The sequence below is a fragment of the Ottowia sp. oral taxon 894 genome (assembly GCF_001262075.1).
Classification (GTDB): Bacteria; Pseudomonadota; Gammaproteobacteria; order Burkholderiales; family Burkholderiaceae_C; genus Ottowia; species Ottowia massiliensis.
In genome coordinates this window covers 2,787,604-2,843,583 of sequence record NZ_CP012073.1, presented here as the reverse complement: position 1 = coordinate 2,843,583, position 55,980 = coordinate 2,787,604, and the positions used below count along the sequence as shown (strand labels likewise).

The 55,980-nt window shown below is 61.5% G+C and carries 55 protein-coding genes, 1 other RNA gene and 2 pseudogenes (2 of these 58 cut by a window edge); 38 read left to right on the top strand and 20 right to left on the bottom strand.

The features are described from left to right. The 3 genes from ADJ79_RS12485 to accC all read left to right on the top strand — a co-directional run. Positions 1-229 carry the final stretch of a hypothetical protein gene (locus tag ADJ79_RS12485; RefSeq protein WP_050716624.1) on the top strand. It extends 380 nt beyond the left edge of the window, so only the last 229 of its 609 coding nucleotides appear in the window; its start codon lies off the left edge, out of view; its stop codon occupies positions 227-229. 170 nt (positions 230-399) lie between these two features. Next, entirely contained in the window at positions 400-870 is a 471-nt protein-coding gene (gene accB / locus ADJ79_RS12480) for an acetyl-CoA carboxylase biotin carboxyl carrier protein (protein ID WP_050716244.1), read from the top strand. A gap of 11 nt (positions 871-881) precedes the next feature. Continuing rightward, the gene (accC, locus tag ADJ79_RS12475; protein WP_050716243.1) at positions 882-2,231 is read left to right on the top strand and encodes an acetyl-CoA carboxylase biotin carboxylase subunit; all 1,350 of its coding nucleotides are present in this window, start codon (positions 882-884) and stop codon (positions 2,229-2,231) included. 180 nt (positions 2,232-2,411) lie between these two features. Here the strand turns inward: accC and mpl are convergent, their stop codons facing one another. Together mpl and purM are read right to left on the bottom strand one after the other, a co-directional pair. Continuing rightward, positions 2,412-3,842 (bottom strand): UDP-N-acetylmuramate:L-alanyl-gamma-D-glutamyl-meso-diaminopimelate ligase, encoded by a 1,431-nt coding sequence (mpl, locus tag ADJ79_RS12470; RefSeq protein ID WP_050716242.1) that lies wholly within the window; start codon positions 3,840-3,842, stop codon positions 2,412-2,414. A gap of 202 nt (positions 3,843-4,044) precedes the next feature. Beyond that, positions 4,045-5,082: a phosphoribosylformylglycinamidine cyclo-ligase gene (purM, locus tag ADJ79_RS12465; RefSeq protein WP_050716241.1), complete on the bottom strand. Its 1,038-nt coding sequence runs from the start codon at positions 5,080-5,082 to the stop codon at positions 4,045-4,047. 334 nt (positions 5,083-5,416) lie between these two features. Between purM and hda the strand changes: the two genes are divergently transcribed. The 4 genes from hda to folK all read left to right on the top strand — a co-directional run bounded on the left by hda (position 5,417) and on the right by folK (position 8,907). Further along, complete coding sequence (gene hda, locus ADJ79_RS12460) at positions 5,417-6,112, top strand: DnaA regulatory inactivator Hda (protein WP_050716240.1); 696 nt, start codon at positions 5,417-5,419, stop codon at positions 6,110-6,112. A 65-nt stretch (positions 6,113-6,177) separates the two neighbouring features. After that, positions 6,178-6,852: an HAD family phosphatase gene (locus ADJ79_RS12455; RefSeq protein WP_050716239.1), complete on the top strand. Its 675-nt coding sequence runs from the start codon at positions 6,178-6,180 to the stop codon at positions 6,850-6,852. After that, positions 6,849-8,423 (top strand): polynucleotide adenylyltransferase PcnB, encoded by a 1,575-nt coding sequence (gene pcnB / locus ADJ79_RS12450; RefSeq protein WP_050716238.1) that lies wholly within the window; start codon positions 6,849-6,851, stop codon positions 8,421-8,423. Before ADJ79_RS12455 ends, pcnB begins: the two co-directional genes overlap by 4 nt. A gap of 13 nt (positions 8,424-8,436) precedes the next feature. Continuing rightward, a complete protein-coding gene (gene folK, locus ADJ79_RS12445; RefSeq protein ID WP_156304240.1) occupies positions 8,437-8,907 on the top strand; it encodes a 2-amino-4-hydroxy-6-hydroxymethyldihydropteridine diphosphokinase in 471 nt (156 codons plus the stop codon). 290 nt (positions 8,908-9,197) lie between these two features. On the opposite strand, the gene ADJ79_RS12440 is transcribed toward folK, so the two are convergent. Then, positions 9,198-10,229, bottom strand: a complete 1,032-nt coding sequence (locus ADJ79_RS12440) for a P1 family peptidase (protein WP_050716237.1) — start codon at positions 10,227-10,229, stop codon at positions 9,198-9,200. Positions 10,230-10,239: 10 nt separating this feature from the next. After that, complete coding sequence (gene ppsA, locus ADJ79_RS12435; RefSeq protein ID WP_050716622.1) at positions 10,240-12,639, bottom strand: phosphoenolpyruvate synthase; 2,400 nt, start codon at positions 12,637-12,639, stop codon at positions 10,240-10,242. A 395-nt stretch (positions 12,640-13,034) separates the two neighbouring features. On the opposite strand from ppsA, the gene ADJ79_RS12430 reads away from it, so the two are divergent. Further along, entirely contained in the window at positions 13,035-13,445 is a 411-nt protein-coding gene (locus tag ADJ79_RS12430) for a DUF4878 domain-containing protein (RefSeq protein WP_102284345.1), read from the top strand. Positions 13,446-13,567: 122 nt separating this feature from the next. Next, positions 13,568-14,221 carry a YiiX/YebB-like N1pC/P60 family cysteine hydrolase gene (locus ADJ79_RS12425; protein WP_216597129.1) on the top strand — a complete coding sequence of 218 codons (654 nt, stop codon included), beginning with the start codon at positions 13,568-13,570 and terminating at the stop codon, positions 14,219-14,221. Between the two features lie 565 nt (positions 14,222-14,786). Here the strand turns inward: ADJ79_RS12425 and ADJ79_RS15070 are convergent. Further along, complete coding sequence (locus ADJ79_RS15070; protein ID WP_172674082.1) at positions 14,787-15,074, bottom strand: hypothetical protein; 288 nt, start codon at positions 15,072-15,074, stop codon at positions 14,787-14,789. A 227-nt stretch (positions 15,075-15,301) separates the two neighbouring features. On the opposite strand from ADJ79_RS15070, the gene ADJ79_RS14795 reads away from it, so the two are divergent. The 11 genes and pseudogenes from ADJ79_RS14795 to ADJ79_RS12390 all read left to right on the top strand — a co-directional run bounded on the left by ADJ79_RS14795 (position 15,302) and on the right by ADJ79_RS12390 (position 26,153). Next, positions 15,302-15,697, top strand: a complete 396-nt coding sequence (locus ADJ79_RS14795) for a hypothetical protein (protein ID WP_156304237.1) — start codon at positions 15,302-15,304, stop codon at positions 15,695-15,697. Between the two features lie 47 nt (positions 15,698-15,744). Then, positions 15,745-15,960, top strand: a complete 216-nt coding sequence (locus tag ADJ79_RS12420) for an RHS repeat domain-containing protein (protein WP_050716235.1) — start codon at positions 15,745-15,747, stop codon at positions 15,958-15,960. A gap of 698 nt (positions 15,961-16,658) precedes the next feature. After that, positions 16,659-17,012, top strand: a complete 354-nt coding sequence (locus ADJ79_RS12415; protein WP_050716234.1) for a hypothetical protein — start codon at positions 16,659-16,661, stop codon at positions 17,010-17,012. Between the two features lie 104 nt (positions 17,013-17,116). Continuing rightward, positions 17,117-17,260, top strand: a complete 144-nt coding sequence (locus tag ADJ79_RS15765) for an RHS domain-containing protein (protein ID WP_371256856.1) — start codon at positions 17,117-17,119, stop codon at positions 17,258-17,260. 12 nt (positions 17,261-17,272) lie between these two features. After that, a pseudogene (locus ADJ79_RS15760) lies at positions 17,273-17,515 on the top strand (RHS repeat-associated core domain-containing protein); the annotation flags it as partial. Between the two features lie 176 nt (positions 17,516-17,691). Beyond that, positions 17,692-17,949, top strand: a complete 258-nt coding sequence (locus tag ADJ79_RS14790; protein ID WP_156304236.1) for a hypothetical protein — start codon at positions 17,692-17,694, stop codon at positions 17,947-17,949. An 898-nt stretch (positions 17,950-18,847) separates the two neighbouring features. Further along, positions 18,848-19,048: pseudogene (locus tag ADJ79_RS15755) on the top strand (RHS repeat-associated core domain-containing protein); the annotation flags it as partial. Positions 19,049-19,359: 311 nt separating this feature from the next. Continuing rightward, complete coding sequence (locus ADJ79_RS12410) at positions 19,360-19,809, top strand: hypothetical protein (RefSeq protein WP_156304235.1); 450 nt, start codon at positions 19,360-19,362, stop codon at positions 19,807-19,809. A gap of 369 nt (positions 19,810-20,178) precedes the next feature. Then, the gene (locus ADJ79_RS12405; protein ID WP_156304234.1) at positions 20,179-20,742 is read left to right on the top strand and encodes a hypothetical protein; all 564 of its coding nucleotides are present in this window, start codon (positions 20,179-20,181) and stop codon (positions 20,740-20,742) included. 2,099 nt (positions 20,743-22,841) lie between these two features. Continuing rightward, positions 22,842-23,342 (top strand): hypothetical protein, encoded by a 501-nt coding sequence (locus ADJ79_RS14785; RefSeq protein ID WP_156304233.1) that lies wholly within the window; start codon positions 22,842-22,844, stop codon positions 23,340-23,342. Positions 23,343-24,002: 660 nt separating this feature from the next. Further along, entirely contained in the window at positions 24,003-26,153 is a 2,151-nt protein-coding gene (locus ADJ79_RS12390) for a TonB-dependent receptor (protein ID WP_172674080.1), read from the top strand. A 173-nt stretch (positions 26,154-26,326) separates the two neighbouring features. On the opposite strand, the gene ADJ79_RS15535 is transcribed toward ADJ79_RS12390, so the two are convergent. Further along, positions 26,327-26,479 (bottom strand): transposase, encoded by a 153-nt coding sequence (locus ADJ79_RS15535; RefSeq protein WP_371256855.1) that lies wholly within the window; start codon positions 26,477-26,479, stop codon positions 26,327-26,329. Here ADJ79_RS15535 and ADJ79_RS15295 point away from each other — a divergent pair. From ADJ79_RS15295 to ADJ79_RS12360, 7 genes are all read left to right on the top strand, one after another. After that, a complete protein-coding gene (locus ADJ79_RS15295; protein ID WP_253273827.1) occupies positions 26,450-26,656 on the top strand; it encodes an SRPBCC family protein in 207 nt (68 codons plus the stop codon). The genes ADJ79_RS15535 and ADJ79_RS15295 overlap by 30 nt on opposite strands. A 2-nt stretch (positions 26,657-26,658) precedes the next feature. Continuing rightward, positions 26,659-27,201 carry a hypothetical protein gene (locus tag ADJ79_RS12380; protein ID WP_156304232.1) on the top strand — a complete coding sequence of 181 codons (543 nt, stop codon included), beginning with the start codon at positions 26,659-26,661 and terminating at the stop codon, positions 27,199-27,201. A 2-nt stretch (positions 27,202-27,203) separates the two neighbouring features. Continuing rightward, a complete protein-coding gene (locus tag ADJ79_RS13425; RefSeq protein ID WP_216597127.1) occupies positions 27,204-27,365 on the top strand; it encodes an RnfH family protein in 162 nt (53 codons plus the stop codon). 736 nt (positions 27,366-28,101) lie between these two features. Then, positions 28,102-29,553 carry an SMC-Scp complex subunit ScpB gene (scpB, locus tag ADJ79_RS13420; protein WP_082203312.1) on the top strand — a complete coding sequence of 484 codons (1,452 nt, stop codon included), beginning with the start codon at positions 28,102-28,104 and terminating at the stop codon, positions 29,551-29,553. An 87-nt stretch (positions 29,554-29,640) separates the two neighbouring features. Further along, positions 29,641-30,606 carry a pseudouridine synthase gene (locus ADJ79_RS12370; RefSeq protein WP_082203311.1) on the top strand — a complete coding sequence of 322 codons (966 nt, stop codon included), beginning with the start codon at positions 29,641-29,643 and terminating at the stop codon, positions 30,604-30,606. A 296-nt stretch (positions 30,607-30,902) separates the two neighbouring features. Next, on the top strand, positions 30,903-33,746 hold the full coding sequence (gene polA / locus ADJ79_RS12365; RefSeq protein WP_082203310.1) for a DNA polymerase I: 2,844 nt from the start codon (positions 30,903-30,905) through the stop codon (positions 33,744-33,746). Positions 33,747-34,070: 324 nt separating this feature from the next. Continuing rightward, the gene (locus ADJ79_RS12360; protein ID WP_050716619.1) at positions 34,071-34,775 is read left to right on the top strand and encodes a Crp/Fnr family transcriptional regulator; all 705 of its coding nucleotides are present in this window, start codon (positions 34,071-34,073) and stop codon (positions 34,773-34,775) included. A 58-nt stretch (positions 34,776-34,833) separates the two neighbouring features. On the opposite strand, the gene ADJ79_RS12355 is transcribed toward ADJ79_RS12360, so the two are convergent. Further along, positions 34,834-35,469 (bottom strand): superoxide dismutase, encoded by a 636-nt coding sequence (locus ADJ79_RS12355; protein WP_050716227.1) that lies wholly within the window; start codon positions 35,467-35,469, stop codon positions 34,834-34,836. Positions 35,470-36,102: 633 nt separating this feature from the next. Here ADJ79_RS12355 and ADJ79_RS12350 point away from each other — a divergent pair. Continuing rightward, a complete protein-coding gene (locus tag ADJ79_RS12350; RefSeq protein ID WP_050716226.1) occupies positions 36,103-37,086 on the top strand; it encodes an AraC family transcriptional regulator in 984 nt (327 codons plus the stop codon). A 266-nt stretch (positions 37,087-37,352) separates the two neighbouring features. Here ADJ79_RS12350 and ADJ79_RS12345 read toward each other — a convergent pair whose 3' ends face one another. From ADJ79_RS12345 to ADJ79_RS12335, 3 genes are all read right to left on the bottom strand, one after another. After that, the gene (locus tag ADJ79_RS12345; RefSeq protein ID WP_233199960.1) at positions 37,353-38,411 is read right to left on the bottom strand and encodes an MlaD family protein; all 1,059 of its coding nucleotides are present in this window, start codon (positions 38,409-38,411) and stop codon (positions 37,353-37,355) included. Between the two features lie 4 nt (positions 38,412-38,415). Beyond that, positions 38,416-39,231 carry an ABC transporter permease gene (locus ADJ79_RS12340; protein WP_172674079.1) on the bottom strand — a complete coding sequence of 272 codons (816 nt, stop codon included), beginning with the start codon at positions 39,229-39,231 and terminating at the stop codon, positions 38,416-38,418. A 104-nt stretch (positions 39,232-39,335) separates the two neighbouring features. Then, positions 39,336-39,848 (bottom strand): CHRD domain-containing protein, encoded by a 513-nt coding sequence (locus ADJ79_RS12335; protein WP_050716225.1) that lies wholly within the window; start codon positions 39,846-39,848, stop codon positions 39,336-39,338. A 98-nt stretch (positions 39,849-39,946) separates the two neighbouring features. Between ADJ79_RS12335 and ssrA the strand changes: the two genes are divergently transcribed. The 5 genes from ssrA to ADJ79_RS12315 all read left to right on the top strand — a co-directional run bounded on the left by ssrA (position 39,947) and on the right by ADJ79_RS12315 (position 41,908). Then, positions 39,947-40,322, top strand: a transfer-messenger RNA (tmRNA) gene (gene ssrA / locus ADJ79_RS13415). Positions 40,323-40,645: 323 nt separating this feature from the next. Further along, positions 40,646-40,924, top strand: a complete 279-nt coding sequence (locus tag ADJ79_RS12330) for a type II toxin-antitoxin system RelB/DinJ family antitoxin (protein WP_068809742.1) — start codon at positions 40,646-40,648, stop codon at positions 40,922-40,924. Continuing rightward, positions 40,896-41,216, top strand: a complete 321-nt coding sequence (locus ADJ79_RS12325) for a type II toxin-antitoxin system YafQ family toxin (protein WP_050716223.1) — start codon at positions 40,896-40,898, stop codon at positions 41,214-41,216. Before ADJ79_RS12330 ends, ADJ79_RS12325 begins: the two co-directional genes overlap by 29 nt. A gap of 3 nt (positions 41,217-41,219) precedes the next feature. Continuing rightward, positions 41,220-41,447, top strand: coding sequence for a hypothetical protein (locus tag ADJ79_RS12320; RefSeq protein ID WP_050716222.1), 228 nt, complete (start codon positions 41,220-41,222; stop codon positions 41,445-41,447). A gap of 95 nt (positions 41,448-41,542) precedes the next feature. Beyond that, positions 41,543-41,908: a hypothetical protein gene (locus ADJ79_RS12315; RefSeq protein ID WP_050716221.1), complete on the top strand. Its 366-nt coding sequence runs from the start codon at positions 41,543-41,545 to the stop codon at positions 41,906-41,908. Positions 41,909-41,934: 26 nt separating this feature from the next. On the opposite strand, the gene ADJ79_RS12310 is transcribed toward ADJ79_RS12315, so the two are convergent. From ADJ79_RS12310 to ADJ79_RS12275, 8 genes are all read right to left on the bottom strand, one after another. Further along, on the bottom strand, positions 41,935-42,387 hold the full coding sequence (locus ADJ79_RS12310; protein WP_050716220.1) for a hypothetical protein: 453 nt from the start codon (positions 42,385-42,387) through the stop codon (positions 41,935-41,937). Beyond that, positions 42,384-43,724, bottom strand: a complete 1,341-nt coding sequence (locus ADJ79_RS12305; RefSeq protein WP_050716219.1) for a recombinase family protein — start codon at positions 43,722-43,724, stop codon at positions 42,384-42,386. The genes ADJ79_RS12310 and ADJ79_RS12305 overlap by 4 nt, the downstream gene beginning before the upstream one ends. Next, complete coding sequence (locus ADJ79_RS12300) at positions 43,721-44,197, bottom strand: DUF2924 domain-containing protein (protein WP_050716218.1); 477 nt, start codon at positions 44,195-44,197, stop codon at positions 43,721-43,723. Before ADJ79_RS12300 ends, ADJ79_RS12305 begins: the two co-directional genes overlap by 4 nt. Positions 44,198-44,380: 183 nt before the next feature. Then, the gene (locus tag ADJ79_RS12295; protein WP_050716217.1) at positions 44,381-44,701 is read right to left on the bottom strand and encodes a hypothetical protein; all 321 of its coding nucleotides are present in this window, start codon (positions 44,699-44,701) and stop codon (positions 44,381-44,383) included. 160 nt (positions 44,702-44,861) lie between these two features. Continuing rightward, on the bottom strand, positions 44,862-45,806 hold the full coding sequence (locus ADJ79_RS12290) for a hypothetical protein (RefSeq protein ID WP_253273826.1): 945 nt from the start codon (positions 45,804-45,806) through the stop codon (positions 44,862-44,864). Positions 45,807-46,272: 466 nt separating this feature from the next. Further along, entirely contained in the window at positions 46,273-47,697 is a 1,425-nt protein-coding gene (locus ADJ79_RS12285; RefSeq protein ID WP_050716216.1) for a YfjI family protein, read from the bottom strand. A 196-nt stretch (positions 47,698-47,893) separates the two neighbouring features. Beyond that, positions 47,894-48,112 (bottom strand): AlpA family transcriptional regulator, encoded by a 219-nt coding sequence (locus ADJ79_RS12280; protein ID WP_050716215.1) that lies wholly within the window; start codon positions 48,110-48,112, stop codon positions 47,894-47,896. A gap of 183 nt (positions 48,113-48,295) precedes the next feature. Beyond that, positions 48,296-49,147, bottom strand: a complete 852-nt coding sequence (locus ADJ79_RS12275; RefSeq protein WP_172674078.1) for a hypothetical protein — start codon at positions 49,145-49,147, stop codon at positions 48,296-48,298. 50 nt (positions 49,148-49,197) lie between these two features. On the opposite strand from ADJ79_RS12275, the gene ADJ79_RS12270 reads away from it, so the two are divergent. Next, the gene (locus ADJ79_RS12270) at positions 49,198-49,449 is read left to right on the top strand and encodes a type II toxin-antitoxin system ParD family antitoxin (protein WP_050716213.1); all 252 of its coding nucleotides are present in this window, start codon (positions 49,198-49,200) and stop codon (positions 49,447-49,449) included. Then, positions 49,446-49,775, top strand: coding sequence for a type II toxin-antitoxin system RelE/ParE family toxin (locus ADJ79_RS12265; RefSeq protein ID WP_050716212.1), 330 nt, complete (start codon positions 49,446-49,448; stop codon positions 49,773-49,775). Before ADJ79_RS12270 ends, ADJ79_RS12265 begins: the two co-directional genes overlap by 4 nt. Positions 49,776-50,625: 850 nt before the next feature. Here ADJ79_RS12265 and ADJ79_RS12260 read toward each other — a convergent pair. Together ADJ79_RS12260 and ADJ79_RS12255 are read right to left on the bottom strand one after the other, a co-directional pair. Further along, a complete protein-coding gene (locus ADJ79_RS12260) occupies positions 50,626-51,126 on the bottom strand; it encodes a DUF3489 domain-containing protein (protein ID WP_172674077.1) in 501 nt (166 codons plus the stop codon). An 11-nt stretch (positions 51,127-51,137) separates the two neighbouring features. Next, entirely contained in the window at positions 51,138-51,341 is a 204-nt protein-coding gene (locus tag ADJ79_RS12255; RefSeq protein ID WP_050716210.1) for a hypothetical protein, read from the bottom strand. 123 nt (positions 51,342-51,464) lie between these two features. On the opposite strand from ADJ79_RS12255, the gene ADJ79_RS12250 reads away from it, so the two are divergent. The 3 genes in view from ADJ79_RS12250 to ADJ79_RS12240 are tightly spaced (at most 15 nt apart) and all read left to right on the top strand, a layout consistent with a single transcriptional unit that may run on beyond the window. Beyond that, positions 51,465-51,809: a transcriptional regulator gene (locus ADJ79_RS12250; RefSeq protein ID WP_253273825.1), complete on the top strand. Its 345-nt coding sequence runs from the start codon at positions 51,465-51,467 to the stop codon at positions 51,807-51,809. Between the two features lie 9 nt (positions 51,810-51,818). After that, positions 51,819-54,233 carry an EcoAI/FtnUII family type I restriction enzme subunit R gene (hsdR, locus tag ADJ79_RS12245; RefSeq protein ID WP_050716209.1) on the top strand — a complete coding sequence of 805 codons (2,415 nt, stop codon included), beginning with the start codon at positions 51,819-51,821 and terminating at the stop codon, positions 54,231-54,233. A 15-nt stretch (positions 54,234-54,248) separates the two neighbouring features. Further along, positions 54,249-55,980: the 5' portion of a class I SAM-dependent DNA methyltransferase gene (locus ADJ79_RS12240; RefSeq protein WP_050716208.1), read on the top strand. 113 nt of this gene lie beyond the right edge of the window; the window shows 1,732 of its 1,845 coding nt (coding positions 1-1,732); the start codon lies at positions 54,249-54,251; its stop codon lies off the right edge, out of view.

Sequence of the window (55,980 nt, the reverse complement as noted above, 5' to 3'; positions counted from 1 at the left end):
TTTCGAGGCGCGGCAAGTGCGCGGTTTTCGCGGCGAAATGGTGGACGCGCTCAGCTTTTCAGTCTTTTGCTCCGGCCTGGGCGAGCACGTGGGCGTGCATCTGATGATTCATGACCATGACGACGTGCGCGGCGCGCTCAAGCCTGCCGCCGATGGCCGACCCGCCCGTGGCGACGAGCAGGCGCTGCGCGCCCGCATGCTGGAAAATGCGGCATCCACCATGAATTGATCGCAAAAAGCGGCAACTTCATTTATTTACGGCACTTTGCCGCGATGGCCGCAAAATCGCAACGGAATCCTCACACTCCTTCCGTAAGCTTCAAATTCCAGCAAATTGAAGCAGTTGGCTGCAAATTGCGGTAAATTTGCCCAGTTTTTCATATCAGAAAGATTTCAATCATGGATCTGCGCAAGCTCAAGACCCTGATCGACCTGATCTCGGAGTCCAACGTTTCCGAACTTGAAATCACCGAAGCCGAAGGCAAGGTGCGCATCGTCAAGGGCAGCCCCGCCGCCGTGGTGATGCAGCCTGTAGCGCAGCCCGTGGCGGCCGCCGCATCAGCCGCGCCCGCCGTGGCCGCGCCTGCGGCAGCAGCTCCCGCCGAAAGCGCCGCGCCCGCGCCTGCCGCTGCGCCGGGCTTTACCGTCAAATCGCCCATGGTCGGCACTTTCTACCGCGCCGCCAGCCCTGGCGCCAAGCCGTTTGTGGAAGTGGGCTCCAGCGTGAAGGCGGGCGACACGCTTTGCATCATCGAGGCCATGAAAATCCTCAATGAAATCGAGAGCGAAAAGGCCGGCACCGTCACGCAAATCCTGGGCGAAAACGGCCAGCCCGTCGAATACGGCCAGCCGCTGTTCGTCATTGAGTAAGCGGGCGCGCCATGTTCAAGAAAATACTGGTTGCCAATCGCGGCGAAATCGCCCTGCGCATCCAGCGCGCCTGCCGCGAGCTGGGCGTGCAGGCCGTCATGGTGTATTCCGAGGCCGATAAAGACGCCAAATACGTGAAATTGGCCGACGAAGCCGTGTGTATCGGCCCCGCGCCCTCGGCCCAAAGCTATCTGAACGTGCCCGCCATCATCTCGGCGGCGGAAGTCACGGATGCCGAAGCCATTCACCCCGGTTACGGCTTCTTGAGCGAAAACGCCGATTTCGCCGAGCGCGTGGAGCAAAGCGGCTTCCAGTTCATCGGCCCCACGCCCGAATCCATCCGCATCATGGGCGACAAGGTGGCGGCCAAGCGGGCCATGATGCAGGCGGGCGTGCCCTGCGTGCCCGGCAGCGAAGGCGAGCTGCCTGACGACACCGCCGCCATCAAGCGCATGGCGCGGCAAATCGGCTACCCCGTCATCATCAAAGCCGCAGGCGGCGGCGGCGGGCGCGGCATGCGCGTGGTGCACACCGAAGCGGCGCTGCCCGGCGCGGTGCAAACCACCAAGGCCGAAGCGGCCGCCGCCTTTGGCAACCCGGCGGTCTATATGGAGAAATTTCTCCAGAACCCGCGCCACATTGAAGTCCAGGTGCTGGCCGACAAGCACAAAAACGCCGTCTATCTGGGCGAGCGCGACTGCTCCATGCAGCGCCGCCACCAGAAAGTGATTGAAGAAGCGCCCGCCCCCGGCATTCCGCGCCGCCTGGCCGACCGCATTGGCGAGCGCTGCGTGGCTGCGTGCAAAAAAATCGGCTACCGGGGCGCGGGCACTTTTGAATTTCTGTATGAAAACGGCGAGTTCTATTTCATTGAAATGAACACCCGCGTGCAGGTGGAGCACCCCGTCACGGAAATGATTACCGGCGTGGACATCGTGCGCACGCAAATCATGGTGGCCGCCGGCGAAAAACTGCCCTTTACCCAGCGGCAAATCGAAATTCGCGGCCACGCCATCGAATGCCGCATCAATGCCGAAGACCCCTTCAAATTCACGCCTTCGCCCGGCCGCATCACGGCCTGGCACGCGCCCGGCGGCCCCGGCGTGCGGGTGGACTCGCACATCTACACCAACTACTTCGTGCCGCCCAATTACGACTCGATGATCGGCAAGCTCATCGTCCACGGCGACACGCGCGAGCAAGCCATCGCCCGCATGCAAACCGCGCTGCTCGAAACCGCCGTGGAAGGCATCAACACCAACATCGCGCTGCACCGCGAGCTGATGGTGGACGCCAAATTCCGCCACGGCGGCACCAACATCCACTACCTGGAAAAGTGGCTGAGCGAGCACCAGCGCTGAAAACGCCCGTCGCCAGTACCTGCCAGCCGCGCCCGCTCCCATAAAAAGGAGTGGGCGTTTTCTTTCCGGAGCTGCGATCCGCCTGCCAGAGCGGCCTGTACGATGGCGGAGGCCCCAAAAACAGGAGCGGATTCAGGGGCCTTAAAAGCCGTCTTGCGCAGTTTCCACTAGGACCTCATGCTATGGTTTCCGGAGCGCATGGGCCAGCTTTTCATGCACGCCGCCAAAGCCGCCGTTGCTCATGCATAGCAGGTGGTCGCCTGCGCGGGCGGCGCGCGTGGCCTGGGCGACGAGTTCGTCTACGCTGGCGGCCACTTGGGCGCGTGCGCCCAGCGGGGCCAGGGCGGCGGCGGCGTCCCATTCCAGGCCGCCGGCGTGGCAAAAGGCCAGGGCGGCGTTTTCCAGCGCCCAGGGCAGGCGCTCTTTCATGGCGCCCAGTTTCATGGTGTTGCTGCGCGGCTCGAAGAGGGCCAGGATGCGTTCGCTCTGGCGCCCTTGTGCATCAAGCTGGCGGCGCAGGCCGTCTACGGTGGCGCGGATGGCGGTGGGGTGGTGGGCGAAGTCGTCGTAGAGGGTGATTTCGCTGCCGCCGCTGACGGGAATGCGCGCGCGCACTTCCATGCGGCGGCGCACGTTTTCAAAGCGCGCCAGCGCCTCGCAGGCTTGCTGCGGCGGCACGCCTGCGTGCCAGGCGGCGGCGATGGCGGCCAGCGCGTTGAGCTGGTTGTGCGCGCCAGACAGCGCCCAGCGCACGCGGCCGGCGGGGCGACCCTGGTGCAGCACTTCAAAGTCGCCCGGCTCGCCGCTGGCGGCGAAGTCAGGGGGCGCTTTGTCGCCTGCCATGCCGAAGCGGCTGACTTCGCTGTACACGCCTTGCGCCAGCACGCGGGCCAGGCTGGCGTCTTGCCCATTGACGATGACGCGGCCCGTGGCGGGCACGGTGCGCAGCAGGTGGTGAAACTGGCGCTCGATGTCGGCCAGGCTGCCGAAGATGTCGGCGTGGTCGAACTCCAGGTTGTTCAGCACCGCCGTGCGCGGGCGGTAGTGCACGAATTTGCTGCGCTTGTCGAAAAATGCGGTGTCGTATTCATCGGCTTCGATGACGAAAAAGGGCCTTTCGCGCCCGGCCGCCAGGCCGCCCAGCCGGGCGGAGATGCCAAAGTTCAGCGGCACGCCGCCCACCAGAAAGCCCGGCTGCAGGCCCGCGCATTCCAGCGCCCAGGCCAGCATGGATGTGGTGCTGGTTTTGCCGTGCGTGCCAGCCACGGCCAGCACATGGCGGCCTTGCAGCACGTGTTCGGCCAGCCACTGCGGCCCGCTGGCGTAGGGCAGGCCCGCGTCGAGAATGGCTTCCATCAGTGGGAATTTGGGCGCGCCATTCGCCAGCCGCGCGCGGCTGACCACGTTGCCAATCACGAACATGTCGGGCTTGAGCGCCAGCTGATCGGCGCCGTAGCCTTCCATCAAATCAATGCCCAGCGCGCGCAGCTGCTCGCTCATGGGCGGGTAAACGCCCGCGTCGCAGCCGGTGACGGTGTGCCCGGCCTCGCGCGCCAGCGCCGCCAGCCCGCCCATGAAAGTGCCGCAGATGCCAAGGATGTGGATGTGCATGAAGGTTTCGCTCAGGTTTCGCGCAGGTTTCGCGTAGGTTTCGCGTAGGTTTCGCGTAGGTTTCGCGCAAAGGGGATCAGGGGGAAGGCTGGCTTCTGGCTGTCCGCCCGTGCGTTCTGGCCGCCTGGATGGGCCGCCGTGGCTTGCGGCGTGAAAAAGCCGCCGGGGCGCTGGGCCGGGCGGCTGGGGCGGGTGAAGCGGCTCAGGCCACCGTCACGGCGGCGCCTGCGCGTTCGGTGATGTGGCCGATGGCGTAAACGGTTTCGCCGTGCTGGCGCAAGGTGGCGGCCACGGCCTCGGCGGCCTCGGCGGCGGCGATGACCACCATGCCGATGCCGTTGTTGAAGGTGCGGTTCATTTCCGCGTCGTCGATGCCGGCGGTTTTTTGCAGCCAGGCAAAGAGTTCGCTTTGCGGCCAGCTGCCTTTTTGCAGGCGCGCGGCCAGCCCTTCGGGCAGCACGCGGGGAATGTTTTCGAGCAGGCCGCCGCCGGTGATGTGGGCCAGCGCGCGGATGGCCTGCGGGTGCGTGGCCAAAGTGGCGAGCACGGGCTTCACGTAAAGGCGCGTGGGGCGCATGATGGCCTGGCGGAAAGGCTGGCCGTCCAGCGTTTCGGGCAGCGCGCCTTGCGCCTGCGCGCGTTCGATGCACTTGCGCACGAGCGAGTAGCCGTTGCTGTGCGCGCCGCTGCTGGCCAGGCCCAGCACCACATCGCCCGCCCGCACGCTCTGGCCGGTGAGCAGGCGCGATTTCTCGGCCGCGCCCACGGCAAAGCCGGCCAGGTCGTATTCACCGGCGGGGTACATGCCGGGCATTTCGGCGGTTTCGCCGCCGATGAGGGCGCAGCCGCTTTCTTCGCAGCCCCGGGCGATGCCGCCTACCACGGCGGCGGCGGTGTCCACGTCGAGCTTGCCGCAGGCGAAGTAGTCCAGAAAAAAGAGCGGCTCGGCGCCTTGCACGAGCACGTCGTTCACGCTCATGGCGACCAGGTCGATGCCCACGCCGCCGTGCATGTTCCATTCAAAGGCGAGCTTGAGTTTGGTGCCCACGCCGTCGGTGCCGCTCACGAGCACAGGCTCCTTGTATTTGCGGGGCACTTCAAAGAGCGCGCCAAAGCCGCCAATGCCGGCCAGCACGCCTTCGCGCAGGGTTTTGCGGGCCAGGGGCTTGATGCGCTCGACCAGGGCGTCGCCTGCGTCAATATCAACGCCGGCGTCTTTGTAGGAAAGAGGGGTGTTCATGCGAGATGGGAGAAAAGGCTCAAAGGCGGGCGGGGCTGCGCGCTGGCGGGCTTGCGCCCTGGCCTGCCGCGCGTTGTGCGCGCAAGCGCACCCTGTTCAATAAAATCCGCCGTCAATTTTAGGCGCGGCCCCAGGGCGGTTCAGGGCCTGCCTGCCTGAAATGCCCCTTGATATTTGCTCCTTGCTTGATAGCACGGCCTCTCCGTGGATCGTGCGACAAATGCCTTTTCAGGCCCCTTGAATTTGCTCCTCTTTCTGAAGTTCCTCCGCCTGCCTGGCTCGCCCCGTTCGCCCCGTTCGCTTGTTGCGCCCGCCGCCGGGCAGGCTCCCGTTCATGAAACAAATCGCGCTTGACATCGCACTGGCTCCTGCGCCCACGCTGGAGGGTTTTGCGGGCCGTCTCAATCAGGAGGCCGTGCAGTTTCTGGCGCAGTGGTGCGCGGCGGGCCGCCAGCGCTCGCCCGTGCCGGTGTATCTGTGGGGCGAGGCGGGCAGCGGCAAAACGCACCTGCTGCGCGCTGCGCGGCATGCCTTGCAGCAGCAGGGCGAGCCTTGCGGCTGGCTGGACGCGGCCTCGCCCGCCGATGTGCCGTTTGAGGGCAGCTGGCGCGCGGCGCTGATGGACGACGTGCAGCTTTACGCCACCGGCCAGCAGCACACCGCCTTCAACTGGTTCATCAACGCCATGACGCCCGCCGACGGCCAGCCGCCGCGCGCCGTGCTGGCCGCCGGCAGCCTGCCGCCGACTGATTTGCCGCTGCGCGAAGACTTGCGCACGCGCCTGGGCTGGGGGCACGTGTTCCAGCTTCACGCGCCCACGGAGGACGAGTGCCGCGCGCTGCTGCAACAGGCCGCCGCCCAGCGCGGCCTTGCGCTGGGCGAGGGCGTGACCGATTACGTGCTCACCCGCTTTTCGCGCGACATGGGCAGCCTCATGCGCCTGCTCGAGCGCCTGGACCGCTACAGCCTGCAAACGCGGCGGGCCGTGACCATTCCGCTCATCAAGGCCATGCTGGAGGAAGGGGCCTGAGGGCGTTTTGCCGCCCTGCCGCCGCCCTTGCCGCCGCCCGTTGCGCCTTTTCCCCCTGAAACCCCATGAAACTGGCTCTTTTCGACCTTGACTACACCTTGCTGCCGCTGGACTCCGACCACGCCTGGGGCGAGTTCACCACCCGCATCGGCTGGACGGAGGGCGAAGCCTTCCGGCAGAAAAACGAAGCCTTCTACGCGCAATACAAGGCGGGCACGCTCGATATTCACGAATACGTGCGCTTTTCCACCGCCGCCGTGCGCCGCCAGGGGCCGGAGGCGGCCGCGCGCGCGCATGCGCAGTTCATGCGCGAAGTCATCGCCCCGGCCATCCGCCCGCAGGCGCTGGCGCTGATCGAGCAGCACCGCCGGGCGGGCGAGGCCGTGGCCATCGTCACCGCCACCAACGAATTCATCACCCGCCCCATTGCCCACGCGCTGGGCGTGGACGAGCTGATTGCCATCAACCTGGAGCGCGGCCCCGGCGGCTGGTTCACGGGCGAAATCGCGGGCACGCCGTCTTTTCGCGAAGGAAAAATCACCCGCGTGGGCCAATGGCTGGCCGCGCGCGGCCTGGGCTGGGCCGATGCGGACGCCACCTTCTACAGCGACTCCATCAACGACTTGCCCCTGCTTGAAAAAGTGCAGCGCCCCGTGGCCGCCAACCCCGATGCGCGCCTGCGCCCCATCGCGCTGGAGCGCGGCTGGCCCGTGCTGGAGCTGTTTGGAGCGCAGCCATGATCCGCGAACTGCTCGACAAACTCACGGGCCGCCGCAAAAACCGCTTTGGCAAGCGCGTGGAAATCGGCCCGGCCATGCACCGCATTGACCTGTCGCTGGTCGATGGCCGCGCCATCAGCGTGGTCAGCACGCTCAAAAACGCGGGGTACGAGGCCTACATCGTCGGCGGCGCCGTGCGCGACTTGCTGCTGGGCCTGCACCCCAAAGACTTTGACGTGGCCACCAACGCCACGCCCGAGCAGGTCAAGGCGCTGTTCCGGCGCGCCTTCATCATCGGGCGGCGCTTTCGCATCGTGCACGTGGTCTTCGGGCGCGGGCGCGAGCATGAAGTGATCGAAGTCTCCACCTTCCGCGCCCACCTGGACAGCGCCGACGCCGAGCACGTCAGCGGCAACGAGCGCACCGCCAAAAGCCAGCTTGCGGGCGTGAAACACGCCGTGGATGCCTCCGGCCGCGTGCTGCGCGACAACGTGTGGGGGCCGCAGCACGAAGACGCCGCCCGGCGCGACTTCAGCATCAACGCCATGTACTACGACCCGCAAAGCCAAATCGTGGTGGACTACCACAACGGCTTTGCCGACGCGCAAAAGCGCGTGCTGCGCATGATTGGCGACGCCGCCGCGCGCTACCGCGAAGACCCCGTGCGCATCATCCGCGCCACGCGCTTTGCCGCCAAGCTCGCGCACCTGGGCTTCAGGCTCGACGCCAAAACCAGCCGCCCGCTCGCCGCCCTCAAGGGCCTGCTGGCCGACGTGCCCCAAAGCCGCCTGTTTGACGAAATGCTCAAGCTGCTGCAAACCGGCCACGGCCAGGCCAGCGTGGAGCAGCTCAAAAAACTCGGCCTGGCCCAGGGCATCTACCCCCTGCTGGATTTGGCCGTGCAGCGCGCGCAAGAGCCTTTCATGGCCGCCGCCCTGCAAGACACCGACCGCCGCGTGGCCGAAGGCAAGCCCGTCGCCCCCAGCTTCTTGCTCGCCTGCCTGCTCTGGCAAGACGTGCGCGCCCTCTGGCAGCAGCGCACCGCGCAAGGCGAACACACGCATCCCGCCCTGCAAGCGGCCATTGATGAAGTGTTTGACGCCCGCATCGGCGACGTATCCGGCCGGGGCCGGCTGGCCGCCGACATGCGCGAAATCTGGATGATGCAGCCGCGCTTTGAAAAACGCACCGGCGCCAGCTGCCACACCCTGGCAGAGCAGCCGCGCTTTCGCGCCGGGCTGGACTTTTTGCAGCTGCGCGCCGCCAATGGCGAAGTGCCCGAAATGCTGGCCGACTGGTGGGCGCAATTCGCCCAGTCTGGCCAGAGCGTGCGCGAAGACCTCATCGCCCAGGCCCGCGCCGAGCAGCAGCGCGCCCCGCGCAGCAAGGCGCGCAAGCCCAAAGCCGCCGCGCCAGCGGCCAGCCCGGCCAGTCCTGCTGATTCCGCCAGCCCAGGCCCCGCTGCGGCAGGCGAAGCCGCCCCGGCCAAAAAACGCCGCCGCCGCCGCAAGCCCGCAGGCGGCGCGCCTGAAACCGCCAGTGCGCCAGCGGCCCATGCGACGCCGCCCCGCCAGCCGCCCGCTGCGGAATGACATGAGCAAGGACATGGACGCCACCGCTCACACGGCCTACATCGCCCTGGGCGGCAACCTGGGCGACGCCGCCGCCACCGTGCGCCGCGCCTTCGCCGCCCTGGCCGCCCTGCCGCAAACGCGGCTGCTTGCCGCCTCCAGCCTCTACCGCAGCGCCCCCGTGGACGCCAGCGGCCCCGACTTCATCAACGCCGCCGCCAGCGTGGCCACCGGCCTGACCCCGCTGCAATTGCTCGACGCCCTCCAGGCCATCGAAACCGCTGAAGGCCGCCAGCGCCCCTGGCGCAACGCCCCGCGCACGCTCGATCTGGATTTGCTCCTCTACGGCCAGCAGCGTCTTGACACCCCGCGCCTGACCCTGCCGCACCCGCGCATGCTGCAACGCGCCTTCGTGCTCTGGCCGCTGGCCGAAATCGCCCCCGCACTGGTTCCCCCCGAAGCGCTGGCCGCCGTGGCCGGGCAGGCCATCGAGCGGCTGCCTTGAGAGAGCCTGCTGGCACGCCTGCACGCGCGCCCGCTTGCGGCTTGTCTGCGGGCGGGTTCTGGCGCGCCCGCGCTTGCCGGAGCTGCCAGGCGGCATCAAAAACAGAAGCAAATTCAAGGGGGTGGAAATGCCATTCTGCGCAATTTCCACTAAGACCTATCGCTATGGATAAAGGAGCAAAAAAGAAGGGGGAGGAAGGAATGAGCAAGACCATGAAGGTCTGCCGCGTTTTGGCGCCATGAAGTGCAAGACGGCGGCTGCAAGACGGCGGCTGCGCCATCGGGCTGCGTTCAGGGCGCCACGGGCAGCTCTTGGGCGCAGGCTGGCAGCCACAGCGCGCCGGCCTGCACGCTGGCGGCGGCGCGCACGGCATTGACGCAGGCGCGGGCCACGGCTTCGGCGGCCAGCGCGGCCAGCACATTCAGCCCCGGGCCGGGGGCGGGGGCCTGCCCGGTGGCCAGGGCAAAGAGGGTGTCGCCATCAGCGCAGGTATGCACGGGGTTGATGGCGCGGGCCAGCCCGTCGTGCCCGGCGGTGGCCAGGCGGCAGGCGCCGGCTTTGTCCAGGGCGGCGTCGGTGGCGATGACGCCAATGGTGGTATTGCGCCCGGCCAGCAGGGCCGCAGGCGGCTCGCCCGCCAGCAGGGCGCGGGCGGTGTCGCGCAGCGCCGCGCCATCAGCGGTGCGGGCGCCGGCCAGCAGGCGGCCCTGGGCGTCGCGCACATCGCCCAGGGCATTGACGGCAACGAGCGCGCCCACGGTCACGCCGTCCAGCGTGACAGAGGCGGCGCCAATGCCGCCTTTCATGGCGCAGCCCATGCCGAACATCTTGCCGACGGTAGCGCCCGCGCCCGCACCGACGTTGCCTTCGGCCAGCGCCCCGCGCTCCAGGCTGGCCTGGCAGGCGGCGTAGCCAGCGGCGGCATCGGGGCAGACGGGCGGCTGCCGGGCGGGGTCTGCGCCGACGTGCAGGTCAAACAGCACGGCAGCGGGCACGATGGGCACGCGGGCGGGCGTTTCAGGGCTGCCCGCATCCAGCCCCAGGCCCTGCCCGTGCAGCCAGCGCATCACGCCGCCGGCTGCATCCAGCCCCCAGGCGCTGCCGCCAGACAGCAGCACGGCGTGCACCACGCTGACGGTGTTGGCGGGGGCGAGCAGGTCGGTCTCGCGCGTGCCGGGCGCGGCGCCGCGCACATCCACTCCGCCTACGGCGCCGGGACGGGCTATGACCACACTGCACCCGGTGGGGCGGCGCGTGTCGGTGAAGTGGCCCGCGCTGATGCCGCGCACCCGGGTGATGCAGCCGGGAAACCGCTCAGGCATGGCGGCGTTTTCAGCTGGGCAGGCTGGCCAGCTGCATCCAGGTTTCCGCCACGCTGTCGGGGTTGAGCGAGAGCGAGACGATGCCTTGCTGAACCAGCCAGCGGGCGAAGTCGGGGTGGTCGCTGGGGCCTTGTCCGCAGATGCCGATGTATTTGCCTTGCGCGCGGCAGGCCTTGATGACGCGGGCGATCAGGGCCTTGACGGCGGGGTCGCGCTCGTCGAAGTCGGCGGCCAGCAGTTCCATGCCGCTGTCGCGGTCCAGCCCCAGGGTGAGCTGGGTGAGGTCGTTGGAGCCGATGGAAAAGCCGTCGAAGTATTCGAGGAACTCGTCGGCCAGCACGGCGTTGCTGGGGATTTCGCACATCATGATGAGCTTCAGGCCGTTGCTGCCGCGTTTGAGCCCGTGTTCGGCCAGCAAGGCGGTGACGCGCTCGGCCTGGCCCAGGGTGCGCACGAAGGGCGCCATGACTTGCACGTTGGTCAGGCCCATGTCGTCGCGCACGCGCTTGAGGGCTTCGCATTCCATGGCGAAGGCGGGGCCGAAGTCTTCGCTGATGTAGCGGGCCGCGCCGCGAAAGCCGAGCATGGGGTTTTCTTCTTCCGGCTCGTAGCGGCTGCCGCCGATGAGCTTGCGGTATTCGTTGCTCTTGAAGTCTGACAGGCGCACGATGACGGGCTTGGGCCAGAAGGCGGCGGCGATGGTGGCCACGCCTTCGGCCACTTTGTCCACGTAGAAGGCGCGGGGGCTGGCGTGGCCGCGCGCCACGCTCTCCACGGCTTTTTTCAGGTCGGCATCCACTTGCGGGTAGTCCAGGATGGCCTTGGGGTGCACGCCAATGTTGTTGTTGATGATGAATTCCAGCCGCGCCAGGCCCACGCCGTCGTTGGGCAGCTGGGCGAAATCAAAGGCCAGCTGCGGGTTGCCCACGTTCATCATGATCTTGGCGCCGATGGCGGGCATGGCGCCGCGCTGCACTTCGCTCACTTCGGTTTCGAGCAGGCCGTCGTAAATGCGGCCCGTGTCGCCTTCGGCGCAGCTGACGGTCACGAGCGTGCCATCCTTGAGCGCCTCCGTGGCGTTGCCCGCGCCGACAACGGCCGGGATGCCCAGCTCGCGCGCAATGATGGCCGCGTGGCAGGTGCGCCCGCCCCGGTTGGTGACGATGGCGCTGGCGCGCTTCATCACCGGCTCCCAGTTGGGGTCGGTCATGTCGGTCACCAGCACGTCGCCGGGCTGCACGCGCTCCATCTCGCTGGTGTCGCGCACCAGGCGCACGGGGCCGGCGCCGATTTTTTGGCCGATGGCACGGCCTTCGGCCAGCACGGCGCCCTTGTTTTTGAGGCGGTAGCGCTGCTCGGTTTTGCCCTGCTGCTGGCTTTTCACGGTTTCGGGGCGCGCCTGAAGGATGTAGAGCTGGCCGTCCGTGCCGTCTTTGCCCCATTCGATGTCCATCGGGCGGCCATAGTGCTGCTCGATCACCAGCGCGTAGCGGGCCAGTTGCTCCACTTCGGCGTCGGTGAGGCTGTAGCGGTTGCGCTGCTCGGCGGGCACATCCACGGTTTGCACCAGGCGGCCCGTGGCGGCTTTTTCTTCCGGCGTGGCAAACACCATCTGAATGAGCTTGCTGCCCAGGTTGCGGCGGATGAGGGCCTGCTTGCCCGCTTGCAGCATGGGCTTGTGCACATAGAACTCGTCGGGGTTCACCGCGCCTTGCACCACCGTCTCGCCCAGGCCGTAGCTGGAGGTGATGAACACCACCTGGTCAAAGCCGCTTTCGGTGTCGATGGTGAACATCACGCCCGCCGCGCCCTGGTCAGAGCGCACCATGCGCTGCACGCCCGCCGACAGGGCCACGTGCTCGTGCGCGAAGCCCTTGTGCACGCGGTAGCTGATGGCGCGGTCGTTGTAGAGGCTGGCAAACACCTCTTTCATCTTCTCCAGCACCTGCTCGATGCCCGCCACGTTCAGAAAGGTTTCCTGCTGGCCGGCAAACGAGGCGTCGGGCAAATCCTCCGCCGTGGCCGAAGAGCGCACGGCAAAGCAGGCCTGCGCGTTGCCCGCGCTCAGTGCGTCAAAAGCATCGCGGATGGCCTTTTCCAGATCAGCCGGAAAAGGCTGCTCCTGCACCCAGCGGCGGATTTCGGCGCCCGCATCGGCCAGCGCGCGCACGTCTTCCGTGTTCAGCGAGGCCAGCCGCTGGCGGATGCGCTCATCCAGCCCGCCGTAGGCCAGAAACTGACGAAAAGCGTGCGCCGTGGTGGCAAAGCCCGTGGGCACGCGCACGCCTTGCGGCAATTGCGAAATCATCTCGCCCAGGCTGGCGTTCTTGCCGCCGACGGCCTCGACATCGCTCATTCGCAGTTTTTCAAAAGGCACGACCAGAGCGGCCGCATCAAAAAGTGCAGACATGGGAAAAGCTCCAAGAGTTTGAAAAACGGTGCGCATGGCCTGCGGCCAGGCGGCGGCCAGACTGGGGCCGGGGCTGGCCCAAGGCGGCAAGGCTTGAAGTGCGGACGGCAGGCGGCATGCGTGGGAAGGCAGCGGCGGGGCGGAAAGCGGCAGCGCCATCGCTGCGCCGCTGTGCTCATTGATTGGCTCCGGATTCTAGGCGGCGCGAGCCGCTTTCCGTGAACGGATTTGCACCTAAAGGCGAGAATCAGGGCGCGCGCAAAATCAGCGCCCGCCCCGTGGGCATAATCCGCCGCGCGCCGGCTGGCGCGCCGTGTTATTGCGCGTGATTCAAGCCGTTTTGTGATTTGTCATTTTTTTATTTGTTATTTGAACAGGGAGAAATCGTGAAATTCATGACCAGAGCAGCCCTGCTGCTGACGGCCTTGCTGGCCATTTTCCTGACTGCCTGCTCCGGCCCCAAAAACACGCCTGACGGCGTGGCCGTGGCCTTCATTGAACGCAGCTACAAGGGCGATGTGAACGGCGCCATGAGCCTGGTTCACCTGCCCGACAGCTCCAAGCCTGGCAAAACCGAAATGGCGCAAGGCAAGATGAAAGCCATGATCGCCAAGGCCAGGGAAAAGGCCGAAAGCCAGGGCGGCATGGAAGAAATCACCGTGCAGTCCAGCGAAATCGACGCGGACGATCCCAACCGCGCCCGCGTGGCCCTGAAAGTGCGCTTCAAACAGGGCGAAGGCATGGAAAAAGTGCGCCTCATTCAGGTGGAAGGCAAATGGAAAATATTTGCCAGCGCCGGATTCTGAAATTCATCAGGCCAGCGCAAGCGAAATGAAACGCGGCAGCCAGAAACGGGAGCGGAAAAATCCGGCTCCCGTTTTTGCATGGCGCGCTGAAAATCAATCAGAAAATCTGGCTGAATATGCGCATGCAAATCACGCGGGCCAGACTGGCCGCCCTGGCGCTAAGCGCGCTGGCCTTGTTCGCCCTGTCTGCTCTGACAGGCAGCAGCCCGCTGCGGCCAGCGGCTCCGCCTGTGCCCCTGCCGCCTGCCCGTGCGCTCCAGCCGGGCGACTGGGTTTTTCGCAGCGGCACTTCGGCTGACAGCCGCCTGATCCGGCGCCTGAGCGGCGGCGCCTACTCGCACATCGGCATCGTCATCCAGACAGCGCCGCAAGTGCTGGTGGCCCATGCCACAACAGATGACGACCCGGCCCACCCGGACCAGGTGCTCATCACGCCCCTGGCCGACTTTGCCGCCGCCGGGCGTGCCACTGCCGTGGCCGTGGCCCGCCCGCGCTTTCTCACCGCCGCGCAGCGCGCCGCCGCCGCCCGCCACGCCGCCGCCCGCGCGGGCCAGCCCTTTCGCCTGACGGCTGAAGGCGATCGCCCGCTGTATTGCACGACGCTGGTGCTCGAAGCCGTGCGCCAGCAGGCTCCGGGCTTTGCGCCTGCATGGCAGGCTGTGGACGTTCCCGTTTTCGGCGGCCGCTACCTTTTCCCGCAAGCCTTCGCACTGGCCGACGTGGAATGGATCGCCGCCTCGCCCCCGCAAGCGCAGAGCCAGGCAGCCGCGCCCTGATTCAAAGTCTGTCCCAAACCTGCCTGTGCCTTCGCTCCCGCGCGGCAGGCCGTCAATCGTGCCTTCCGGCCATCGCCCCGAAGCGCCTGCGAGGCAGAGCGTTAAAGCGGATAACACTAGCTCCTATACCAATAGCATGAGGTCCTAGTGAAACGGGCGCAAAAGCCGTTTTCAAGCCCTGAAATTTGCTCCTGTCTTTGACACGGCAAACCATTACCCTGCCTCTGGCGGTTTCTTTCCGCTACTGACGCCAAACTGAAGCCACGCATGTCCTGCAAGGTTATTGCCGCGCCTGCCAGAACCTGACCCAAACTGAGCGCGCCAGTTCTGGCCCTTGTGCAGTCGCTGCCCGTGCAAGTGCAGCCAAACAGGCGGCAGGTGTGGTCTAACCAGGACTGCACGGAAAGCACGCAAAACTTGGCCGACAAAATGGCGGGTGGCTGCCGGGTAGTCATCAACCGCACCACATGGCGCTGGGGGCTGGTGTCGCCTGAACAACGCGTGGGCGGACCTAAGCCTGAAAAGCGCGCCCGGCTCTCTGCGCGCTGCGCCGGACAGGCCTCGTCTACCATCGCCACCGGGCAGGCGTTTCATGGAGAAAATATTCAAAGCCCTGCATCGCAAACGGCGATGAGAAATATGGGAGGAAGTTTGCTCGGTTCCATTCCAAACTCCAGCGTTTCTGAACCTGATTGTGGATGCCAATTTCTATGATGGCGAATACGTTTTTATTCATCGGCTGCATTGTAAATGGTGTTGTTTGCGGTGTTGCACTTAACTTCGCCCCTTTTCTGCTAAAAAGATTTGATGGCGTATTGGACCTTGTGCTTGATGTGATTTTGAATTTTGCCATCATAGCGGGATCCTTCACTTTTATGTGGTACGTATTCCCAGTTCGTGCGGAAAAAGTAATTTTTTTACTTTGGGTCTTGGGTATAGTTTTAGGAAAAAATCATATCTTATCGAAAGAATAAAATCATCTGATCATATTTGTCAAGGAAAACGATGGTGGGTGGCAAAATGCAATTTGCTACGGCGCAGCGGGCAGGTCGAGACTTGGCCCAACGGTAGAATACGGAAATGAACAATATGGATCTAAAATTTTCTGTTTTAATGACGCAAGCTCTGTCAGAGTGGCCGCAGCAGTTGGATTTCCAACTTTTCCATGTGAGTAAAGATATGAGTAATTATTCGGTTAAAGGGCTGGGCATGATGGCCGACGATATAGCCGATAAATATATAAATCATGAGCTGGAGGTTATTTATAGGCATCTGCACTTGGCCATGGAAATTGAATTGCATAAAGTTGCCAGATATGTCACAAAAATGAGCACGCGCAACCTGCGTCCAGAGTTGGTGCGCATAAAATTTGAATCTTTCTTGCTTGAAATAAAAAATGGTATCAATGATTGTGGATGGGGCGATCCGGATCTAAAAATAATTGACGCATATTTCAGGGTCAATGGTCCAAATTGAATTGTGAAAATGAGAGTGACAGAGTCTGCGGCAAGAGCAATACAGCCATGACGCAAGGCAACCTCATCAAAGAAGCCGGCGCAGGCTGGGAAAAAAACTGGCACTACAACGCAGCGAGCAGACCCAGCGAAATCAAGGACAGCGCAGATGGCCTCACCGTCCAATACCGCTATGACCCCTTTGGCCGAAGAATTGCCAAGACTGTCACGCAAGGCGCAACAAGCCGCACCACCTATTACATCAACTTCCTGATGGCGGCATAAATAAGTGGCGAATGTCACCAACTCGAATCTTGGTGCATAAATTAGGATGTGTAACAGGAGCTAGAAATAATGAAGAAGGATGAATAATATTAATGGATGGAAAATTCAATCATGCCCCCCCATCGACGGGCCGGAACGAATGAAATATGAAGGAGAATGGTCATGCGATTCAATGTGTCCTATATTGTAGGTTGTCTTTTCCTCTTATGCTCTTGTAATGCATGGGCGTTATTGGTTATGCCGTTCATGAAAGAAAAAAACATAATCATACAGCAGGAAGAAACTGTCCTTGATTATCATTGGCATGATATTTATAGCAGTTACTACAAAAGTGGAAAAGAATATACAGAAGTCATTCATAAAATTAGAATGAAGATCTGTTTACACAATAAGTGTGTTGATATTAGTGCGCCGCCAATGCTATATAAGGCGGCAATCTCTGAAGATGGAGTATACATTGTTGGAGTGAGTTATTCGACTGATCATGAGCAATTATTTATATGGAATCGCAGAGGGCAGTTAATTCACAAAAGAAAGATATCATGCTGGAATAGACATAATTGTTATGCCATCGATGGGCCTTTTGTCTTGTGGTTTGATTCGGGGCGCGATATCATCTTAAAGCAAGAGGGAGAGCTATTGATGATGTTGATTCCAAATTTTTCGGGTAATGACTTTGATAACGATGATAAAGGATATTGGATTTATGGTTTGAGAGTGAGAGGAAAAGCGCCTGTGTCTACAACTGGCAAGACCGCCTCACCCAAGCCGAGCCAGACCAGGCGCTCAAGGAACAAGGCCTGCCAAACGAAGCCTACAGCTGGGACGCCGCAGGCAACCGCCTGAGCAGCGCCCACCAGGCCGGAGCGTGGACCTACAACGAAGCCAACCAGCTGCTGCAATACCCCCGGGCGCTCGACGAAAACGCCCCCGCGCAGCAAAGCCAAACCGAACAAGTCAGCGCCAGCTACAACGCACAAGGCCACCTCATCAAGGAAGCTGGATCACCAGGGCTTACGGATTCAACCCCCATCCGCAGCAAGCCAGAATAAACGAGGAGGATGAAGACGCAGAAGAAGGTCTATAAAGCACGGCCTCCATTTGGCAGGCGGAGCTGAACGGCAAAGCCAGCCTGAAAGAAGCCAGCTACCACTACTTGGTCACAGATCACCTGGGAACGCCTGTATTGGCGCTGAACAAGGCGGGCGAGGCGACGTGGAAAGCGAACTACGAGGCTTTCGGCAAGGCCAGAATCAATCCGGCCTCGACAGCGCAAATCAACCAGAGGCTGCCGAGGTAGTATTTTGATGCGGAAACGGACCTGCACCAGAACTGGAACAGGAATTGCAACGCAAGCATTGGCAGGTATATGCAGGCGGATTCGATTGGGCTGGCAGGTGGGATAAATCGTTATGTCTATGCAAATGGAAATTCGCTGGTAATAATTGATCCAGGAAGACGGCATTCTATTGCAATACCAGTGCCAGGCGTTATAAGCATAGGTGGAGATTCAACAGTTTTTATGGGGGGGGCGCTATTGCTGTTGGAATTGTAGATGCTGGCGCTTTATCCTCATGGGTAGATATATAAATCTATGGTTACAACCTTTGATTAGCAAGAGAATTGACTACTGCATGGATCTAGGTGGAAGAAGTCTGGAAGAATGTTTACGGCACTGTGATATAGCATCCAATTATCAGGTGCATATTCGCCGTAACATCGAGACAAACCGTGAAAGAAACCTATACTATTAGCAGGCAATGGAATCGTATGGAAAATGTTAGTTTCATTGTAGGGAAGGAATCCAGAATGAGTAATGGTGCATCTATATTTTTGCGTCGCAAGTTATTCTTTGGAAATCCGAAAAACAAGGATAGCATGATGATAACTATAGAAATATCAAAGCCTCATAAGAAGGATTTTGATGTGGCATGCAAGGTTTACATAAAGGGGTATAGAGAGAAGATGCATGAAATTTTTTGGGGTTGATGATATTGATGCCATCAAAAATGCATGCCTTTTTGTTGAAAAAATATTCGAGGGAAATGATGATGTATACTGGTCAGATGGATCTCGTTATAGATGAGGATGCCCTTGATAACAACATGCCTGTTATGTGTGCAAATATAGAAGTTTTAAGATCAATGAATATATCTGTGCCGTAAGGAAGCGTCGTGCCCTTTATAATTAATGATGCGTCTAGGTATTTCAGATCTGTCCCTGGGAATTTTTAGCCCCGACGATATCTGGAATGTTATAATTGATATTAATGAATGGCGCATATGGTGCCCTCGCAAATCGATCTGAATTTTTAATGAATGTGAACGTTGAGATCGTGAAATGAATGCAATAATATGGTTTTGTTCTTTGTGTTTGTACGTTGCTGGAGCATATATATCTATTGCCACCGGGAGAGGAGTGTATTTCTTTGCATTTTTTGTACTTGCTTGGCTCGTTTGTTATGGGAGATATTTTTTCCATAAACATGAGATAGATGACGAAAGGCATGATAAAAATACATAATGTTGCCATTCGATTGGAGAACAACAAACCAAAAGAAGAATTACCAAGATCGTCATGCTAGGCGGCACAAGCCGTACGGTCTACTACATCAACGGCGAAAGCGCGCTGATGGCCGAAGCCGATGAAGAAGGCCGGATCACCAGGGCGTATGGATTCAACCCCCACACGCAGCAAGCCAGAACAAACGAGGAGGGCGAAGACGCAAAAGAAGGTCTATAGAGCACGGATCCCATTTGGCAGGCGGAGTTGAACGGCAAAACCAGCCTGAAAGAAGCCGACGACAGACTATCTGGAAACCTCCCTCTTGGCGCTAAATAAAGCGGGATAGACAACATGGAAGGCGACCTGCGAGGCCTTTGGTAAAGCCAGAATCCACCTGGCCGCGACGGCGCAAATCAACCTGAGGCTGCCGGGGCAATACTTTGATGCGGAAACGGGGCTGCGCCAGAACTGGAATCAGGACTATGCGCCAGGCATTGGCAGGTATATACAGGCGGATCCGATTGGGCTGATAGGGGATGAATGTTTACCAGTATGCCCGTGGAAATCCGATGGCATTCTATGACTCGCTGGGGAAAATTGTACTGCCAATTACCATAGGATTTTGTGGAATAGCAGGTGGATTTATTAAGTAAAACTATGATACACTTAATAAAATACACGGGGCTGGACCTCGTTCTAGCCATAGGATGGCATTTTAAAATAGTTTTGTTGGCAGCGTTACTTGCAGAGCTTTTGGCGCAGCCATTACAGATGTATTAAACCAAACTTGTCTTTTTATTGTTCCTGCTATCCATTATTTTCGCGAGGCATCACGGGAATGCTTTCGATGATTTCAGAATCAGCTGTTTGTGGTTGTTGATGGAGCTGTTTGTCATGATTACTTTTTTTACTCCTGATGAAATATATCTCAATTTCGATTGCGTCAAGCCGACGGATGAAGAAATCGGGCTGGATTTCATCAGGAAAATTCATGATGATAACATTTATTGTGAAATATATGAAATGAAGAGGAAATATATCTTTGGCAAATTTGTTATCAGAAAAATGGAGGCCGCAAAAGATATCCGTCGCCTGGCCATAAAAGCTGTCACAAGCGAGTCTATATTGTTTGCACTCGATTGCTCTTGCCAAAGCCTTATTGATTTCTTCGCAAGAGAAGGATACAAATGGAAAAAAGAGGAGACGAATGACGATATGCTTGATGGCGGAATGATGTTCAGGAATTTTATTAATGACAAGTGCAGGCAATTGAATGTGGTCATATTTTCGCACGATGCAGAATACGTGTTTTTATATGAAAAGATGCGTGACAGGTTCTCATGAGTCTTCGCGTTTTTGGCGGCAACGATGATTTCAGGTGGGCCGAATATCTCCTGACGCAAGCGCAAATGGAGAAATATTTCCTCATTGTCTCCTGCTATCTTGTGAAAGCCAAACGTTAAAAATAGCGTTTGGCTTGTTGCAGAAAGCTGTTCTCCATGCCAGCCATTCAGGACCAAATAGATCAGCGCTCCTCTTGATTGTGCCAACAAGGCCGAAGGTCATTGCCGTCATCTTATCTGAGCAATCCGTGGCCGCCTCATAAAGTCCGACCAATAGGACGCTTCCGCCTTTCTGTAGCCGTCAGATTTGCCCCTCATTTAATAGCTGGTTGGCCTCACGTCCAGGGTTGGCATGGATAGGAACTCCTTCATGACGCCAGAAATAATGCTTGGAACTAATTTTCTATCTTTGGAGATAAGGGTATTAATGAAAATGAAAATTCGGAATGTGGATACAATCGAGGCAATAATCATCTTGTGCGCGGACAAAAACTTTGGTTTATTCTGCAAGGAAGCTTTGCTATTTGCAGACGGATGGCCGCATCATATAAGAAAAAAGTATGGGAATGCAATGGTTTTTACCGAAAAGGAGTCGTATAATATAGAATCGTTAAGATTCACGGGAGTGCGCGGAAATTCATTTATTGAAAAGTTGTTTTATTTCATGAATTTGAATTGGAAGGTGGAGGTTGTTCTTGGAAAGATGAACTTTAACATAGAGGAACTGAAAGATGCGATTATGGATACGTTTGATAAGAATTTTGTCTTTGGCGATGATGCCCAGTTTGATGCTGAAGCGCTTAGGTGCATCAAACGTGAGATAATGAATGCGAAAACGTTGACGGATATATTTGATGCCATGAAGATTTCTAATAATCAGCTAGGAAATGATCCTTCACTCGGAGAAAATTTATTGAGCGAAGGTCTGTATTAAATTTACGGCATTATCCCGGCTTGCTTATATTTGCTCCTTATTCAATAGCATGATGTCCTAGTGGAACGTGCGCGAAAGCCGTTTTTAGCCCTTTCAGATTCGCTCTTGTTTTTGACGCGGCAGCCCCTCACCCCGCCACTGCCAGTCTCTGCCTGCTGCTGACGCCAAACTGAAGCCCTTCACGCCCTGCAATGTTTTTGCCGCGCCCGCCAAAGTCTTGCCTTCGCTGACAGTGCCCGCGTACTGACCTTGGCGTCGTTGCTGGTGCAACAGCTGGTGCAAGCGCAGCAAAGTCAGAGGCAAGCCAGTCTGCCCCACCAGGACTGCACGGAAAGCACACAAGAACTGGCCGTCAAGGTGGAGCTGCGTCCATCATCGTCATCGGCGTGTTGCCGCACCTACCAGTGAGTTGCGGCAGAGGCAGGCAAAGCCAGCACGGCGAAAGACTGCCATGCGGCGTTGGTCGCAGGCCCGATAAGTGAGGGCAGGCAACTTGAACGGAAAATCAGCCTGAATGGGAGAGACGAGGTAAAGAGCCAGATGTGGCGTCTTCGGCAAGGCCAGAATCAATCCGGCCTCAATGGCGCAAACCAATTTGAGGCTGCCGGGGGCACAGTACTTTGATGCAGAAACGGGGCTGCATCAGAACTGGAGCAGGGGCTATGCGCCGGGTCTGGGCGATACATACAGACTGATCCGATCGGGCTGGCGGGATAAATTAATGTTTGCTTATACGTTAATGAAAATCCGAAAGACATATTGGCGATACTGCGAATCTATTTTTGGATTTGGCAACTTTCGTTAGTGTTCAACGAGGAGTCACTCTTGAAGAGGCCATTGAAAGAGAAAAATAACAAGTACAGTAAAACAGAAGACGATAAGAGACTATATTGGATATTCCCCAATGAGAATTGGGGCAAGAGAAAAAGAAATCGTAAAGAATAAGGAATGAATAACGGCATTGAAATCTGAAGCAGGCGGATTTTTACTAGGTTTGGGTGCAGGTATGTTTGGGACGGACCAACCCCGGCTGGACGCTGGTTTATGTCAAGAATAGCGACAGGCATTTCGGCTTTTACAGTAATAGGGTCCTGTTCGGGGTGACTCATCTCCATGCTTCCGTGAAGAGTAATGAGAACTGTGATTGCAGAATGGGTTTATAAATGACGCTGATTGAATTATTGTTTTTCATATTTCATATATTTATATGGTGGTTAATCTTTGGTTTTTTAAGAGAGTCCTTTTGGTGGCCGTTTGCATTAATCATTTCTATTCCGTGTCTTATTTGTGTTTTGATGATTCTTTATTGGCGAACTCTGGCGCCAGACATTGTTTGCTGGATCAGGAGGATGATAAACAGGAGCAAATAATATCTTGAAATAAACCATATATAATATGCTTGTCTTAAAAAATTGTGCTGAAGTTGCATTACATGCATGCAACGTGCGCCTGCCAACAAGTATGTGTCCAGATTATCTGATTAATCTGGATCCACGATGCGATTTACATTGACGAGATTTGGCCATGATGCACAAGAAGATAATATGCTCCGCTGCAATTGCCTGCCTGGTTCCATTGTTCTGGTTTCTTTTGCTTCATATGGGCATTTTTTCATGGATAATGATGTCCTTGCTGTGGTTTTGCATGATGATTGCCGGATTCCTGATTGGAAATTTGCATGGGCGATATTTATATATTCTTATCATTTGCATATCACTTCTTTTCGCCGTGACAAATGTTCTGGGCAATTTTTCCTTTGGCCGCGAGACTGATTTTCCTGGCGTTTCCGGAGGGAGGGTTGTTTTCGTGTATTGTCTGTTTTTCGGATTTCTTGAAATGTGCGCAGGCGTGATGTGCCGTAGGGCGTATGATTTTTTGACTGCCAAATATATCAATGCCACAAGAATATAGGGGTGGAATATCTAAATCATTGCATAGCCAGGCCGGAGCAGGCCGAGAAAGGCAGCTGCGCTACAATGCAGTGGGCAGACTGAGTGAAAATTTGGATGGGGCATGGCTTTCTCGTGACAGAGTATCATATTATTTGGCATTAAAGCCATGAGAACTGCTGCTGACAATGATGATTGCGATTGGTCAACATGAAAAAATACAAAATGTACCGCAGGTGGATGCTGAATGCCGTGAAAAATGAGCTTGTTCCAGGGCTCGGGGAGCAGGAATTTGAGCGCGTGTTTTTAAAGGGAGAAGAAAAAAAGCAATTGGAGCAATTTTATCCATTCGGGAAATTTCAAAGGTTCAGGGGAGATGTTGTTGATATTCTTGAGATTCAATTTCCGCAATATGGATATCCAGAGTTTCGCATTGGTGCGGGCACGGTTGCGAAGAGCGGGTATGAACATCAGATTTTTGGACATATCGCAGCAAAAGATGTATGGGTTGGATATTTGATTCCCTATTATTCTTTTTATGCGATACCGTTTACAGGAAGATGGTTTTCCGTTCCTTTTTATTCTTTCCGCAAGTTAAATGAGGAAGATTTTTCTTCCTATGTCAGAAAAATCAGTGCCGCATTGGTAAATGAAATAAATGAGGCCTTGATTCACGATAGAAGAGGAAAACATACAAGAAAATGTGGTTGAGGGCTTGCTTGACCATATTGATTGGACGGTCTGACTGAGCGGCTCTTGGCTGCGCCAGCCAAGCCGGAGGCCATTGCCGCTTTCTTGTCTGACCAAGCCGTGCGGCCTCATGCAGTCCATCCAGAAAGGGCGCTGCCGCCTTTCTGTAGCCTTCTATTTGCTCCTCATTCAATAGCATGAGGTCCTAGCAGGAACTGCGCAAGCGCGGTTTTTGCCCCGTCAAATTAGCTCCTGTTTCTGATGTTCCGGGAGTCCATTCAGCCCGCAAGAAAGCGGTCTGTTTGCGCGAGCTGCTGTTGTCTGGCCGCGAGGAGCGGCGGATCGGGCTGGGCTGCAAGGCGCAGATTGCAGGCCATCCGAGTCCGCCTGTTCACAGCTGCGGTTATGGCGTGAATTAAGCAAGCGATAGCCCCGCCTTGCGCATTTGGCGTTGTTGCGCGCGATGATTTCTGGCCGCCTATCGCCATGAAAGCAGTGCCCCATTGGGCCAGCGGTGCGCATGCGCCTGCTGCTGGGCCGTCTTGATTTCGGTTTTCTTTTGGCGGCTTGGCTGTTTTCTTCGTTTTTCCGCCTTGGGCGCTTTCTTTTCCCGGCCAGGGGCTTGCGGCGCGAAGGGGCGCGTGACACTTGCTGACATTTGTTTGTCTGCTGGAGATGTCGATGCCCGCTCTGTTTTTGCGCCGCCCTGGTTCTTCTTGTGTTTTGGCCCGCTTGCGCCCGGGCTGGTTTCATGCCCTGGCTTGCGCGGCCGCGCTGGCTTGCGCTGCATCAGCCGTATCGGCCGCAGAGCAGGCCCGCGCGGCAGAACCTGAACAAGGCAAGGAAAAAGAGCGCACGCTGGAGGCCATCACCGTCACGGGCGAGCGCATCGAGCGCAGCTTGCGCGACACGGCTTCATCCGTTTCCAAGATGGACGCGCAGGACGTCGAGGCGCAGCCGGGGCGCTCTTCGGTGCAGGAGGCGCTGGAGCATGTGCCCAACGTGGTGTTTGCGGGCACGGTTTCCGCGCCGGTGATTCGCGGGCAAGACGCGCAGGGGCCGAATTTTGGCGCGAGCGCCTTTTTGGGCGGCACGGTGCCGCGCGCCACCATCAATGTGGACGGGCGCTACCTGAGCTACAACGAGCTGGTGTTTGGCGCCGAGCCGCTGTGGGATGTGGAAAGCATTGAGGTGTTTCGCGGCCCGCAGACGGTTTCGCAAGGGGCCAACAGCATTGCCGGGGCCGTTGTGGTGCACACCAAGGAGCCGACGTTTCACCGTGAAGGCGCGGCGCAGGTATCCGCTGGCGGCATGCGCGCGCGGCGCGCTTCGGCGGTGATTTCCGGGCCGCTGGTGTCCAACGAGCTGGCCGCGCGCCTGGCGGTGGATGCCAGCCAGCGCGACACCTTCATTCACTACGTGAACCCGCGCTTTGCCAAGGGCGACACGGATCAGGACTTCGAGTCGCGCAGCGCCCGCCTGAAGCTGCTGTGGCAGCCTGCCGCCTTGCGCCAGCTCACGGCGCGGCTGGCGCTCACGCACACGCAAGGCAGCCGCCCCACGAACGAATCGGCCAATGCGCCTTACAGCCGGTACGACAGCCTGACGCTGGCCATGCCCAGCTTCAGGCAGTGGAACAACGGCGTGGTGGCTGATGTGGCCTGGCGTTTTGCCAATGACTTGACGCTCTCGCACCGCGCCAGCTTCTCGCACCTGAATGTGCGGCGCGTGGCCGAGCCGTTTTCCAACGGCGGCGCACTCATCACGCTCAAAACCGTCACGCACGAAACCAAGCTGGACTTTGGCGATGCCCAGTCCGTCTGGCGCGGCGCGGCGGGCCTGTTCGTGAACCATGCGCGCTCGGACGACTTGCTCTACACGCGCGGCATCTCCCGGTTTGACGACCGCAAGCGCAATCTGGGCCTGTATGGCGAGCTGAGCCGCCGCCTGGGCGCAGATGGGCGCTGGCTGCTCACGGGCGGGCTGCGCTACCAGAGCGACCACATCCGCCGCAGCGGCAAAACGCCTTTTTCCCGCGTGCCGATGGCGTATGACCAGCGCTTTCACGCCGTGCTGCCCAAGCTCTCGCTGGCGTATGACCTCTCGCGCACGGCCACGGTGGGCGCGCTGGTGAGCAAGGGCTACAACCCCGGCGGCGCGGGCGTGAGCTTCGCGCAATCGCGCACGTACAGCTTTGACGCTGAAACGCTGTGGAACTACGAGCTGTTTGGCCGCGCCAGCTTGCTGGGCGGGCGCATGCTGCTCACGGGAAACGTGTTTTTCAGCGACTTGCGCCACTCCCAGCGCCTGCTGCCCGACTACCTCAATGGGCGCCTGTATGGCGCGGTGGTGGTCAATGCCGACCGCGCCCGCGCCCGTGGGCTGGAAGTGTCGGCCGACTGGCAGGCCAACGCCCGCTGGCGCCTCAAAGCCGCGCTGGGGCTGCTGCACACGCGCATTTCGCGCTTTCAGGCCACGGGCGGGCAGCTGCTGCAAGGCAATGAATTTGGCCGTGCGCCGCGCCACACCCTCTCGCTCGGCGCCGAGTGGACGCCCGCGCCCGGCCTGAACCTGGCGCTGGACGCGCGCCACACCGCGCGCTTTCACTCCGCCGATGACAACCTGCCCGGCTACGAAGTGGGCGGCCACACCGTGATCAACGCCCGCGCCAGCTGGCAGATCAACCGCCACGTGCAGCTTTTTGCCTGGGTGAACAACCTGGCCGACCGCGTTCTGCCCATCTGGATGCACGACGACCGCACGGCCGGCGGCATCGTCTCTTCCATGATGCCGCCCCGCCAGATTGGCGTGGGCGTGAAGGTGGAGTTTTGAGAATCTGTCCAAAGGTTATGTTCGTGGAAGCGATTGATGCGGACTCGGGCGCTCGTGGACGTTGCAAACGCCTCGCCGGGTCAAACCTCAAACCCCGTCTGCAGTTTGCGCCTTGCACTGATCTGCCGCCACTGACGACCAGACTTTGAACAGGCTCTAGTGCGTGTCATCAATCAGGCGAGCCATACGACCGTTGCTGCCAAATGGACAACGCCCAGGAAGTTGCGAGCCGTCTTGTCGTAACGCGTGGCGATGGCCCGGCACTGTTTGAGCTTGGCAAAGAAGTTTTCGATCAGATGGCGGGCTTGGTAAGGCCGTTCCGCCACCTGCGCGGCCGCTGGGAATTTGTGGCAACCGACGACGGCGGCTGCGAAGTACGCTACAGCATGGATTTTGAAGTGCCGCTCTTGCTCGCGCCCATCCTCGGCGGGCTGATGAGCCACATGAGCAATACGATGGTCGATGCCTTTGCCCGCCGCGCGGAACAGGTTTACGGGACGTGAGCATGCTGAAGAAACCGCTGCCGCTTGCGGCGCTTTTTATTTTGACTAACGCCCTCTATTTCTGGATGGCAAGCCGCACGCTCCCGGCGCTGATGGCATTTGCTGGCGGACTACCGCCGTTGGACGCGCTGCCCTTCGGCTATGCGCCGGACTACCCGGCGCGCCTCTTTGCCGCCTTGGGTGAGGCGGGGCGCGATTACTACCGCGCTCCCCAACTCATTCTCGACAGCTTCTACCCGCTGCTTTTTGCCCTGACCTACGCCAACCTGCTCGCCGTCCTCCTGCGCAAGAACTTCCGCCCGCAGCGCTGGTTCGCCCTGCTGTACGCCTTGCCCGTTTGCAGCGCCGTCTGCGACTGGCTGGAAAACGCAGCGACCTTCACCATGCTGCGCCAATACCCGGACATTTCCCCGGCAATGGCGGGCGCGGGCAGCATTTTCGCCACACTGAAAACGCTAACCGGCTTCCTGACCCTCGCCGGCATTCTGCTGCTCAGCCTGCGCTGGCTGTGGCGCTATTACAAGGACAAGGCGCGGCGGGGCTGACGATGGCAACCATCCGCGTTGAAATCGCCTACGCCGAACCGGAACGGCAAAAAATCATCACCCTCACCATGAACGAAGGCGCGACGCTCAAACAAGCGGTAGAGCGCTCCGGCATGGTGCGTTTCTTCCCGCATCTTGATTTGCAGAAGAGATGCGGGTCGTAGTCCCGAGCCGCCTTCTTGCTGCTGCATGAGGCAAGGACAACGCCTCGAGCACTCGAGCTTGGGCGTCATAGCCCTTGTCGGCGATCACGGTTTCGGCCGCTGTTTGAGCCAAGAGCACGTCGGCCCATTCGAGGCCGTTCGCCTGCCTTGGCGTGAGATGAAATCCGGTGGCCCAGTGCATCCGCCGCCGCGTGAATCTTGGCGCTCAGCCCGCCGTGGCTGCGTCCGATGGCTTGCGGCGCCCCTTTCTGCCCCAGCACTGCGCTGGTGCGCTCGCACGATGGTCGAGCCGATCATTGCGTACTCGTTGCCGGCCTGCTGCGCCAGGGCTTCGAAAATCCGTTGCCATACACCGCTGTGGCTCCAGCGACTGTTGGCGCAGGTGCGCCACCTGGAAGTCTCCGAAACCGTCGCGCAACGCGTATCTTCTGGTCATGGCCCTTCTTCTGGGTTCTCGCCCGCAGGCTTCAGGCTCAGTTCTTGATGATTGATGGCAAGCCCTAACAAGCCTGTCATCCTCGGAGACAAATGAATTCGCTTCTGAATTCATAGCATGATATCCTAGTGGAATATGCGCAGAAGCCATATTTTTCCCCATCTAATTTGCTCCTGTTTTCAAAGCGATCTGCCAGCAATCTTTCGCCCTGCCCTTCTCTGCGTGCCCATGCAACGCCTCATCAACCGCCATGCCAGCCCAACCGCCTTCCGGCGCGCCGCCAAAGCCCGCAGCTGATCAATGAACACCGCCGAAGCCAAACGCATCCTCGAAACCGCCCTGATCTGTGCGCGCCAGCCGCTGACGCTGCGCGACATGCGCACGCTGTTTGACGGCGCGCTGGCCGCCGACACCCTCAAAACCCTGCTGGCCGATTTGCAAAACGACTGGGCGCAACGCGGCGTGGAGCTGGTGTGCGTGGCCAGCGGCTGGCGCTTTCAGAGCCGCCCTGAAATGCAGCCCTGGCTTGAGCGCCTGCACCCCGAAAAGCCGCCCCGCTACACCCGCGCCACGCTGGAGACGCTGGCCATCATCGCCTACCGCCAGCCCGTCACGCGCGGCGACATTGAAGACATACGCGGCGTCACCGTCAGCACCCAGACCATCAAGCAGCTGGAAGAGCGCGGCTGGGTGGAAGTGATTGGCTACCGCGAAGCCGTGGGCCGCCCCGGCCTGTATGCCACCACACGGCAGTTTCTGGACGACCTGGGCCTGGCCTCGCTGGAGCAGCTGCCCGCCATCGAGGCGGGCGAACCGGGCCAGGAGCTGGCGCAGGCGCTGGAAGCGGCGGGCCTAAATCCGTCTGAAGCTCCTGAAGCGGACGGCGCGGCAGCAGGAAATGCGCCAGGCAGCGCGGCGGAAGACGCGGCCAGCGCCAAAGCGGGCGGCGGCGCCCCGTCAGCCAGCGCCCCCGCCGCCCCGCAGGCCGCTACAGATGCCGGCCTTCACCGCCCGCAAGACCCCGCCCCGCCAGAACCCGCCGCCATCGCAGGCGAAGCGGCCAAAGCGCCCGCCCCCGCCAAGCTGCCCGCCGTTGATGCGCCCGCTACGGCCCCTGAAGCGCCGCCCCCCGCCGCGCTGCCCGACCCGGCCCGCCCCCTGCCCGTGGATGCCTATCTGCAAACCGAGCTGATCGCCCTGCTGCGCGGCGGCCACGCCAGCCGCGAAGCCATCGCGCAAACCCTGCTGGCAGAAATGCTGCCCGAAGGCAGCGATGCCGCCGAAGCCGCCGCCTGGGTGGATGTCCAGCTCGCCGCCCTGCGCCAGGAGCAGCAGGGCTGGCCCGCCGTCACCGACTGCGACCGGCTCGACGCCGCCTTTGCCGCCCTGCGCCAGCAAGGCATCGTCTGCCTGCCGCACGCGGGCGACACGCCAGGCGACGGCCTGGCCGCCTTCCGCCAGGCCCTGGCCGCAATGCCCGAGCACGAACGCGCGCGCGTTACCGGCTACTGCTTCTTTCATGGGCAAGATTTGGCCCGCGCCCTTTCCGACCATCTGCTCTGGCTCACCTTCGGCCCCCACCCGCAGCAAAAGCCCCCGCAGCAAAAAGCCTGCGCGCAGCAGACAGGCCGCCTCATCGCCGCCGCGCTTGAAAACGAGGGCCTGCGCGCCGAGTGGAGCTGCAGCGGGAGCAGCGCTGGCGGCGAGCGCATCTGCGTGCAGCCCTTCACCTGGCAGCGCCGCATCGGCTGAACAGGCCCGCAGCAAGGCCCCGCCGCCTTCCCGTCACGGCTGTCTCCCTGACAATTGCCCCCTTTGCCCGTCTGCCGAAAGCCCGCCATGCCCCGCCGCCCTGCCCTGCCCGCCCCCGCCCCTGAAGCCGAACGCCCCAAACTGCACAAAGTGCTGGCGCAAGCGGGCCTGGGTTCGCGGCTGGAAATGGAAAAACTCATCGCCGAAGGCGGCGTGCGCGTCAATGGCGAAGTGGCGCACGTGGGCCAGCGCGTCAGCGCCCATGACCGCATCAGCGTCCACGGCCAGCCGCTGCGCCTGCGCGCTGCGCCGCCGCCCGTGCGCGTCATCGCCTATCACAAACCCGTGGGCGAAGTCGTCACGCACAGCGACCCGCAAAACCGCCCCACCGTCTTTCGCACACTGCCGCGCCTGACACAAGGCAAATGGCTCTCCGTCGGCCGGCTGGACCTGAACACCGAAGGGCTGCTGCTCATCACCAACTCCGGCGAGCTGGCCAACCGCCTCATGCACCCGCGCTTTGGCCTGGAGCGCGAATACGCCGCCCGCGTGCTCGGCGCGCTGGACGAAGCCGAACAGCAGCGCCTGCTTGAAGGCGTGCGGCTGGACGACGGCCCCGCGCGCTTTGAGCGCATCGAAGCCGAAAAAGGCGGCGACGGCGCCAACCAGTGGTATCGCGTGACCATTGCCGAAGGCCGCAACCGCGAAGTGCGCCGCATCTTTGAAGCCGTGGGCCGCGCCGTCAGCCGCCTCATCCGCATCCGCTACGGCGCCATGACCCTGCCGCGCGGCCTGCGCCGGGGGCACTGGATGGAGCTGGGCACGCGCGAACTGGCCGCCCTGGCCGCCGCCGCAGGCATGAGCGCCGCCGAACTGAACCCCGCCGCCGCGTCCGCTGCGCCCCGCCAGCGCCGCAATGCCGACCGCAGCAGCAAAGCAGGCCCGCGCCCCGCACAGCCCAGCCGCCGCAACGCAGGCCGCAATGCCTCCGGCCCCCTCCCGCCCGCCCCCGCCCGGCCCCGGGGCAAGCCGCGCGGCAGCCAGCGGAGTTGAACACACACGGCCGTAATTAGCTCCTTTATTCATAGCATAGCGTCCTACTGCAATGCGCGCAAAGGCCGTTTTTTGATGTGCGAAATCTGCTCTTGTTTTTGATAATTTCGTCCCTTGTGGCCAGACTGTGAACCGGTTTTTCCAGCCGGGCCAAGGCGGCCTGCACGCGGCGCAGGTTGACGGCGCGGGCGTTGTCAACGCAGGCGTTGTCGGCCATCAGATCCGTCAGGCTGAACGCGCCGTCAATGGCGGTTTGGGCTGGCGCGGTTGTAGAACCTGCCCGGCACAATCGCCGCATGACGCCACACGCTCCCACGCCTGCCGCTTCCGAAGCAGCCGCTTCCAAAGCCGTTTCGCCCGCGCTGCTGCTGATTGACGGCTCCAGCTATCTGTATCGCGCCTTTCATGCCATGCCTGATTTGCGGGCCGATCCGGCCGATGCGCAAAGCCAGCCGACGGGGGCCATTCGCGGCATGGTGAACATGCTCAACAGCTTGCGCAAGGACTGGCCGCAGGCCACGTACGCAGCTTGCGTGTTTGATGCGCCCGGCCCCACGTTTCGCGATGCGCTGTTTGCCGATTACAAGGCCAACCGCAGCCCCATGCCCGATGACTTGCGCCGCCAGATTGAGCCGATTCACGAGGTGGCGCGCCTGCTGGGCTGGCCCGTGCTGTGCGTGCCGGGCATTGAGGCCGATGACGTGATTGGCACGCTGGCAGCCACGGCGGCCGCGCAGGGGCGGCAGGTGCTGATTTCCAGCGGCGACAAGGATTTGGCGCAGCTGGTCACGCCGCGCGTGGTCATCATCGACACCATGAGCGGCAAGCGCCGCGACGAGGCGGGCGTGCGCGCCGAATTCGGCGTGAGCGCCGCGCAAATGCTCGACTACCAAACGCTGGTGGGCGACGCCGTGGACAACGTGCCGGGCGTGGAAAAGGTTGGCCCCAAAACGGCGGCCAAGTGGCTGGCCGAATACGGCTCGCTGGACGCCATCGTGGCGCATGCCGGGCAAATCAAGGGCGCGGCGGGCGAGAACTTGCGCCGCGCGCTGGCGTGGCTGCCCACGGGGCGGCAGCTGCTGAAGATTCGCACCGACTGCGATTTGTCGGCCCACGCGCCCGGCCTGCCCGCGCTGGACGCGCTGGCGCTCAAGCCGCCGCAGACGCAGGAGCTGGCGCGCTTTTATCAGCAATACGGCTTCAAGACGCTGGCGCGCGCGCTGGAAAAGGAAAGCCAGGCGCAAAACCCCGCCCCAGCCGCTGCGCCCGGCCTGTTTGATGGCGTGCCGGATGGCGCTTCAGCGGCAGACGAGCCGCCCGCGCCGCACTCCGCCGTGCAAGGCCAGGTGCGCTACGCCACCGTGCAGGACTGGGCCGCTTTTGACGAATGGCTGCAAAAAATCAGCGCCGCCGAACTCACGGCCATCGACACCGAAACCACGTCGCTGGACGAAATGGCCGCGCGGCTGGTGGGCATTTCGCTGGCCGTGCAGCCGGGCGAGGCCGCCTACATTCCGCTGGCGCACGAAGGGCCGGACGCGCCCGCGCAGCTGCCGCTGGACGAAGTGCTGGCGCGCCTGAAACCCTGGCTGCAAAGCGCAAGCCACAAAAAGCTGGGCCAGAACATCAAGTACGACCGCCACGTTTTCGCCAACCACGGCATCGACGTGGCCGGCTACGCGCACGACACCATGCTGCAAAGCTACGTGCTGGAAGCGCACCGCCCCCACGGCCTGCAAAGCCTGGCCGAGCGCCACCTGGGCCGCAGCGGCACAAGCTATGAAGATTTGTGCGGCAAGGGCGCGCACCAAATCCCCTTTGCGCAAGTGCCGCTGGACAAAGCCGCGCATTACGCCTGCGAAGACGCCGACCAGACGATGGACGTGCACCGCGCCCTGTGGCCGCGCGTGCAGGCCGATGCGGGCCTGGCCGCCACCTACGCGCTGGAAATCGACACCAGCGAAGCCCTCTTTCAGACCGAGCGCCACGGCGTGCTGATTGACGCCGCCGAACTCGCCCGCCAAAGCCAGGCGCTGGGCCAGCGCATCACGCAGCTGGAAAACGAGGCCTACGCCCTTGCAGGCCAGCCCTTCAACCTGGGCAGCCCCAAGCAAATTGGCGAAATCTTCTTTGAGCGCCTGGGCCTGCCCGTCATCAAGAAAACCCCCGGCGGCAAGCCCAGCACCGACGAAGAAGTGCTGGAAAAACTGGCCGAAGACTTCCCGCTGCCCGCCCGCATCCTGGAGCACCGGGGCCTGGCCAAGCTCAAAAGCACCTACACCGACAAGCTGCCGCACATGGTCAACCCCGCCACGGGCCGCGTGCACACGCGCTACGCGCAGGCCGTGGCCGTCACGGGCCGGCTGGCCAGCAGCGACCCGAACCTGCAAAACATCCCCATCCGCACGCCTGAAGGCCGCCGCATCCGCCGCGCCTTCATCGCTGCGCCCGGCCGCCTCATCATGAGCGCCGACTACAGCCAGATCGAGCTGCGCATCATGGCCCACCTCTCGGGCGACGCCGCCCTGCTGGCCGCCTTCAACGCCGGGCAAGACGTGCACCGCGCCACCGCCGCCGAAGTCTTTGGCGTGCCGCCCGAGCAAGTCACGCCCGAGCAGCGCCGCTACGCCAAAGTCATCAACTTCGGCCTCATCTACGGCATGGGCAGCTTCGGCCTGGCCAAAAGCCTGGGCATCGCCCCCAGCGCCGCCAAACAGTGGATAGACCGCTACTTCGAGCGCTACCCCGGCGTGCGCCGCTACATGGACGAAACCGTGCAAAGCGCCCGCCAGCGCCGCTACGTGCAAACCCTCTTCGGGCGGCGGCTGTATCTGCCCGACATCAACGCCGCCAGCGGCCCCCGGCGCGCCGCCGCCGAGCGCCAGGCCATCAACGCCCCCATGCAAGGCACCGCCGCCGACCTCATCAAAAAAGCCATGATCGCCGTGCAAGCCGCACTGGCAGGCCGCCAAAGCGCCATCGTCATGCAAGTGCACGACGAACTCGTGCTGGAAGTGCCCGAAGCCGAAGCCGCCTGGGCGCGCGAGCAAGTGCCCCGCCTCATGGCCGGCGTGGCCGAACTGAAAGTGCCCCTGCTGGCCGAAATAGGCGCGGGCGGCAACTGGGAAGAAGCGCACTGAAGGCAGCGCCTGGCCAGGCGGCGCGCCATCGCGAAAGACTCGCAGCCGCTCTACACTTGGCCCAACTGTATGCAATCGTGTCAGCCGTGCGTTTGCGCACACTGTGAACCTGTTCAAAGTCTGTCCGTGGGTATGAAAAGCGCGGCTTCAAGTCGCTTTGCAGCGCTGCAAATCCCTGATGAGCCACAAGGCCCTCTGCGGTTGACGCCTTGCAGCCCTTGCCGGTTTCGCACTTTTGCCCCTTGCGCCCAGACTCTGAACAGGCTCTGAAGAGAACGCGTTTGCGCCGCCTTGGCGCGCCAAATTGGTTTTACCGAGTTCGCCGTGGATATTGCGAAATTCAACATCCCCCGTTATCTGGCCACCCAGCCCATGTTTTCGAACATGCAGCCGGAAGAGTTGCAGCGCGTGGCGCGCGGCTGTGTGCTTGAGCGCATTGAGCGCGGCAAGGTGCTGTTTCGCACGGGCGAGATGTGCCAGGCCTTTCACATCGTTGTGCTGGGGCAGATCAAGCTCTACCTCATCTCGCCTGCGGGCGTGGAAAAAGTCATCGAGCTTTGCGGCCCCGGCCACTCGTTTGCCGAAGCCATCATGTTCATGGACGTGCCCCATCTGGTGAACGCGCAGACGCTGACCGAGACGCTGCTGCTCACAGTGGAGAAAAACGCCGTGCTGCGCGAAATCGAAGCCGACAGCCGCTTTGCGCTGCGCATGCTGGCGGGCATCTCGCGCCGCCTTCACGGCCTCATCAAAGACGTGGAAGGCTACGCGTTGCACAGCGGCGTGCAGCGCGTTATCAGCTACCTGCTGGGCGGACTGATGGACGGGGGCGGCAGCGCCGTGCCGCAGACCATCACCGTTTCACTGCCCGTGAGCAAATCCACCATCGCCTCGCGCCTGTCGCTCACGCCCGAATATTTTTCGCGCGTGCTGCACGAGCTGGAAGCGGCCAAGCTGATCACGGTGCAGCGGCGCGACATCCACATTCACGACACGGCCAAGCTCGCGGGCTACCAGCCCGGCAAGTAGAAGCGGCCTGTTGCGCGCATAAAAAAGCCCGCAGACGCGGGCTTTTTTTCATGTGCTGTCAGGCTGATTTGACCTGCTGGTAGCGGCGCTCCACCTCGGCCCAGTTGATCACGTTGAAAAACGCGGCAATGTATTCCGGGCGGCGGTTCTGATACTTCAGGTAGTAGGCATGCTCCCATACATCCAGCCCCAGAACGGGCGTGTTGCCGGAGGCGATGCCGGCCATCAGCGGGCTGTCCTGGTTGGCGCTGCTTTCCACCAGCAGCTTGCCGCTTTTGTCAGCCGACAGCCAGGCCCAGCCGCTGCCAAAGCGCGTCAGCGCCGCCTTGGTGAAAGCTTCCTTGAAAGCCTCAAAGCCGCCCAAATCGCGCTCAATGGCCTGCGCCACGCCGCCTGCGGGCTGGCCGCCGCCGCCCTGGCTCACCGGCGCCATCACCGCCCAGAACAGGCTGTGATTGGCATGACCGCCGCCGTTGTTGCGCACAGCGGTGCGAATGCCTTCGGGCAGCTTGTCCAGCTGGGCAATCAGCAGCTCGGCAGGCTGGCCGTCAAACGGCGTGCCCTTGACGGCGGCAATCAGGTTGTTGATGTAGGTCTGATGGTGCTTGGTGTGGTGAATCTCCATCGTCCGCGCGTCAATATGCGGCTCCAGCGCATCGTAGGCATAGGGCAGGGGAGGCAGGGTGTAGCTCATGGTTGGGGGCTTTCGTTCAGGTTGAAAAAAGCTGCCTGGGCAGGCAAGCCGGAGGCATTTTATTGAGCCGGGTCAATCCACGCCCTTTGCTTTCACATTAAAGCGCGCCAGAGCGGATGCGCTTGGCTCCCCGAGCCGGTTCAGAGCCTGGCCGCAAGACGAAGCGCTCCGGCCAGGCGGCGCCTCCCGCCCTTCGCGGCTGGAACGCAGGCAGGCGTCAAAGAACGCCCGGCAACATCAAAACAGGAGCAAATTCAAACCTCGGAAAATGCCTCTTGCGCCCATTCCACTAGGACCTATCGCTATGGAATCAGGAGCGAATACATACGCCTTGCCAGAACTGCCTCCGCTCCAGTCATGAACAGACACCCAGTCAGCCAGCGCGCAGCCCAGGCCGCTTTGGCAAGCGCTGCTGGCGAACACCCGCGCATGGATTCCTGCATGCCTTGCCGCGCAGGCGAAGCTGGCGGGCCGCCAAGAGAAGAAATGGGGACTCGCCTGTTCACAGAAAGCGCGGCCTCAAATCCACTCGCATCAGGATGGGGCGGGTCAGCCCGCAACAGCCCAGAAACGCGATTGCCTCGCAACCTCATTCCTACAATTGACGCTTTTGCCCCAGCCAGTCCGTTTGCCATGAATGCCCCCTGGCGGCCCGCCGAAGGGCCTGAACTTCCGCCTGATGAAGCGGCCGCCAGCAGCCTGGCGGCGCAGCGCAGCTTCTGCCTGCGGCCCGGCATGGGGCGGGGATGGGCGCAAATGCACGAATTCGGCAATGGCCTGGTGCTAGGGCGCTTGCAATGCCAGCTGGCGCAAGGCGTTCGGCAGCGCTTTGATTGCGGCAGCGACAGCCTGCGTCTGATGCTGATGCTGCAAGGCGGCCAATGCGTGGCGGACGGGCGCGGCGGCGTTTTCGAGGCGCGGGCGGGCGATGTCATCGTGCGCAACGGCCACCCGGGCGAGCTGCGTACCGAACTGGCCGCGTGCGTTCCGCTGGCCTCCGTGGCGCTGGACGCGCCGCGCCGCCTTGTGGCCGCCTTGCAAGCCGAAGGGCTGCCGCTGGCGCATCTGGGGCCTGCGGGCGGCTGCACGCTGCTGCGCCCCTGCGACAGCGTTGCCAGCCAATGGCTGGCCGCAGGCCGCCGCCTGCTGGCGCTGGGCCGCGCGCCTGGGCTGCTGGCGCGGCTGGAGCTGGAATCGCTCGCCCTGGGGCTGCTGCACAAGTTGCTGGCGGCTGACGGCGCAGCGCCCGCGCCTGCCGCCGCCCGCGCCCCCCGCCACTGGCAGCGCGCCGTGGACGAGGCCCTGCACATCCTGCATGCCGAGTGGAGCGAACCGCTGACAATTGCCCGGCTGGCGCGCCGCGCGGGCATCAACGAGTGCTACCTGAAAGAGATGTTCCGCCAGCGCACAGGCCAGACCATCGCCGCCTACCTGCGCGCGCTGCGCATGGGCCACGCGCTGCGCCTGCTCGAATCAGGCCAGGCCACACTCCAGCAGGCCGCCCATGCCTGCGGCTACAGCCGCGCCGACAAATTCTCGCAAGCCTTCCGCCGCGTGCATGGAGTCATGCCTTCGCAAGTCAGCCGCCAAGCGGCGGCCAGCGCCCTAGCGGCCTGATAGCCCGTTCAAGGGCTCCCCGGACTGAAGCCAATGCACAAGGCATCAGTTCGAAAAATCAGCTTGGCGCGGCCTGAAAAAACTGAAGCGTGCAAGAGCAGCCGGGCCTACGGCAAAGCCTGCTGTCGATGGCTGCTACGCGGGCCAGACATTTGCCAAACAAACACGCAAACGTACAAAAGACCAAGAAAAGCGAATTCCACGCCTTCAAGGTGAAGCCCAAAAAACTGGACGGTTGAGCGCAGCTGAAGAGCGGTTGGGAATTTTCAGGGCAGCCTGATTTCCTGCGCCTTGGGAGCGAAGGGCCATTTGCGGTTGAGTTCGGTGATGAGGCCGTCCACCTGTTGCAGGCTGGATTCCACGTCGGCGCGCAGGCTGCCAAGGTCGGCGCTGGCTTCGCGCGCGTTGCCAGCAATGGCCTGGGCGTCTTTCAGGATGGCGTCGGCTTTTTCCAGCGCCTGGCGGGTGCTGGCGAGCAAGGCATTGAGTTCGCTCACGCTCACACGGGCGCCCGCCACGAGGCCATCTTTGCCGAGCACTTGCTGGTCGGCTTTTTGCACGGCGGCATCCACGTGCAGGGTCAGCTCAGAAAGACGCTTGATGAGCTGCTGGCTGGTGGAGAGCAGGTCGCTGGCGCGCTTGGCGTCCATGTCGTCGCCAGTGAGGGCGCCGATGAGGCCGGTTTTGACGCCATTGACGCGCTGGGCGAAGCGGCGCAGCTGCATGACGGCGTTGTTCAATTCGGAGTTTTCGTCGGTCATGCGCTTGATGTTGCCGAGCACATCGCGCGCGTCGGCCACCATGGCGGGGATTTCGGCAGAGACGTCGCCGCTGAGGACTTCGCGTTCAGCATCAGGCGGCAAGGGTTTGTCTTCCAGCATGCCGGTGAAGGCGCGCAGGCGGGCGCCGCCGACCAGGCCGCGCTCCAGGGTAAAGACGCTGGAGGCGCGCAGCCATTTGATGTCTTTGACAGGCACGTCAACCACGATGCGCACGCGCGCGTCTTCACCCAGGCCAAAGCTTCGCACGCGGCCAATGGGAAAGCCGGCGAAGGTCATGTCCATGCCGACTTGCACGCCTTCTGCGTCATCCGACAGGAGGATGAGGCGCTGCGTTTCTTCGAACGCGCCGCGTATCCACATCAGGTACAGGCCGGAGCACACGAGCAGCGCGGCCGTGGCAATCAGCAGCAGGGCAGCGCGCACTTGCAGGCGGCGCTCGGCGCGGGCCTGGGCGGCCGTGGGGGCGTCGTCATTGGCGCTGCCCGCGTCGATGATGGGCAGGGCGGCGGCGCTGGCGTCTTCGGTGGGAGGCAGGTCGGTCATGTCGTCAGTAGTAATTGCCAACGAGGGAGGCAATTTCAATCAGCAGCATCAGCGCGCACATTTGCACCAGCCCCTGCAGCTCCACGCTGGCGCGCGCGCGGCGTGGAATGTCGCGCAGGGCGTTGCCAACGGGCAGCAGGGCCACGGCAAAGGCGAAAAGGCCGGTTTTGAGCACAAAAATCATCAGCACCACGGGCGTGAAAATGTGCCCCACGGCCCGGTTGTAGGAAGGAATGCCCGCCAGCGTGAAGCCGTGCACGGCCAGATACGTCAGGATCAGCGAGATGGTGCAGCTCACCGCTGCCAGCATGATCACCGCGAACATGCCTGCCAGCACGCGCGGCAGCACTTCACGCTCCAGCGGAGATACGCCCCGGCGGCGCATGCTTTCCAGCGCGCCGCTCTTGCGCAGCTTGTAAAGCTCAGAGCCGCCCGGAACGCTGTAATTGATGGCCACGAACAACGCTGCTACCAACGGCACCAGCTCCAGCACCAGCACGCGCACCACCATGTTCAGCGCGTATTGCGACAGGCCGTAGGCAAAGGCTGTCACAACCACAATGCGGATAAGCACCACATTAAACAGCGCCATCAGCGTAGTAAAGCCTGCCAGCCCCGGCCCTGCCGCCGCGTAAATGTGCCGCAGCACCGCGCCGCCGCCCTGCCCGTGGTAGGACGATGGCGAAAACGCCAGCACCACCAGCTGCGCTCCTGTAAACAGCACTTGCCACCAACCCCTGCTCCACAGCAGAAAATTCTGCCCTAGCGCGCGCAGCCAGCGTGCCAGGCGGCCCAGCAACGAATGGGTTTCAGACAACATGGCGAAACGCGGGCTTATTTATGAATTGGTGAGAGATATAGAAAGAGCAGGCGGCGAGGCGCTTCAGACAGGTCAGCGGATGGGAAGCAGCGTGCAGCGTATCTTCAGTGCGCTTGTACCAGCGCTCCGGCCAGCGCGCCTTGCGGGGCCTGGCGCGTATTCAGCCGGAACTGCCACTGCCCGGCCAGCAGGCCATCGCGCTGAGACTGCGTCAAGACAGCGCGCCCCTCATGCGGACTAACGACCTTGCGGCCTGCGGGCAGCACATTCACATCGCTGCCATCAGCCCCGCGCGCATAAAAACCTGCGCTCGTGACCGGCGAGGCCAGATTGCCAAAACGCAATTTCCAGCGCAGCAGGTTCGTTTCACGGTTGAATACTGCTACCAGCTCTCCCCGCCCGGCACCGTCGCCCGACAGCACCGCGCGCAAAGCCACGACTTCAGGCTGGCGATCTGGCGGCGTCTCATGCGTGGCTGCAGGCGCCGGCTCCATCTGGACCGGCGGCGCCAGTTGTGGCGTGCCGCACCCTGCCGCCAACCAAGCTGCGCACACGCACACACAAGCCAGCGCCAGGCGGTGGGGCATGCACTTGTCGTTTTGCTTTGCGTTATTCATGCACCCAATCGTAGCCGCCCCGGTATGCCCCGCAGAAACAGAACGATAGGGCGCGAGCTTGCCGTGACATGCGGACTGCAATAAAATTTATAGCCTTTGGGGCTGCATTGGTTTCGACGTGGGTTGGAATCGCAGCGGTGCATGTCGAGGTTCAGTCACCTCGTAAAACAGCTGAAACAAAGTAACTGCAAACGACGAACGTTTCGCACTCGCTGCCTGATTGCGGCGAGCCTCGCAACAGCATGCCGATGGGCTGGGCAAGGGCGGCTTGAAGCCGTCCCGGCTGCGAGGGAATCTTCACCGGCTGGCCTGCTTCCGGGCGCCTTGGGCGCAGGCGAGAAACAAGGGCGCTGGCCCTGCGATCAGCGTGCGTCTGCGCGGCTTGCAGGGTGAGATACAAAACAGCACGCTAAACATGTAGATCTGCGCGAGGAAGATTTGCGGACGGGGGTTCAAATCCCCCCAGCTCCACCATACACAAGGGCTCGGATAATCTCCGAGCCCTTTTTCTTGCCTGAAATCCCCGCGCCACGCGGGGTTCCGGCTACCGGTGCTGCGGGTGGCCATCACCCGAAACGCCCGAAATCGGCCACTTTCTCGGCCAGAGCCGTCTCTGTTCTCTGTTTGGCCTGCGGGTAGGCGCAGATGGTGGTTGAGCAAAATCAACAACTTACGCGCGCCGGTTCATCGTCAACCAAGGCCACCGGTCAGGCATCGAACGCCGCCAGAGCATCGCCAGTGATCACTTGACCGTATCGCAAACGAGATACATAATTGCGGAAACGGAGGATTCGATCATGGCCCATTCCACGATGTTGCACGTCCGGGTAGACGACGAAATTAAGACGCAAGCCAGTGAGGCTCTGGCAGCCATGGGGCTGTCGGTGTCTGATGCCGTGCGCATCCTGCTCAAGCGCGTGGTGAACGACCAGGCCTTCCCGCTGGAGTTGAAGGTGCCCAACGCCCAGACCCGCGCGGCGATGGAAGAAGCCCGCGCCATGGCCAAGGCGCGCACCGCCCGTTTTGAGTCTGCAGACGCCCTGATCGATGACCTCGAAAAAGCCCGCCAGCAGTAAGCGGGCGCCGCTGCCCAGGGCGAGCGATTACACCAAGACTTTCCTCAAAGACTGGGAACGCCTCTCGCGTTCGGGCCGCTACGACCTGAAGCGGCTGAAGGAGGCAATGTTGCTGCTCATTGGCAACGATGCGCCGCTGGGGCCTGAATGGCTGGATCACCCGCTGAAGGGTGATTGGGCTGACCACCGCGAATGTCACATCGGCGGCGACTTCCTGCTCATTTACCGCCTGGATGGCAACACCATCATCTTTGTGCGGGCAGGCACGCACTCAGAATTGTTCGAGGAGTGATCCGTGGCGATTGAATCACTGCCCACTTTCACCAAACCCGCCCGCGAGCGGTGGGAGTCAATCCCTGCCGATATCCGCCAGCGGCTGCTGTCCAACGTCTGGTGCGGCCACTGCCGTCACGAAACCACGATCACCAATTTCAGCGGCACCATTAAGGGCGGCGACTTGCTGCTGGTGGGCAAGTGTGCTGAATGCCGCAGTGATGTGGCACGGGTGATCGAGGGCTCGTAACCCGGTCAGGCATCAAATTTTGTCACCACCTCCCACTGGGTAGCCCATTGGGTCGGTTGCGGGCAATCAGGGCCCTTGCAGCGAAAATGTCGTCAATGACCAGCAAACAGAAAATCGCAACCGATCTGCAATCAGCACTTTCTGGGCAAAGCCCACTGAGCATCGATCTGTACGTGGAAGTTCTGGCCGACTATGAGGACGAGCTTAAGGCCTCGCTCGACAAGGACGCCGATGACACCTTGTTGTGTATGCTGGCCGACGACGGTGACGTGGCGGTGATGGTCATCGACTGGGACGGCAGCATCTACCGTAATGAAAACGCGTTGAAAAAGCTGCAGGCCATGTGGCGGCACAGCTTTGACACCAATGTGCAGACCCTCGTGCCCATCCTCAGTGACCACATCAGCCAAAAAAACCTGGGGGTGGCAGGCATCAAGTGGTTGCCCGCACCCAGTGCTTGAAGCGGGCTGACCAACGGCGGTCCTGTTTACGAATCGAAAGCGGTCACCACCTCCCGCTGCGTCACCCAGTCAGTCGGCAGCGGATGCCGCTGGAACCACAGCAGGCTCATGCACTTGGGCTGCTGCCCGGCCAGAATTCTCTGGATGATGGTTGGCTCGAGCAGCGTCAGGCGCAGCAGTTCGTTGACCGTCGAGTGGTGCAGGTCTTCGCGCTGGGCGATCTCGCTGCCGCTGCCGACCACGCCTTCGTCCAACAGCTGCTGCCAGTAGAAAGCCCGCGTCAGCGCCACCAGCAAGGGCTGGTCAATCTGGCTGGCGACCTTGCCCGGCGACTCGACCGCCCCATCTGGCCGCACCACCACCTTGCTGGCGCCGCGCTTCCTGATCTTGAGCGGGATGAAGGTGGACAGCTTGACCTGGCCGCCATCCCGGCGTTCGCGGGCGATTGCCGCCCCCAATGGCTGCACTTTCGACTTCATACGGCTTCCTCCATCTCCTGCAGTTCCGCACCGATGGTGCCCGGCAGCAGTTCCCCGGCCAGCTCCTGCCAGCCATGGTCGCGCCAGATGATTTCCAGTCCGCCGTCGGCGATCACTACGCGCTCGATCAGCAATTGCGCCAGTCGACACTGTTCAACGGGGAACAGGTGTTGCCACAGGCCCGCCAGATTTCGCATCGGCAAGACCACCTCAGGCTCCGACAGGTCTGGGCGGGCTGTCCGAATCCGATCCCACACCGACTGCACGATGTGCGGCGCTGACAGCGCGGCGACGATCTGCTGTGTAACCAGGTCTTCGATGGGCGCCGCTGGCAACGGGCCGTGGCTGCTGGCCCACGCGCCAAAGCGCCGGTGCTTGATCGGGCTGTAGTAGCGGTAGGTCTTGCCCTTCTTGACGGTGTAGCTGGGCACCAGACGTTCACCGTCTGGCGTGAAAAGCAGGCTGCGCAATAACACCGGCTCACGCTGGCGGTCGTTGGTCTCGCGCCGCCGTTCGATGCCATCAGTGGCGATCAGTGCGTGCACGGCATCCCACTGCGCTTGCGTCACGATGGCCTGGTGCTGGCCGGGGAAGGACTGCCCCTTGTGGACGATCTCGCCCAGGTACATCCGGTTGTGCAGCATCTTGTAGATGGTCTGCTTGGTGAAGGGCTTGCCGCCCTTGGTGATCACGCCTTCAGCGCCGTAGGCCTTGGCCATCAGCGTGGCCGAGCGCACGGTCACGAAGTCATCGAAGATGCGGCGGACCAGCTTGGCCTCCGTTTCATTCACGACCAGCAGCCGATCCCGAACGTCGTACCCCAGCGGCAGCGGTCCACCCATCCACATCCCCTTGGCCCTGCTGGCCGCGATCTTGTCGCGGATGCGCTCGCCGGTCACTTCCCGTTCGAATTGCGCGAAGGACAGCAGCACGTTGAGCATCAACCGGCCCATCGAGGTTGCCGAGTTGATCTGCTGCGTGACCGCGCTGAAGCTGACCCGGTGGCGATCAAACACATCGACCATCCGCGCAAAATCCGCCAGCGAGCGTGATAGCCGGTCGATCTTGTAGACGACCACGATGTCGACCTTACCCATCTGGATGTCCGCCATCAGGCGGCGCAGGGCGGGCCGCTCCATGTTGCCGCCAGAGAAACCGCCATCGTCGTAATCATCGGCCACCGGGATCCAGCCCTCGTGGCTCTGGCTCTTGATGAAGGCGTGCCCAGCTTCCTTCTGGGCATCGATGGAATTGAAGGACTGATCTAGCCGTTCATCGCTGGAGACACGGCAATACACCGCGCAGCGTTTTGGGGGCACAAGCAGGGGTGCGTTCATTGACCATCCCCCTTGCCATCGCGCAGACCAAAGAACTTCGGCCCGTTCCAGCGCGTGCCGGTGATGTGGCGGGCCGCCGCCGACAGGCTCTTGAACACCTGGCCATCCAGGGCATACAGGCCATCGGGCGTGACAGTCACGCGGTACTCGCGCTCATCCCATTCCCGGATTAGCGTGGTACCGGGCATCAGCAAGGTCCGCGCGCTACGACCGGCGGCGGATTTGATCTTGGAGTGCTTGGCTCCGGCCTCGACCAGCATCTTGCGCACGTTGGTGGGCAGCGCGCCATAGGCCAGCTCTTGAATCCGGTACGCCAGACGCGATTCCACATAATTGCGATTGCGATGGCTGGGCCGCCGGGGAAAGTGCTGATCCCACAACGCCCAGAGGTCGACCATCGGCAGTGAGGGCAGCGCCGCCAACCGGGCCGAGATGGGCGCGGCCGGGCCACCCGTGTTCTTGTTCTCTGTCATTGCAGAAACTCCTGTTGTTGAGACAGGTCCATGAACGCGCTGTGGCGACCAGAAGCCAAGTCAAACCGCGCGCTGTTCGAGGTCGTCGGCTTGACCTGTCGCAACCTCGACACGCTCGCCTAACAGCGTTTGCGGTTTGCCGGTGCGCCGGTCCTTGATACCCAGGATGTAGATCTCGCCGTCTCACACCCCGCAGGCCACGTCGGTGTCGCTGGCTGTGGCAGGCATCAACCAGCCGGTGATGCCATTGGGCAACTGCAGCAGTTCTTCCATCTGGTGGATGGGCCAGCGCATCGCCTCCTGGTAGTTGTCGGCAAACTCCAGGAGTTGCTGGGGCACGTCCGGGAAGTTTTCCTGGCTGAGGATGGGAATCCAGACCAGCGGCTGGCCGCTGGCAAACCAGCCTTGCACGCGCTGCTCGACTTTAGGGTTGTAGTGCTGCAAGCGCTTGACGGGCACGTGGCGGGCGTCATCGCTGGCTTGGGGTGCTGTCGTGTGGTTCATCAAAAGCTCCTTGAGTGGTAACCCGGCACGGTGCCGGGCGGTAACCGAGGTGGTAACTGGTAACCCCGTTTCGGGGTCTGTCGGTAGCGGGGCAGCGCGCTCGCGCCCCCCGTATTGGAATATCGCCAGGAAGGACCCCTTTCGCCTGGGGGGCTGTGCTTCAGGTCTGGATCGTGACCACGGTGGCACCGCCGAAGGGCGACTCCGGTGGACGCTTGCGCGGCGGGTTCGGATCGGGTGCGTAGATCGGACGGTCGTCGCTGGCAGCGCCGGGGTGATACACACGCAGCGTCCCCGCAGGAATTCCGCCTTCAGTCAGTTGCTGATTGATCTGGCGCGACAGCGCATCGTCACCACGGCGGAACTGGCGATTCAGGTCCACCAGGTCGTCGTAAGCAACGCCTTCGATCAGGTTGGGCAGCAGGTCGCCATCGTTAACCTTACCGATCAAGGACATCTCGTAACCGCTACGGCGATCACCCTGGACGCTGTAGTGGGTCAGCTGAAACGTGCTCTTCAGTCTGGACTCGATCGTCCTCATCTCCCGCCACGCCTGCACGAAGGCACGCGCAGCCGTCAGCATCCGCTGTGCACTGGGCTCGAACAGCCGTTTCATTTCCTGGTGGATGAAGCCCTCATCCACATCGCCCGCCATTTCAGCAGCGAGGTCTTTGATGTACTGCTCCAGGGCCTTGACCCGTGCCGGTGCCTCCAGCGCTTGTTGGGTGGCCGCGTGGCGTGCAGCCTGCTCGGCCGCCAGGTCTTGCGCGTGGTCGCGGTCAAAGCGTGCCAGGGCATCCTGGTCATCCATTGCCACCAGCACTTCGCGGCGCACCGACCAGATCAGTTCTGGCTCGGGCTTCGGGTCCCAGCCGTTGACGACACGGCGTGCGGCCACCAAGGCATCGATGGCGCGCTGGTATTGCTGATTGCGGGTCTGCAGTTGCTGCAGCATCCCGGCCAGGGGCTCCAGATCGCAGATATCGTCGGCAGGACTGGTTGGCACAGATGCCTGGGGGGCTGGCGTCGAGGGGTCAATGACCGGAACAGAAGGCTTCGCAGGCGACTTCTTGACGGTGGTTTTGAGTTGAGAAAGCAGGCTCATAGTGGCTCCAATGGGTTGAGGTTTCAGACTTGCAGGGCGGATGGGTAGCGCGGGTCACCGGGACGTACGGTCGTGCTGATCCATAGGTGTGGACCGACCTGCTTTTTGATACCGACCGGTGCGCCGGGACGTGGATTGACGGCAGCGATGACTTGCCAGCCGTCTGTCGCTTGAGATGCCGTGACCGAGGCGTTTGCTGGCTTGGGCGGCAACACTGACGGTGACGGCGTTGGAAGGCCGAGTGCTTTGGCCCAGATCGGATGCAAGGGATGCAGGTTGGTAGTACTCACGGTGAGCTCCATATCGAGTGCCGCCCACTGAGGAGTGGGTGACGCCGGGCGGCGTGGCGTCGAACATTCAGGATTCGCACGACTCGCAAGGCTTCGCATGTGCGCAAAGCCACTGCAGGCGCGGGTTTTCGCGGGATTCGCAGAATTCGCACGGGGGGATGACCAAATGCGTTTTTTCATCGGGCCTCCATCAGTTCAAAGGCTTCCTTGGACTTGGGATGAGCGCCGGTGATCAGCCAGCCGTGGTCCAGAAGGATGCACACCACACTGCGTGCCACTGCGGCACTGCGAATGGCACTGGGACCATTGCGATAGACGTCGGTGAGCGTGATGACACGGCCGGTGCCCACCTTGGTGCGCCACCACTGCAGCAGCTCTTGGGCCAAGCGCAACTCGGGCTTGATCTGACCTGCGCCCCACAGCCGTTGGGCCTCGTCGAGGTAATGCAGCATCAAGCGCAGAGCACGATCGACTTGCTCCTCGTGGACTTCGTCATCCCCCTCAAAGACGGCAAAGGTGCCGGCCAGTCGGGCAATGTGTTCTGGGGCTTTGGAGGCCAGCGCCCGGACGCTCACGAAAGGGCCCTCGGGTGCCAGACCCGCTTCCAGATCGTTGTAGATGGCAATCCAGGTCCGTTTGGCCTGCGGACTCAGGAACAAGTTGGGAGGATCGAGTTCATGATCGTTGGCCTTCGGCCACTGGCCAGCCAGCAGTTCACTCAGGCGGGCGTTGTAAGCCTGGTACGCCGGTGCGGTGCTGAGGTCAGTTTCCACATAGGTGCGTGTTCCCGCCGTGGATGTGGGGTGGCTCACCAGACAGCGGGCGAGGAAGCCTTGCTCCCGGGCCAGCGGGTCCGCCAGCAGGCTGGCCGCGACCGCCGGTTGCACCATCAGGTGCAGGCACAGACGGCGGCCGTAGTAGCTCCCCGACCCATCACCCACCCGCACTCGGTCAAATTCACCGCGATCCCATAGGCGCGACAGGGTGGTCAAGGTGCCCAGGCGTTTTTCGGCGGACATCGCAAACCCACCGAGGAATTGCCCGCCCTCGTCGTTGACCAGGCCAATGGAAGGTTCACCGATGATGAGCTGCCGCTGAATGGCCTCCGAACTGGGTTCGGAGACGATGAGCAAGGGCATCACCGGCGCCTGGGGCTTGGTGAGTGCCTGCAATTGGGCTTGCTTGGCTTCGGGGCTGAGTTTCTTGTCGGCCAGGATGCGCTTGCTCGTGGTCTCGTACACCTCTAGGGCTTTTTCGAAGACATCACGGTCCTGCTCGTACTGCGCCATCAGCTGTTTTTGCTGCTGACGCACACCCGCCAGTGCCCAGCCATCGGCTGCCGATTTGCGCTCGCCAGACTCTCCCAGGGTCAGGAAGTACTCAGACAGCGGCGACACCCGCCCATCGATGCAGACATTGGCATACGGTTGGCTGGCCTGGTTCATGGCCGCCAGGATGGTTTGCCCAACGAGCGCGACCGGGGCCTGGATGACCTGATGCATCAGCGTCACGACGCCGCTGCCGATGGTGCCGAGGGCTTCATGGGGAAAAATGGACGCCGGTGGCAACTCGCGCGTTAGGGGCATGGGGGCTTCGCCCATGGCCCAGTCTGGGCGAGGTATGCGTTGGCTGGGAACGCCGCGCATCAGCAAGCCCCCGAATTCGCGATTTCGGGGATGCGCAGTGCGAATCCTGCGAATCTTGCGAATCCCTCGATAGATGCTGGGTTTGCAGCCACGCGAGGCGGTGCGAGGCGTGCGAATGTTCGCAGCGTCGTGGCAAAGACAGTCCCCATCGTCACAGCCCCTTGACGCCCGACGAGATGGCGCGCTGCGCGATCCAGCCCTCAATATCGTGCTCAAGCCAGCCCACGGTGTTGGCTGTGAGGCGGATCGGCGCAGGAAACTGGCCGCTGGCGATCAGCGCGTAGAGCGAACTGCGCGAAAGCCCCGTCCGGCTTTCGACTTGGGGGCGGCGCAGCACGGTTAGACAGGGCTGGCTGTGGCGGGAATGCATCGGTACCTCCGGGAACGCAATGGAATGCGCCGAAGGTTCGCAAGACAACCCCAACCGCAGCAAAAGCTACGGTTGGCAAGTCTCTGTGCGATAAGGACTTACGAGATCAACTGCGGTCGGGGCGGTTTCAGCCAAGCCCTACCGTATGCGGGTGGGGGACAAGTTTTTGAGCTGGCTGCCGGCCTACAGGAGGTGGTCGTTGACCGCGAAGTCTGGAAAGGACTGCTGCAAGATGCGCACCACGCGATCGCGGGGCATATGCCGCTCTGCGATGAGCCAACTGGCAATCAGGAACGGGTCCCACCAGGACGGGAAGTGCTGTCCGCCACGACTGGCCTGGCCCTTTTGCACTCGGGCACTGAGGATTTTTTTGTAACGGGTGGGATTGGTAAACCGCTCCGTCCACCACTTTTGGTTCTGCTGCGCATCTACCTTGACGCGAAAGGCACGGATGATTTCGTCGGCGGTCACTCCCCGTTTGCGCAACTCCACCAGCGTCAGGCGCGCCTCGACAGGGGACGGCGCATCCGAGACGCTGATCGGGTCCGCCGCCAGGGTTTCAGGCGCAGCAGTATCGATACGGGCCGGTGCCGTTGGTGGCGTGGTCACCGCTGCCGGTGGCGCGGACCGGGTGTGATCGGGATGCGCCCAACTGGGCATTGGCGCGACAGGCGCTGGCGGCAGGCCACCAGCCAAAGGGGTTTTGCCCTCCAGCGCCGTGCACCATTGGTTGAAGCTCTGGCGGTGAATCAGCAGCTTGCCCCGGCTGGACAGTTCATGAACCGGATCGTCGTAGGTTTTGCCATCGCTGCGCCGGTACTGGACCTCGTCCCGTTCGCAGGCAGACAGCAGGGCCTGCTGCTTGGCCTGGATACAGGCTTCGTCCCTCTGGCACCAACGATCCAGGATGTACCAGGGCGGCAGCCAGTCGGCTTCGTCCCAGTACGGATCGCAGGGGTGGTTGGGCCAATTCATTGAGGGCAGGTCTCCGGTGGAGGATGGAATCGCGGTGGCTGGTTGCAAGGATGAAGACATCATGCGCCGTCCATCTTGCCAAATTTTGCCAAAGAACCCACACTTGCGCCATGAGCACGATGAACATCTCTCTCCCCGACTCCCTGAAGTCCTTCGTGGACGAACAGGTCAGCCAGCGTGGCTATGGCACGAGCAGCGAGTACGTGCGCGAGTTGATCCGCAAGGATCAAGACCGCCTGCAACTGCGCAACCTGCTGCTGGCTGGAGCTGCTTCGGCTCCTGCAGCTCCCGCCGACGCCAGCTACTTCGAAGGTCTGCGTGATCGGCTGCGCAAGGCCGGCAAGCCCGCTACCAAGGCGTGAAGGCCAAGCCAGTCATCCCGCGTGAGCAGGCCAACCGGGATGTGGACGAGGCCGTCGCCTACTACCTGAGTGAGGCGGGCGAAGCCGTGGCAATGGGCTTCGTCGATGCGCAGGAAAAGGCTTACGGGCACATCGGTCGCCACCCGGCCACCGGATCTCCACGCTACGCCCATGAGCTCAACCTGCCGGGCCTGCGCGCCTGGCCGCTGACGCGCTACCCACACCTCGTGTTCTACGTTGAGCGTCCGGACCATATCGATGTCTGGCGCGTGCTGAACGGACAGCGGGATATCCCGGCGTGGATGCAGGAGCCTGACGCCGTGTGACGGTCGGATCGCCAGGGCATATCTGCGTTTCCGGCGGTGTCAACAATAAGGGGGCGACCATCATAACCATCACCACCGTCACATCGGGCCCGTGCCTGTGATGGTTGTGACGATGGTGATGGTCATCGCCGATTGTTATGGCCCGCGCACGCATACATGCCCCAGGCGAAAGGGGTCCTTCCTGGCGATATTCCAATACGGGGGGGCGCGAGCGCAGCATTTCGCCACCGTCCGACCAGAAAACAAGGTTTGCAGGGTTTGCGGTTCGCTCCTGGCAGTGAGGGCAAGCGTGCCTAAAGCCCAGTCACTGCGGGCCTGTGCGGGATAGTGGCAACGCGGAATGTGCGAACCTTGGTGCGTACCCGGTTCGCAGGTTTGCACCCAGGCCAAACGAAAAACGGCCAGGATAGAAAACTCAATACTGGCGCGGGTTTACAGACGATTTGCCACCAGATTGAGGGAAATCGGCCGCGAGACCATCAGCAGATCTGTCGCCCCTTGAAAAGTCAATGGCGACGAAGGGTTACGCCAGTTCCCAGGCGAAAAATCAGCAAAACGTCGCCTCTTGCCAGAGGCCTGAATGGTGATCGTGGAAAAGCCAGTACTGGCGCGGGTTTGCTGCCGACGGTGCGCCGAACACAGCCAAAACGCTGAGGGTACGCAGAACCGCCCCGCGCCAGTGCCGAATCGGCTGTAATGCCTTGTCAGGCTTGAGGTTTCAAGGGTACGCAAGGCAGATTGCTCGTGGCGCTCGCGCGCAGTCTGACGCAGCAGACACAGTTCTACGTAACTTCTCTATACGCGTGCGTGCGCGCCTCACGGAAAGTTTCGTCAGACTGCGTCCGATGCGTCAGACCGCTGCCGAAATGTTGATGCGATATACCCGTTCACCAGCGTCGTTGTGCGCCAGGATTACTTTCAGGCCGAGCTTCTTGCGCAGCATCCCGGAAATTGCCCCACGCACGGTGTGGGGCTGCCAGCCAGTGGTCAGCATCAGTTGCAGGCTGGTCGCGCCCTGTGGGCGGCGCAGCGCCATCACCAGTGCGGCGAGTTTGGTGCCGGGGCGGATCGGGATGCCCTCCAGAAGTTGGAGATCACCGATGGTGTCCATCGGCTGGACGCCATCTGGTGGTGTGGACCGTTGTAGGCCGATGGCCACATAACCCGCGTCGGTCAGCACGTGGCCGTCGTCGGCAGGCTCGATCCACCCGCGCTGCAGCAGTGAGGTCAGCACCTTGACCCGTGCGCCGCCGCGCAGTGTGTCAGGCGGGATGACTCGCCCATCAGGACGGCGGGCGGCAGTGCGCAGTAGCAGGCTTTGCGCTGGGGAGAGTTTGAGCAGGGTCTCCATCATGGCCTCCCTCACTTGGCCTGGCCGTCGAAGATCGCCAGCAGGTTGTCCAGCGCCTGATCCACCCGCCCGAGGTCACCAACGTGCCCCCAGTGAATGGCCTCTGGGTCGTGGCCGAAGTGGTCGTCGGCCAGTTGCCGCAGCCGGGTCAACTTGTTGTGGATGGCTGCGGCGCGGGCGAGGTAGGTGTCGAGGGCGTCGGTCTGGCTGGTCATGGCGGGGCTCCGAGTTGATTGATGACGCCACCATTCACGCGCTGAACGATCAAGAAGCCAAGCTTTTGTTCATCAAAATCTGGCTGCAGTTGTGCCACATTGATAAGATGGAGGTCTTATGCCATGCCGATCAGGACATCCGATATGAAGCGCTGTGTTGTCGGTATTCGTCGCCCTGGCGAATCGCAGGGGGCAGTTGCTCAAAAAGATGTCCCGACGGTCTGGTTTCCGTCGATGGCCACCATGGCTGCGGTGCTGTCGGAGGATAACCAAACTCTGCTGCGTCTCATCCGTGACAAGCGGCCCAAGTCGTTGACTGAGTTGGCGGAACTCACCGGGCGCCAGGTACCGAATCTGTCGCGCACGTTGCGGATGATGGAAAGCTATGGCTTGGTGGCACTGAAGAAGAACGTACGCGAAATCGAGCCGATGGCGCTGGCGACTAGTTTCAAGATTCTGATTGATTGAGGGGCGAATATGAAGGGGGAGGCAATGCGAGATGGCGTGATCACCGAAGCAGACACCTGCCGCGAATTCGTCACGCCCCGATTGGTCGAGGCTGGCTGGGGCACTGCTCCACACGCCATTGGCGAGCAGCGCACTTTTACCAACGGTCGCATCATCGTGGCCGGGGGCAAGGTGCGGCGCGGCAAACAGAAGCGGGCCGACTACTTGCTGTACCACCGGCGTGACTATCCCCTGGCTGTGGTGGAGGCCAAGGAGATTGGTCTCCCCGCTGAAACCGGTGTGCAGCAGGCTCGCGAGTACGCTGAGATTCTCGGTCTCAAGTTCGCGTACGCGACCAATGGCCACCGCATCATCGAGATCGACTACACCACCGGCACCGAGCGCGAGGTGGATCGCTATGCCACGCCTGATGAACTGTTTACCCGCCTTTCAGCCGCCACCCATCTGCCCCAAGACGCCGCTGCGCATGTGCTGGAGCCGTTCAACCTGATCTCTGGCAAGGTGCCGCGCTATTACCAGCAGATCGCCATCAATCGGGTGATCGAAGCGATCTTGCTCGGGCAGAAACGCATCCTGGCCACCCTGGCCACTGGCACCGGCAAGACCTGCGTCGCTTTCCAGATCTGCTGGAAGTTGTGGAACAGCCGCTGGAACCGGACTGGGGAGTACCGCCGCCCCAAGATCCTGTTTCTGGCTGATCGCAACATCCTGGTGGACGACCCGATGGCCAAGATGTTCGCACCCTTTGGCGACGCTCGGCACAAGATCGCTGGCGGCGACACCAGCCAAAGCCGGGATATGTATTTCGGCATCTACCAGGCGCTGACCACCGCCAGCGCCGATGTGTTCCGGCAGTACCGTCCCGACTTTTTCGATCTCATCATCATCGATGAATGTCATCGGGGCTCCAGTCGTGACGAAAGTGCCTGGCGCGCGGTGCTCGACTACTTCGAGCCCGCAGTCCAGTTCGGCATGACGGCCACGCCGCTGCGCGAAGAGTCTCGCGACAGCTACGAATACTTCGGCAACCCGGTCTACACCTACAGCCTGCGCCAAGGCATCGAAGACGGTTTCCTAGCCCCGTACCGCGTACACCGCGTCATCACCACGGTTGATGCCGCAGGCTGGCGGCCGAGCAAGGATGAGTTGGACCGTTATGGCCGCGAAGTGCCTGACGACGAGTACCAGACCAAGGATTTCGAGCGAGTCGTGGCCCTTCGTTCCCGCACAAGGGCGATGGCGAGGCATCTGACCGACCTGCTCAAAGGTACCGACCGCTTTGCCAAGACCCTGATTTTCTGTGTCGATCAGGAACACGCTGCCGAGATGCGCCAGGAGTTGCTCAATCTGAACAGCGACCTCGTCAAGCAGTACCCCGATTACGTCTGCCGTGTTACGGCCGATGAAGGCGCTATTGGCCTCACCCATCTGTCCCACTTTCAGGACGTGGACAAGCCCACGCCCGTCATCCTGACTACGTCTCAACTTCTGACCACAGGCGTTGATGCCGAGATGGTCAAAAACGTGGTGCTGGCGCGTGTCGTGGGCTCCCGATCCGAGTTCAAGCAGATCGTCGGTCGCGGCACGCGACTCAAGGTCGATTACGGCAAGGAATACTTCAACATCATCGACTTCACCGGCACGGCCACCAGCCACTTTGCCGATCCGGACTTCGATGGTGATCCAGCGCGGATCGAAGAAGTGATCATTGATGAAACCGGGGAACAGATGGGCATCACTGAGGCTGAGGTTGAAGCGCCGCAGGTAGATATGCCGCTGGAGTACGAGCTTCCCGAGGAGCAGATCGGAACAGACACCGGCATCATCATCACCGAGCCACCTGTCGAGCCCCGAAAGTTCTACATTGACGGCGGCGAAGTCGAAGTCATCGGCCATTTAGTCTATGACCTCGACACCGATGGCAAAAAGCTGCAGGTGGTGAAGTACACCGACTATTCAGGCCGCGCTGTGCGGACGCTTTATCCTACGCGCGAGGCACTGCAATCGGCCTGGGCCAACCCCGATACACGTTCTGAAGTGCTGCGCGAGCTGACCGAGCGCGGCATCAGCTTCGCGGAGCTGGCCAGCAGCAGTGAGCAGCCTGACGCAGATCTGTTTGACCTGCTGTGCCATCTGGCCTGGAATGCCCCACTGCTGACCCGCCGCCAGCGTGCCGAAGCCGCCAAGCGCAAGACGCAAGACCTTTTCGCCCAGCACGGTGACACAGCCCGCGAAATCCTCACGCTGCTGCTCGACCGTTACATCGAGCGCGGCATCCTGCAATTCAATGCGCTGTCCGAGCTGATGAAGGTCCAGCCCTTCGACCGCTACGGCAGTCCTTCCGAGATCGCCACCCGTCACTTCGGCGGTGTGCGCGGTATGAAGGACGCTGTCTCCCGGCTGCAGACCGCGCTATACCAATAACGAGAACCGCATCCAATGGCCAAATCTGCCACGAAGGCAATAGCGTCGGGTGAGAAAAAGACCCGCGCGCCACGCAAAGCCAAGGCACCGCTCACCACCCGTGAAAACCTGTCGGCCCTGATCGGCAGCGCCCGTAAGATCCTGCGCAAGGACAAGGGCCTAAATGGCGATGTGGATCGTCTGCCCTTGCTCACCTGGGTGATGTTCCTCAAGTTCCTCGACGACCTTGAAGCGGTCCATGAGGAAGAAGCCGAACTCGACGGAAAGCGCTACCAGCCCATCATCGAATCGCCTTATCGGTGGCGCGACTGGGCCGCCCGTGATGACGGTATCACCGGTGACGAGTTACTGGCGTTCATTAGCCAGGAAGCGGCCATCCGTGTCGATGGCACGGTCGGCAAGGGCCTGTTTGCCTACTTGCGTGGCCTGGCTGGAGACGGAGAAAAGGGGAGCCAGCGCGAAGTCATCGCCAACGTGTTCAAGGGCGTGCAGAACCGCATGGTCAGCGGCTATCTGCTGCGGGACATCATCAACAAGATCAACGGCATTCACTTCAGCGCCAGCGAGGAAATCCACACCCTCTCGCACCTGTACGAGTCGATGCTGCGCGAAATGCGCGATGCCGCTGGCGATTCCGGCGAGTTCTACACGCCGCGGTCGGTCGTGCGCTTCATGGTGCAGGTCACCGACCCGCGCCTGGGTGAGACGGTGCTCGACCCAGCCTGCGGCACCGGAGGCTTTCTGGTCGAGGCCTACGACCACATTGCACCGCAGGTCAGCACGCCCGACCAACGCCGGGTGCTGCAGCAGAACACCCTGTTCGGTCAGGAGGCCAAGCCGCTGCCCTACATGCTGGTGCAGATGAATCTGTTGCTGCACGGCCTGGAAGCCCCGCAGATTGCCTATGGCAACACGCTCGAGCGTCGGGTCAATGAGATCGGCCACAGCGAACGGGTGGACGTCATCCTCACCAACCCGCCCTTCGGCGGCGAGGAAGAGACCGGCATCAAGGCCAACTTCCCGCCCAATATGCAAACGGCGGAAACCGCGCTGCTGTTCCTGCAGTACATCATGCGCAAGCTGCGGGTAGCGGGTGCGCCCGTGCCGGGCGGCAAACCGGCTGATCGCGGTGGCCGCGCCGCCGTGGTCGTGCCCAATGGCACCCTGTTTGGCGACGGCATCAGCGCCGTCATCAAGGAGGAAATGCTCAAGGAGTTCAAGCTCCACACCATCGTGCGTCTGCCGCAAGGCGTGTTCGCGCCTTACACCGATATCCCAGCCAACCTGCTGTTTTTCGAGCGCGGCGGCCCCACCGACACCATCTGGTACTACGAACTGCCGTTGCCCGCAGGGCGGAAGAAGTACAGCAAGACCGCGCCCTTGCAATTTGAGGAATTTGCCCCCGCCTTGGCGTGGTGGAACGCCCGCGAAGAAGGCCCGCAGGCCTGGCAGGTGGATTTCGCGGCCAAACGTGCCGCCGCCGTCGAGGCCGCCACGCCGCACTGGCAACGGGCGGAAAGCGAACGCAATGCCGCCATCGCGTTGGGCAAGCCTATTCGAGAGTTGGAGCAGGCACTTCAGGCTGCTGGCAATGGCCAGAAGGCCGAGCTGCAAGACCGTCTGAAGGCGCTCAAGAGCGAGCAACAGGCCCACGAACAGGCTGCTAAGTCGGCGCAGGCCGAAGGCGATGCGCTGTACTGGCCCATTTACAACCTGGACCTCAAGAACCCGAATGCCAAGGCCGGGC

Bases quoted from the DNA above. Each gene is read 5' to 3' on its own strand.
- ADJ79_RS12345 (WP_233199960.1), bottom strand. From the start codon at position 38,411: ATGACCGACCTGCCTCCCACCGAAGACGCCAGCGCCGCCGCCCTGCCC.
- ADJ79_RS12260 (WP_172674077.1), bottom strand. From the start codon at position 51,126: ATGGAGACCCTGCTCAAACTCTCCCCAGCGCAAAGCCTGCTACTGCGC.
- ADJ79_RS12280 (WP_050716215.1), bottom strand. From the start codon at position 48,112: ATGCATTCCCGCCACAGCCAGCCCTGTCTAACCGTGCTGCGCCGCCCC.
- hsdR (WP_050716209.1), top strand. From the start codon at position 51,819: ATGAAGGGGGAGGCAATGCGAGATGGCGTGATCACCGAAGCAGACACC.
- ADJ79_RS12405 (WP_156304234.1), top strand. From the start codon at position 20,179: ATGACGCCAGAAATAATGCTTGGAACTAATTTTCTATCTTTGGAGATA.
- ADJ79_RS13425 (WP_216597127.1), top strand. From the start codon at position 27,204: ATGGCAACCATCCGCGTTGAAATCGCCTACGCCGAACCGGAACGGCAA.
- ADJ79_RS12285 (WP_050716216.1), bottom strand. From the start codon at position 47,697: ATGGGCGAAGCCCCCATGCCCCTAACGCGCGAGTTGCCACCGGCGTCC.
- ADJ79_RS12335 (WP_050716225.1), bottom strand. From the start codon at position 39,848: ATGAATAACGCAAAGCAAAACGACAAGTGCATGCCCCACCGCCTGGCG.
- ADJ79_RS12305 (WP_050716219.1), bottom strand. From the start codon at position 43,724: ATGAACGCACCCCTGCTTGTGCCCCCAAAACGCTGCGCGGTGTATTGC.
- accB (WP_050716244.1), top strand. From the start codon at position 400: ATGGATCTGCGCAAGCTCAAGACCCTGATCGACCTGATCTCGGAGTCC.
- polA (WP_082203310.1), top strand. From the start codon at position 30,903: ATGACGCCACACGCTCCCACGCCTGCCGCTTCCGAAGCAGCCGCTTCC.
- ADJ79_RS12250 (WP_253273825.1), top strand. From the start codon at position 51,465: ATGCCGATCAGGACATCCGATATGAAGCGCTGTGTTGTCGGTATTCGT.
- ADJ79_RS12410 (WP_156304235.1), top strand. From the start codon at position 19,360: ATGATTACTTTTTTTACTCCTGATGAAATATATCTCAATTTCGATTGC.
- ADJ79_RS12300 (WP_050716218.1), bottom strand. From the start codon at position 44,197: ATGACAGAGAACAAGAACACGGGTGGCCCGGCCGCGCCCATCTCGGCC.
- ADJ79_RS12315 (WP_050716221.1), top strand. From the start codon at position 41,543: ATGACCAGCAAACAGAAAATCGCAACCGATCTGCAATCAGCACTTTCT.
- ADJ79_RS12275 (WP_172674078.1), bottom strand. From the start codon at position 49,147: ATGTCTTCATCCTTGCAACCAGCCACCGCGATTCCATCCTCCACCGGA.
- ADJ79_RS14795 (WP_156304237.1), top strand. From the start codon at position 15,302: ATGAACAATATGGATCTAAAATTTTCTGTTTTAATGACGCAAGCTCTG.
- accC (WP_050716243.1), top strand. From the start codon at position 882: ATGTTCAAGAAAATACTGGTTGCCAATCGCGGCGAAATCGCCCTGCGC.
- ADJ79_RS12295 (WP_050716217.1), bottom strand. From the start codon at position 44,701: ATGAACCACACGACAGCACCCCAAGCCAGCGATGACGCCCGCCACGTG.
- ADJ79_RS12255 (WP_050716210.1), bottom strand. From the start codon at position 51,341: ATGACCAGCCAGACCGACGCCCTCGACACCTACCTCGCCCGCGCCGCA.
- ADJ79_RS12270 (WP_050716213.1), top strand. From the start codon at position 49,198: ATGAGCACGATGAACATCTCTCTCCCCGACTCCCTGAAGTCCTTCGTG.
- ADJ79_RS12440 (WP_050716237.1), bottom strand. From the start codon at position 10,229: ATGCCTGAGCGGTTTCCCGGCTGCATCACCCGGGTGCGCGGCATCAGC.
- ADJ79_RS12370 (WP_082203311.1), top strand. From the start codon at position 29,641: ATGCCCCGCCGCCCTGCCCTGCCCGCCCCCGCCCCTGAAGCCGAACGC.
- ADJ79_RS12350 (WP_050716226.1), top strand. From the start codon at position 36,103: ATGAATGCCCCCTGGCGGCCCGCCGAAGGGCCTGAACTTCCGCCTGAT.
- ADJ79_RS12355 (WP_050716227.1), bottom strand. From the start codon at position 35,469: ATGAGCTACACCCTGCCTCCCCTGCCCTATGCCTACGATGCGCTGGAG.
- ADJ79_RS14785 (WP_156304233.1), top strand. From the start codon at position 22,842: ATGAAAAAATACAAAATGTACCGCAGGTGGATGCTGAATGCCGTGAAA.
- purM (WP_050716241.1), bottom strand. From the start codon at position 5,082: ATGAACACCCCTCTTTCCTACAAAGACGCCGGCGTTGATATTGACGCA.
- hda (WP_050716240.1), top strand. From the start codon at position 5,417: ATGAAACAAATCGCGCTTGACATCGCACTGGCTCCTGCGCCCACGCTG.
- ADJ79_RS12390 (WP_172674080.1), top strand. From the start codon at position 24,003: ATGCCCGCTCTGTTTTTGCGCCGCCCTGGTTCTTCTTGTGTTTTGGCC.
- ADJ79_RS12290 (WP_253273826.1), bottom strand. From the start codon at position 45,806: ATGAGCCTGCTTTCTCAACTCAAAACCACCGTCAAGAAGTCGCCTGCG.
- scpB (WP_082203312.1), top strand. From the start codon at position 28,102: ATGAACACCGCCGAAGCCAAACGCATCCTCGAAACCGCCCTGATCTGT.
- ADJ79_RS12420 (WP_050716235.1), top strand. From the start codon at position 15,745: ATGACGCAAGGCAACCTCATCAAAGAAGCCGGCGCAGGCTGGGAAAAA.
- ADJ79_RS12380 (WP_156304232.1), top strand. From the start codon at position 26,659: ATGCTGAAGAAACCGCTGCCGCTTGCGGCGCTTTTTATTTTGACTAAC.
- ppsA (WP_050716622.1), bottom strand. From the start codon at position 12,639: ATGTCTGCACTTTTTGATGCGGCCGCTCTGGTCGTGCCTTTTGAAAAA.
- ADJ79_RS12455 (WP_050716239.1), top strand. From the start codon at position 6,178: ATGAAACTGGCTCTTTTCGACCTTGACTACACCTTGCTGCCGCTGGAC.
- ADJ79_RS12425 (WP_216597129.1), top strand. From the start codon at position 13,568: ATGCAAATCACGCGGGCCAGACTGGCCGCCCTGGCGCTAAGCGCGCTG.
- pcnB (WP_050716238.1), top strand. From the start codon at position 6,849: ATGATCCGCGAACTGCTCGACAAACTCACGGGCCGCCGCAAAAACCGC.
- ADJ79_RS12325 (WP_050716223.1), top strand. From the start codon at position 40,896: ATGACCTCGAAAAAGCCCGCCAGCAGTAAGCGGGCGCCGCTGCCCAGG.
- ADJ79_RS12330 (WP_068809742.1), top strand. From the start codon at position 40,646: ATGGCCCATTCCACGATGTTGCACGTCCGGGTAGACGACGAAATTAAG.
- mpl (WP_050716242.1), bottom strand. From the start codon at position 3,842: ATGCACATCCACATCCTTGGCATCTGCGGCACTTTCATGGGCGGGCTG.
- ADJ79_RS12430 (WP_102284345.1), top strand. From the start codon at position 13,035: ATGACCAGAGCAGCCCTGCTGCTGACGGCCTTGCTGGCCATTTTCCTG.
- ADJ79_RS15295 (WP_253273827.1), top strand. From the start codon at position 26,450: ATGGCGGGCTTGGTAAGGCCGTTCCGCCACCTGCGCGGCCGCTGGGAA.
- ADJ79_RS12310 (WP_050716220.1), bottom strand. From the start codon at position 42,387: ATGAAGTCGAAAGTGCAGCCATTGGGGGCGGCAATCGCCCGCGAACGC.
- folK (WP_156304240.1), top strand. From the start codon at position 8,437: ATGGACGCCACCGCTCACACGGCCTACATCGCCCTGGGCGGCAACCTG.
- ADJ79_RS12340 (WP_172674079.1), bottom strand. From the start codon at position 39,231: ATGTTGTCTGAAACCCATTCGTTGCTGGGCCGCCTGGCACGCTGGCTG.
- ADJ79_RS15070 (WP_172674082.1), bottom strand. From the start codon at position 15,074: ATGGCAAAATTCAAAATCACATCAAGCACAAGGTCCAATACGCCATCA.